The organism is Bradyrhizobium sp. CSA207, from assembly GCF_029051685.1.
Lineage (GTDB): Bacteria > Pseudomonadota > Alphaproteobacteria > Rhizobiales > Xanthobacteraceae > Bradyrhizobium.
In genome coordinates, this window is record NZ_JAACFT010000022.1 from 1 (window position 1) to 55,563 (window position 55,563).

General features: G+C 64.2%; 55 protein-coding genes (1 of these 55 only partly in view). 22 read left to right on the top strand and 33 right to left on the bottom strand.

What is annotated here, in order from left to right:
- Positions 1-156: 156 nt before the first annotated feature.
- Both GWG65_RS24110 and GWG65_RS24115 read right to left on the bottom strand, forming a co-directional pair.
- A complete protein-coding gene (locus GWG65_RS24110) occupies positions 157-933 on the bottom strand; it encodes a tetratricopeptide repeat protein (protein ID WP_275198062.1) in 777 nt (258 codons plus the stop codon).
- 135 nt (positions 934-1,068) lie between these two features.
- Complete coding sequence (locus GWG65_RS24115; protein ID WP_027534981.1) at positions 1,069-1,314, bottom strand: PilZ domain-containing protein; 246 nt, start codon at positions 1,312-1,314, stop codon at positions 1,069-1,071.
- 228 nt (positions 1,315-1,542) lie between these two features.
- Here GWG65_RS24115 and GWG65_RS24120 point away from each other — a divergent pair, with 228 nt between their 5' ends.
- The 4 genes from GWG65_RS24120 to GWG65_RS24135 all read left to right on the top strand — a co-directional run bounded on the left by GWG65_RS24120 (position 1,543) and on the right by GWG65_RS24135 (position 6,429).
- On the top strand, positions 1,543-3,081 hold the full coding sequence (locus GWG65_RS24120; protein ID WP_275198063.1) for a YifB family Mg chelatase-like AAA ATPase: 1,539 nt from the start codon (positions 1,543-1,545) through the stop codon (positions 3,079-3,081).
- Positions 3,082-3,134: 53 nt separating this feature from the next.
- Positions 3,135-3,485, top strand: a complete 351-nt coding sequence (locus GWG65_RS24125) for a hypothetical protein (protein WP_275198064.1) — start codon at positions 3,135-3,137, stop codon at positions 3,483-3,485.
- Positions 3,486-3,605: 120 nt separating this feature from the next.
- Positions 3,606-4,073, top strand: coding sequence for a hypothetical protein (locus GWG65_RS24130; protein WP_275198065.1), 468 nt, complete (start codon positions 3,606-3,608; stop codon positions 4,071-4,073).
- Between the two features lie 124 nt (positions 4,074-4,197).
- Positions 4,198-6,429 carry a PAS domain-containing hybrid sensor histidine kinase/response regulator gene (locus GWG65_RS24135; RefSeq protein ID WP_275198066.1) on the top strand — a complete coding sequence of 744 codons (2,232 nt, stop codon included), beginning with the start codon at positions 4,198-4,200 and terminating at the stop codon, positions 6,427-6,429.
- A 138-nt stretch (positions 6,430-6,567) separates the two neighbouring features.
- Here the strand turns inward: GWG65_RS24135 and coaA are convergent, their stop codons facing one another.
- The 7 genes from coaA to hisB all read right to left on the bottom strand — a co-directional run bounded on the left by coaA (position 6,568) and on the right by hisB (position 11,530).
- Positions 6,568-7,524 carry a type I pantothenate kinase gene (gene coaA / locus GWG65_RS24140; RefSeq protein WP_148744213.1) on the bottom strand — a complete coding sequence of 319 codons (957 nt, stop codon included), beginning with the start codon at positions 7,522-7,524 and terminating at the stop codon, positions 6,568-6,570.
- 27 nt (positions 7,525-7,551) lie between these two features.
- A complete protein-coding gene (locus GWG65_RS24145) occupies positions 7,552-7,878 on the bottom strand; it encodes a phosphoribosyl-ATP diphosphatase (RefSeq protein ID WP_275198067.1) in 327 nt (108 codons plus the stop codon).
- Positions 7,879-7,954: 76 nt separating this feature from the next.
- Entirely contained in the window at positions 7,955-8,731 is a 777-nt protein-coding gene (gene hisF / locus GWG65_RS24150) for an imidazole glycerol phosphate synthase subunit HisF (protein WP_275198068.1), read from the bottom strand.
- A gap of 10 nt (positions 8,732-8,741) precedes the next feature.
- Positions 8,742-9,473, bottom strand: coding sequence for a 1-(5-phosphoribosyl)-5-[(5-phosphoribosylamino)methylideneamino]imidazole-4-carboxamide isomerase (gene hisA, locus GWG65_RS24155; RefSeq protein WP_275198069.1), 732 nt, complete (start codon positions 9,471-9,473; stop codon positions 8,742-8,744).
- Positions 9,474-9,695: 222 nt separating this feature from the next.
- The gene (hisH, locus tag GWG65_RS24160) at positions 9,696-10,346 is read right to left on the bottom strand and encodes an imidazole glycerol phosphate synthase subunit HisH (protein WP_275198070.1); all 651 of its coding nucleotides are present in this window, start codon (positions 10,344-10,346) and stop codon (positions 9,696-9,698) included.
- Positions 10,343-10,873, bottom strand: coding sequence for a DUF2628 domain-containing protein (locus GWG65_RS24165; protein ID WP_275198071.1), 531 nt, complete (start codon positions 10,871-10,873; stop codon positions 10,343-10,345). Before GWG65_RS24165 ends, hisH begins: the two co-directional genes overlap by 4 nt.
- A 63-nt stretch (positions 10,874-10,936) precedes the next feature.
- Positions 10,937-11,530, bottom strand: a complete 594-nt coding sequence (gene hisB, locus GWG65_RS24170) for an imidazoleglycerol-phosphate dehydratase HisB (RefSeq protein WP_275198072.1) — start codon at positions 11,528-11,530, stop codon at positions 10,937-10,939.
- A gap of 214 nt (positions 11,531-11,744) precedes the next feature.
- Here hisB and hslV point away from each other — a divergent pair, with 214 nt between their 5' ends.
- The 5 genes from hslV to GWG65_RS24195 all read left to right on the top strand — a co-directional run bounded on the left by hslV (position 11,745) and on the right by GWG65_RS24195 (position 16,284).
- A complete protein-coding gene (hslV, locus tag GWG65_RS24175; protein WP_275198073.1) occupies positions 11,745-12,305 on the top strand; it encodes an ATP-dependent protease subunit HslV in 561 nt (186 codons plus the stop codon).
- A gap of 195 nt (positions 12,306-12,500) precedes the next feature.
- Positions 12,501-12,986 (top strand): GNAT family N-acetyltransferase, encoded by a 486-nt coding sequence (locus GWG65_RS24180; RefSeq protein WP_275198074.1) that lies wholly within the window; start codon positions 12,501-12,503, stop codon positions 12,984-12,986.
- On the top strand, positions 12,983-13,600 hold the full coding sequence (locus tag GWG65_RS24185) for a DUF2585 domain-containing protein (RefSeq protein WP_275198075.1): 618 nt from the start codon (positions 12,983-12,985) through the stop codon (positions 13,598-13,600). The genes GWG65_RS24180 and GWG65_RS24185 overlap by 4 nt, the downstream gene beginning before the upstream one ends.
- Positions 13,601-13,652: 52 nt before the next feature.
- Positions 13,653-14,957 (top strand): ATP-dependent protease ATPase subunit HslU, encoded by a 1,305-nt coding sequence (gene hslU, locus GWG65_RS24190; protein ID WP_247388613.1) that lies wholly within the window; start codon positions 13,653-13,655, stop codon positions 14,955-14,957.
- 202 nt (positions 14,958-15,159) lie between these two features.
- Positions 15,160-16,284 (top strand): hypothetical protein, encoded by a 1,125-nt coding sequence (locus tag GWG65_RS24195; RefSeq protein WP_275198076.1) that lies wholly within the window; start codon positions 15,160-15,162, stop codon positions 16,282-16,284.
- Between the two features lie 189 nt (positions 16,285-16,473).
- Here the strand turns inward: GWG65_RS24195 and GWG65_RS24200 are convergent, their stop codons facing one another.
- Genes GWG65_RS24200 through GWG65_RS24210 form a run of 3 tightly spaced genes read right to left on the bottom strand, consistent with a single transcriptional unit; the run spans position 16,474 to position 19,302 of the window.
- Complete coding sequence (locus tag GWG65_RS24200; RefSeq protein ID WP_275198077.1) at positions 16,474-17,064, bottom strand: Smr/MutS family protein; 591 nt, start codon at positions 17,062-17,064, stop codon at positions 16,474-16,476.
- Positions 17,061-18,623 carry an MltA domain-containing protein gene (locus tag GWG65_RS24205; RefSeq protein ID WP_275198078.1) on the bottom strand — a complete coding sequence of 521 codons (1,563 nt, stop codon included), beginning with the start codon at positions 18,621-18,623 and terminating at the stop codon, positions 17,061-17,063. The genes GWG65_RS24200 and GWG65_RS24205 overlap by 4 nt, the downstream gene beginning before the upstream one ends.
- Positions 18,601-19,302: a Tim44/TimA family putative adaptor protein gene (locus GWG65_RS24210; RefSeq protein ID WP_275198079.1), complete on the bottom strand. Its 702-nt coding sequence runs from the start codon at positions 19,300-19,302 to the stop codon at positions 18,601-18,603. The genes GWG65_RS24205 and GWG65_RS24210 overlap by 23 nt, the downstream gene beginning before the upstream one ends.
- Positions 19,303-19,701: 399 nt before the next feature.
- On the opposite strand from GWG65_RS24210, the gene secB reads away from it, so the two are divergent.
- Entirely contained in the window at positions 19,702-20,184 is a 483-nt protein-coding gene (gene secB / locus GWG65_RS24215; RefSeq protein WP_148744199.1) for a protein-export chaperone SecB, read from the top strand.
- Here the strand turns inward: secB and dnaQ are convergent.
- Genes dnaQ through GWG65_RS24235 form a run of 4 tightly spaced genes read right to left on the bottom strand, consistent with a single transcriptional unit; the run spans position 20,181 to position 23,006 of the window.
- Positions 20,181-20,897 carry a DNA polymerase III subunit epsilon gene (gene dnaQ, locus GWG65_RS24220; protein ID WP_275198080.1) on the bottom strand — a complete coding sequence of 239 codons (717 nt, stop codon included), beginning with the start codon at positions 20,895-20,897 and terminating at the stop codon, positions 20,181-20,183. The genes secB and dnaQ overlap by 4 nt on opposite strands.
- A gap of 28 nt (positions 20,898-20,925) precedes the next feature.
- Positions 20,926-21,525: a dephospho-CoA kinase gene (gene coaE, locus GWG65_RS24225; protein ID WP_275198081.1), complete on the bottom strand. Its 600-nt coding sequence runs from the start codon at positions 21,523-21,525 to the stop codon at positions 20,926-20,928.
- Between the two features lie 23 nt (positions 21,526-21,548).
- A complete protein-coding gene (locus GWG65_RS24230; protein ID WP_275198194.1) occupies positions 21,549-22,157 on the bottom strand; it encodes a Maf family nucleotide pyrophosphatase in 609 nt (202 codons plus the stop codon).
- Positions 22,158-22,166: 9 nt separating this feature from the next.
- Entirely contained in the window at positions 22,167-23,006 is an 840-nt protein-coding gene (locus GWG65_RS24235; protein ID WP_275198082.1) for a pyruvate, water dikinase regulatory protein, read from the bottom strand.
- Positions 23,007-23,525: 519 nt separating this feature from the next.
- Here GWG65_RS24235 and hemJ point away from each other — a divergent pair.
- The 7 genes from hemJ to GWG65_RS24270 all read left to right on the top strand — a co-directional run bounded on the left by hemJ (position 23,526) and on the right by GWG65_RS24270 (position 31,932).
- On the top strand, positions 23,526-23,948 hold the full coding sequence (gene hemJ / locus GWG65_RS24240; protein ID WP_275198083.1) for a protoporphyrinogen oxidase HemJ: 423 nt from the start codon (positions 23,526-23,528) through the stop codon (positions 23,946-23,948).
- 245 nt (positions 23,949-24,193) lie between these two features.
- Entirely contained in the window at positions 24,194-25,459 is a 1,266-nt protein-coding gene (gene rho, locus GWG65_RS24245; RefSeq protein WP_275198084.1) for a transcription termination factor Rho, read from the top strand.
- 313 nt (positions 25,460-25,772) lie between these two features.
- Positions 25,773-27,104: a tRNA uridine-5-carboxymethylaminomethyl(34) synthesis GTPase MnmE gene (mnmE, locus tag GWG65_RS24250; protein WP_275198085.1), complete on the top strand. Its 1,332-nt coding sequence runs from the start codon at positions 25,773-25,775 to the stop codon at positions 27,102-27,104.
- Positions 27,105-27,345: 241 nt separating this feature from the next.
- Complete coding sequence (gene mnmG, locus GWG65_RS24255) at positions 27,346-29,226, top strand: tRNA uridine-5-carboxymethylaminomethyl(34) synthesis enzyme MnmG (RefSeq protein ID WP_275198086.1); 1,881 nt, start codon at positions 27,346-27,348, stop codon at positions 29,224-29,226.
- 141 nt (positions 29,227-29,367) lie between these two features.
- The gene (gene rsmG, locus GWG65_RS24260; RefSeq protein ID WP_275198195.1) at positions 29,368-30,009 is read left to right on the top strand and encodes a 16S rRNA (guanine(527)-N(7))-methyltransferase RsmG; all 642 of its coding nucleotides are present in this window, start codon (positions 29,368-29,370) and stop codon (positions 30,007-30,009) included.
- A 31-nt stretch (positions 30,010-30,040) separates the two neighbouring features.
- Positions 30,041-30,895, top strand: coding sequence for a ParA family protein (locus GWG65_RS24265; RefSeq protein WP_247385849.1), 855 nt, complete (start codon positions 30,041-30,043; stop codon positions 30,893-30,895).
- A 152-nt stretch (positions 30,896-31,047) separates the two neighbouring features.
- The gene (locus GWG65_RS24270) at positions 31,048-31,932 is read left to right on the top strand and encodes a ParB/RepB/Spo0J family partition protein (protein ID WP_275198087.1); all 885 of its coding nucleotides are present in this window, start codon (positions 31,048-31,050) and stop codon (positions 31,930-31,932) included.
- A gap of 111 nt (positions 31,933-32,043) precedes the next feature.
- On the opposite strand, the gene holA is transcribed toward GWG65_RS24270, so the two are convergent.
- The 4 genes from holA to GWG65_RS24290 form a co-directional block, all read right to left on the bottom strand.
- On the bottom strand, positions 32,044-33,072 hold the full coding sequence (holA, locus tag GWG65_RS24275) for a DNA polymerase III subunit delta (RefSeq protein WP_275198196.1): 1,029 nt from the start codon (positions 33,070-33,072) through the stop codon (positions 32,044-32,046).
- 59 nt (positions 33,073-33,131) lie between these two features.
- Positions 33,132-33,683, bottom strand: coding sequence for an LPS assembly lipoprotein LptE (lptE, locus tag GWG65_RS24280; protein ID WP_275198088.1), 552 nt, complete (start codon positions 33,681-33,683; stop codon positions 33,132-33,134).
- Positions 33,670-36,345 carry a leucine--tRNA ligase gene (gene leuS, locus GWG65_RS24285; protein WP_275198089.1) on the bottom strand — a complete coding sequence of 892 codons (2,676 nt, stop codon included), beginning with the start codon at positions 36,343-36,345 and terminating at the stop codon, positions 33,670-33,672. The genes lptE and leuS overlap by 14 nt, the downstream gene beginning before the upstream one ends.
- Before the next feature lie 343 nt (positions 36,346-36,688).
- Positions 36,689-38,386, bottom strand: coding sequence for a diguanylate cyclase (locus GWG65_RS24290; RefSeq protein ID WP_275198090.1), 1,698 nt, complete (start codon positions 38,384-38,386; stop codon positions 36,689-36,691).
- Between the two features lie 108 nt (positions 38,387-38,494).
- Between GWG65_RS24290 and GWG65_RS24295 the strand changes: the two genes are divergently transcribed.
- On the top strand, positions 38,495-39,184 hold the full coding sequence (locus tag GWG65_RS24295) for a YggS family pyridoxal phosphate-dependent enzyme (protein ID WP_275198197.1): 690 nt from the start codon (positions 38,495-38,497) through the stop codon (positions 39,182-39,184).
- Between the two features lie 175 nt (positions 39,185-39,359).
- On the opposite strand, the gene GWG65_RS24300 is transcribed toward GWG65_RS24295, so the two are convergent.
- Entirely contained in the window at positions 39,360-39,929 is a 570-nt protein-coding gene (locus GWG65_RS24300) for a L,D-transpeptidase family protein (protein ID WP_275198091.1), read from the bottom strand.
- A 203-nt stretch (positions 39,930-40,132) separates the two neighbouring features.
- On the opposite strand from GWG65_RS24300, the gene GWG65_RS24305 reads away from it, so the two are divergent.
- Positions 40,133-40,819 (top strand): response regulator, encoded by a 687-nt coding sequence (locus GWG65_RS24305; protein WP_008142830.1) that lies wholly within the window; start codon positions 40,133-40,135, stop codon positions 40,817-40,819.
- Between the two features lie 59 nt (positions 40,820-40,878).
- Positions 40,879-41,322, top strand: coding sequence for a cyclic nucleotide-binding domain-containing protein (locus tag GWG65_RS24310; protein WP_275198092.1), 444 nt, complete (start codon positions 40,879-40,881; stop codon positions 41,320-41,322).
- A 133-nt stretch (positions 41,323-41,455) separates the two neighbouring features.
- On the opposite strand, the gene xth is transcribed toward GWG65_RS24310, so the two are convergent.
- The 11 genes from xth to GWG65_RS24365 all read right to left on the bottom strand — a co-directional run bounded on the left by xth (position 41,456) and on the right by GWG65_RS24365 (position 52,251).
- Complete coding sequence (gene xth, locus GWG65_RS24315; protein WP_275198093.1) at positions 41,456-42,271, bottom strand: exodeoxyribonuclease III; 816 nt, start codon at positions 42,269-42,271, stop codon at positions 41,456-41,458.
- Positions 42,272-42,448: 177 nt separating this feature from the next.
- Positions 42,449-43,204, bottom strand: coding sequence for an outer membrane lipoprotein carrier protein LolA (locus GWG65_RS24320; protein WP_275198094.1), 756 nt, complete (start codon positions 43,202-43,204; stop codon positions 42,449-42,451).
- Between the two features lie 152 nt (positions 43,205-43,356).
- The gene (locus GWG65_RS24325) at positions 43,357-45,828 is read right to left on the bottom strand and encodes a DNA translocase FtsK (RefSeq protein ID WP_275198095.1); all 2,472 of its coding nucleotides are present in this window, start codon (positions 45,826-45,828) and stop codon (positions 43,357-43,359) included.
- A gap of 9 nt (positions 45,829-45,837) precedes the next feature.
- A complete protein-coding gene (locus GWG65_RS24330; RefSeq protein ID WP_275198096.1) occupies positions 45,838-47,052 on the bottom strand; it encodes an aminotransferase class I/II-fold pyridoxal phosphate-dependent enzyme in 1,215 nt (404 codons plus the stop codon).
- A 341-nt stretch (positions 47,053-47,393) separates the two neighbouring features.
- Positions 47,394-47,798, bottom strand: coding sequence for a GFA family protein (locus GWG65_RS24335; protein ID WP_275198097.1), 405 nt, complete (start codon positions 47,796-47,798; stop codon positions 47,394-47,396).
- A gap of 205 nt (positions 47,799-48,003) precedes the next feature.
- Positions 48,004-49,452, bottom strand: coding sequence for an ammonium transporter (locus tag GWG65_RS24340; RefSeq protein WP_247381030.1), 1,449 nt, complete (start codon positions 49,450-49,452; stop codon positions 48,004-48,006).
- 39 nt (positions 49,453-49,491) lie between these two features.
- A complete protein-coding gene (locus tag GWG65_RS24345) occupies positions 49,492-49,830 on the bottom strand; it encodes a P-II family nitrogen regulator (RefSeq protein WP_008142813.1) in 339 nt (112 codons plus the stop codon).
- A 411-nt stretch (positions 49,831-50,241) separates the two neighbouring features.
- Positions 50,242-50,844, bottom strand: coding sequence for an ATP-dependent Clp protease proteolytic subunit (locus GWG65_RS24350; RefSeq protein WP_275198098.1), 603 nt, complete (start codon positions 50,842-50,844; stop codon positions 50,242-50,244).
- 40 nt (positions 50,845-50,884) lie between these two features.
- Positions 50,885-51,238, bottom strand: a complete 354-nt coding sequence (locus GWG65_RS24355) for a hypothetical protein (protein WP_275198099.1) — start codon at positions 51,236-51,238, stop codon at positions 50,885-50,887.
- A gap of 28 nt (positions 51,239-51,266) precedes the next feature.
- Positions 51,267-51,581, bottom strand: coding sequence for a metalloregulator ArsR/SmtB family transcription factor (locus GWG65_RS24360; RefSeq protein WP_275198100.1), 315 nt, complete (start codon positions 51,579-51,581; stop codon positions 51,267-51,269).
- 331 nt (positions 51,582-51,912) lie between these two features.
- Positions 51,913-52,251: a P-II family nitrogen regulator gene (locus tag GWG65_RS24365; RefSeq protein WP_247381020.1), complete on the bottom strand. Its 339-nt coding sequence runs from the start codon at positions 52,249-52,251 to the stop codon at positions 51,913-51,915.
- Positions 52,252-52,487: 236 nt separating this feature from the next.
- Here GWG65_RS24365 and GWG65_RS24370 point away from each other — a divergent pair, with 236 nt between their 5' ends.
- On the top strand, positions 52,488-53,360 hold the full coding sequence (locus GWG65_RS24370) for a DUF4339 domain-containing protein (RefSeq protein ID WP_275198101.1): 873 nt from the start codon (positions 52,488-52,490) through the stop codon (positions 53,358-53,360).
- A 223-nt stretch (positions 53,361-53,583) separates the two neighbouring features.
- On the opposite strand, the gene tesB is transcribed toward GWG65_RS24370, so the two are convergent.
- Positions 53,584-54,447 (bottom strand): acyl-CoA thioesterase II, encoded by an 864-nt coding sequence (gene tesB / locus GWG65_RS24375; RefSeq protein ID WP_247381014.1) that lies wholly within the window; start codon positions 54,445-54,447, stop codon positions 53,584-53,586.
- 137 nt (positions 54,448-54,584) lie between these two features.
- Here tesB and GWG65_RS24380 point away from each other — a divergent pair, with 137 nt between their 5' ends.
- Positions 54,585-55,563 carry the 5' portion of a ubiquinone biosynthesis hydroxylase gene (locus GWG65_RS24380; RefSeq protein ID WP_275198102.1) on the top strand. It continues 242 nt past the right edge of the window, so the window shows 979 of its 1,221 coding nt (coding positions 1-979); the start codon lies at positions 54,585-54,587; its stop codon lies off the right edge, out of view.

Consider the following 55,563-nt stretch of genomic DNA (forward strand, 5'->3'; position numbering starts at 1 on the left):
CCCCAACCCTCCCCCGCAAGCGGGAGAGGGAGCCCACTGCCGATGTCGCCGCATCCTGCACCCATATGCGATCACCCTGCCCACAAGGGGGGAGGGAACGCACCTTCGCGAGGCGCTAGGCGAGTCTCATCCCATAAGGTCGTAAGAGAGGGCGGGCTACTTGTCGGCCCGCTGCTGCTGCTTCTTCGCCAGCAACTGGCGCAGTGCCGTGACCTTCGCCGCCGCTTCGGCCGGCGGCAGATCGCCCTTCACGATGGTTTCCGCCTCGGCCAGTTTTCCTTCCAGTCCGAGGACGAGGGCCAGATTGGCGCGCACGCGCGAGGAGGCGGGGCTGCGTTCATGCGCGCGGCGCAGCGTCTCCTCGGCTCTCGGCAGATTGTTCTGGAGCATGTAGGACAGGCCGAGATTGGACAAGACCTGCGGCTCGTCGGGCACGATCTTGAGCGCGGCGGCGTAATATTGCTGCGCTTCCTCGTTGCGGCCGAGCTGGTCGAGCGCCGCGCCCTGCGCCGACAGGATGTGCCAGTCGGGATCCTCGGGCGTGTGCGCGCGGCTCAGGACGTCGAAGGCCTGCTGGAAATTGCCGCCGTCGGCGAGCGCGCGGCCATAGCCGGCGAGCAGCGCCTTGTTGCTGGGATGGGCAAGCACGGCCTGCTCCAGCACCGCAACCGCCTGCGCACGCTGGCCGGTATCGCGCAGCGCCTTGCCGTATTCGATTGCGATGCTCGGATCGCTCGGCCTGGCACGATAGCGCTCGCGAAGCGCGTCCATGTCCGGCTTCGCTTCCGCCTTGGCCGCCGAGTCCGGCCTGCCGCCTAGCGCGCCGGTCACGTCCTCCAGGCTCATAGTCTGGCAACCGCCGAGGACAAGCACCAGGAGCGCGGGAAGCAGTAATCTCGCCGGGGGAGAGGCGAGGGGCGAACGCTTGGACATACTCTGATCACTCGACGACTGATCAGAGATGCTTACCGATTAACGCTAAAGTCCCGTTAAGGACGCGCGCCTGTCTTTTGTTTGAGCATGATCTCTTTCGGAAAACCGCTGCACACTTTTCCGGATCATGCTCGTCTAATCGGTGAATTCGGCACCGAACTCGCAGCCGATGCGCCAGCGCAGGCGGCATTGGCGGGAATAGTCCGGCGCGAAGATGATGGTGAATTGCGGCGGCACTTCCAGGAATTCCGCCACCACTTTCACGCCCCCATCAGAGATGTCCGTGATCGTGCAGTCCCGTGGCAATGAACCGGCGCCAAAATGAATCTTGGCGAGCCGTGTGCACACCCGACGTTCGCTTCTCCGGCGATTTGCAAGCATTTGAATTGTTCACCCGTTAGATCACGGCCCATCCCGCACCCCTAGGAGTAGCGGACATTCGTTGGAATGTGCTGAGGACAGCCGTTCGCATTCGAGACGTAGTGTCGAGGCCGCGTTTACGCTTCGTTAGGGCTTCGGCGCGCCCAAAGAGTGTTCCCGTATTGTTCTTGCCACGGCCAATCCGCTCTGCTACCCTCGATTGTGCGAGAGGGCAGCTTGGTTTCGGGCATGGTTCAGCGGGTTTCTACCGTCGCCTTTGAGGGGATCGAGGCCCGCGCGGTCGACGTCCAGGTGCAGGTTGCGCCGGGCCTGCCGGCTTTTGCCATCGTCGGCTTGCCGGACAAGGCGGTGTCGGAGGCGCGCGAGCGGGTCCGCGCGGCGCTGATCGCCTCAGGGCTGGCGCTGCCGGCGCGGCGGATCATCGTCAATCTGGCGCCCGCTGATCTGCCCAAGGAAGGCAGCCATTACGATCTGCCGATCGCGCTCGGGCTGATGGCGGCGATCGGCGCGATTCCGCCGGATGCATTGACGGGCTTTACCGTTCTCGGCGAGCTCGGCCTCGACGGCTCGATTGCACCCGTTGCCGGCGTTCTCCCCGCCGCGATCGGCGCCAATACGCGCGAGGAAGGATTGATCTGCCCGGCGGCTTGCGGCTCGGAGGCGGCGTGGGCAAGCCCGGACATCCAGATCATTGCCGCGAGTTCGCTGATCCAGATCGCCAATCACTTCAAGGGCACGCAAGTGCTGTCGCGGCCCTCGCCGAAAGTGCATGAGGCTGCCGCCTCCCCGCTCGATTTGCGTGACATCAAGGGCCAGGAGAGCGCCAAGCGGGCGCTCGAGATCGCAGCCGCGGGCGGACATCATCTCCTGATGATCGGTGCGCCCGGCGCCGGCAAATCGATGCTGGCGGCGCGGCTGCCCTCGATCCTGCCGCCGCTGTCGCCGGGCGAACTGCTCGAGGTCTCGATGATCGCCTCCGTTGCCGGCGAGATCCAAGGCGGCGCGCTCACCGCGCGGCGCCCGTTCCGCTCGCCGCATCATTCCGCCAGCATGGCCGCGCTCACCGGGGGCGGCATGCGGGCAAAACCCGGCGAGATCTCGCTGGCGCATCAGGGCGTGCTGTTCCTCGACGAGCTGCCCGAATTCGATCCGCGTGTGCTGGATTCGCTGCGCCAGCCGCTGGAGAACGGCGAGGTCGCGGTGTCCCGTGCCAATCACCGCGTCACCTATCCGGCGCGCTTCATGCTGGTCGCCGCGATGAATCCCTGCCGCTGCGGCAACGCGTTCGAACCCGGCTATGCCTGCAAGCGCGGCCGCATCGATCGCTGCACCGGCGACTACCAGGCCCGCATCTCCGGCCCGCTGATGGACCGCATCGACCTGCGCATCGAGGTGCCGGCGGTCACCGCCGCCGATTTGATCCTGCCGCCAGCGGCAGAAGGATCGGCCGAGGTTGCCGCGCGTGTGGCGGCGGCGCGCGACATCCAGCTCGCGCGCTATGCTGATGCCGGCCTGCCGCGTGTCCGCACCAATGCCGAGGCGCCGGCTTCGGTGCTGGAGGAGTTCGCAAAGCCCGACGCGCAAGGCGCCAAGCTGCTGCGCGATGCCGCCGAAACCATGCGGCTGTCGGCGCGCGGCTATCACCGCGTGCTGCGGGTGGCGCGCACGCTCGCCGATCTCGATGGCACCGAGAAGATCGGCCGGCTGCATCTCGCCGAGGCGCTGTCCTACCGCGCCCTTGCGGAGGACGTGCGGCAGATGGCGTGACTGATGCGCCGCGGCATTTTGCTCAAGAGCAGCACTTTGCGTGAGATCGAACCATGACCGATGCCGATGCCTGCACCATCAGATTTGTTCGTCCGTCCCAATATGCCGATTGGCTGAGGTCCTACGAGCTCCGGGTCAACGGGACCAGCGTTGGGAAGCTTGCGCGCAACGATGCGTTGGAGATCACGGTGCCAGCCGGGGCCTGCACGATCGAGGCGAGCATTGATTGGGGCAGGAGCCATCCGCTCATCGTTCGCACCGCTCCCGGCGAAACGGTCGAGATCGAGGTCAAGAACAGGTGGGGCGCCTGGGCGGCCCTGTGGGCGATCAGCTTTGGCAGGAACAGCTATTTGGTTCTCACTAAAGTCGAGCGAAAAGCGAACGGAAGCGGCCTAGCCGACTGAGACTCTCATCCCTGGATACCGCATCAACCCGGCGGTAACGAGTTTCCTTTACACTCTGCAAACCATAAGGCCCACGCGTTTCCGACACGAGTTCCCTAGGGGCCCGGCGAGTAGAGTGTCATGTTGCGTTTCAAGATCCTGGCCTCGGTTATTCCCGTGTTGGCGGCTGCGGTGTTCGCCCGTGCAGAGATCGGATCGGTCTCGCATCCCTGCATCGCGCTCGGCGACAGCACGGTCGAGCTCACGTCCCTATTCTGGACGGCCGGCGTGCACGTCGCCTTCACCGAAGACCCGACGCGGGCCACAGTGCGGGTTCAGATCACCGACGATCCTGATGCCGCGGATTTCGCCGTCGTCGACGACGGCATCGGTTCGGAGCTGGATTCCTGCCAGGCCAATCCGTCGACACGCCTCATCACGATTGCCGCGCAGCCCGTCGATGGCGGCCCGGTGATCTATCTCTCCAGCGAAGGACCGGCGGATTACCGCATCTATGTCCGCTCGAAGACGTTTTCGCAGCGCGACGCGGCAGCATTGATCGTCGGCGCCCACGGTGGCCACCGCCACCTCCAGGCAGCCTCGCTCTGAGCCGTTAACGCCTCGTCAACCCTGTTTGGCAGCAGCCCCAAAGCCTCAAGCTGTTCGCAAGGTCGGCGAGACATCGTCGCACACGGCAGGGCGGGGTTTCGGACAAGAGTCGGGGTCGGTTGCGATGGGTCGGACGTTCCGGATCAAGGTGCATACGCGCCGCTTCAGGCGCCGCCATCCCAGAATTGCGTTCGCGATCCGCTCGTTCGTGATCTTCTCGGCGACTTTTGGCGGCGCCTTCGGATTCATTACCGGCAGCCGGTCCGAGAATTCCGGTTACGATCCCAACGCGTTTGCGATCGGCGCGAGTTTTCTGTTCGCGCTCGCCTGCCTTGGCCTGGCGACGCTGAGCATGCGGCTGCGCTTCGTCAACAAGCGGCTGCGCACGCTGGCCGCCCACAATGAAGCACTGATCGATCGCAATTGGGAGCTGAAGGAAGCCGAAGAGCGCGCCCGCAGCCTGTTCGAACAGCAGGGCGACCTGATCGTGCTGCGCGATCATCAAGGCCGCATCACCTTCGCCAACGACGCCTATTGCGCGCTGGCCGGCCGCGCGCGCAACGCGCTGATCGGCACGCGCTTTGATTTCGACGTGCTGGAGCAGGGCGAAAGCGCGCGCGAAAGCAGCGGCACCCGCATGCACGACCAGAAGATCGCGACGCCCGTCGGCGGACGCTGGATCGCCTGGCGCGAGGGTTTTGTGCGGCTCGATGCCGGCCAGGGCGCCGAATTACAGAGCGTCGGGCGCGACGTCACCGACCGCACCGAGACCGAACGGGCGCTGTCGGAGGCGCGCGACCAGGCCGATGCCGCCAACCGCGCCAAGTCGCGCTTCCTGGCGATGGCCTCGCACGAGATCCGCACTCCCCTCAACGGCATCATCGGCATGGGCGGGCTGTTGCTCGACACCACGCTCACGCTCGAGCAGGCAACCTATGCCAGGGCGGTCAAGACCTCCGGCGAGGCGCTGATGGCGCTGATCGAGGAGCTGCTCGACTATTCCAAGATCGAAGCCGGCAAGCTCGACCTCGAGCTGCGCCCGTTCGCGCTCTCGACCCTCATCGAGGACATCACCGAGCTGCTGGCGCCGCGCGCGCAGGCTAAGAATCTCGAGATCGCCGCCTATGTCGACGAGCGCCTGCCGCTCGAAATCGTCGGCGACGCGGCGCGGCTGCGCCAGGTGCTGCTCAATCTCGCCGGCAATGCCATCAAATTCACCGCGAGCGGCGGCGTCGCGCTGATCGTCGAGCCCGGGATATGGCCGAGCGAGATCAGCTTCCTGGTGCGCGACACCGGCATCGGCATCGCGCCCGAAGCGCGCTCGCGCATCTTCCGCGAATTCGAGCAAGCCGACGAGCGCGTCGCCCGCACCTATGGCGGCACCGGTCTTGGACTTGCGATCAGCGAGCGCATCATCAAGCGGATGGGCGGCCGCATCACGCTCACGAGCGAGCCGGGCCAGGGCTCGACCTTCGAGATCGCGATTCCGCTGACAGCATCGCAAGCCGGCGCGGGGCAGACGGCATTCGCGAGCCCCGACCTCACCGGCGGCAAGTCTATCCTCCTGATCGCCGACGGCATCGAGGCCGCGCTGATCGCGCGGCGGCTGGAGCGCTGGGGCGGCCAGATCTGCATGGTCTCGGATGCCGCCGTGGCGGAGGCGCTGTTGCCGGAACGGTCATGGCATGCGGTGCTGATTGATCGTGCGCTCGGTCCTGACGTTGCCGACCGCCTGGGCGAAGCGGCGCGCACACACGCGTCGCAGCGGCTCGTGCTGCTGACGCCGAGCTCGCGCCACGAGAAACTTTCGGCCGCCTTCACCGGCTTTCTGGTCAAGCCGCTACGTGCGGCCTCGCTCGCCGCGCGCCTGGCGCTGACGCCCGAAATTGTCGCACCAGATCTCGCCCCCGAGCCGCCGGTTGAGAGCACCGCCAATGCAACGACATCGAAAGGCCTGTCGGTCCTCGTCGCCGAAGACAACGAGATCAACGCGCTGCTGATGCGGTCGCTGCTGACGAAACTCGGCCACAGCGTCGTCCTCGCTGTCCATGGCGAGGCCGCGCTGGAATCCTGGCTCGCCTCCGCATCGGCCGGCACACCCTATGATCTCGTGCTGATGGACATCCAGATGCCGCAGCTCGACGGCATCGAGGCGACCAAGCGCATCCGCGCGCATGAGGCAGCCACAGGCGGCCGCCACACGCCGATCCTCGCCCTCACCGCCAATACGCTGGTGGAGGATCGTTATGCCTGCTTCGAGGCGGGCATGAACGGGTTTTTGATCAAACCGCTGGATCGCGAGAAGCTGGAAGAGGCCCTGGCCGGGCTCGCGGCATCACGGCAGATTGCGGTGTAGCCACAATCGAAACAGCCGTAGGGTGGGTTAGCGAAGCGTAACCCACCACTGTCTCTCTCCACGAAGCAGAAGTGGTGGGTTACGCATCCGCCTTCGCTCTTCGAGCTTCGGCGGACGCTAACCCACCCTACAAAGCCACTACAATCTTCGCAGCGCCACGCTCTCCACCACGTGGTCGGGGCCCTTCTTCAGGATCAATGTCGCGCGGGGGCGGGTCGGCAGGATGTTGTCCTCGAGATTGGCGAGGTTGGTGCGCTCCCAGATCGCGATCGCAGTGGCGGTGGCTTCCTCGTCCGACAACAGCGCATAACGGTTGAAGTAGGACTTTGGGTTGATGAACGCAGTATCGCGCAGCGACAGGAATCGCCGGATGTACCACTGCCGCAGCGCCGCCTCATCGGCGTCGATATAGACCGAGAAATCGAAGAAGTCGGAGACGACCGGCACCGCCTTGCCGTCGCGCGGCAGCTTGCCGGTTTGCAGCACGTTGACGCCCTCGACGATCAGGATGTCGGGTTGGTCGATCTCGGCCCATTCGTTCGGGACGATGTCGTAAGTCAGATGCGAATAGACCGGCGCGCGCACATGGCGGCGGCCGGCCTTGATGTCGGAGAGGAAGCTGAGCAGCAGCGGCAGATCGTAGCTCTCCGGAAAGCCCTTCTTCTGCATGAGGCCCTGCCGCTCGAGCACGGCGTTGGGATAGAGAAAACCGTCGGTGGTGATCAGTTCGACCTTCGGGCGCGGCGACCAGCGCGCCAGCAGCGCCTGGAGCACGCGGGCCGTGGTGGATTTTCCGACCGCGACCGAGCCGGCGACGCCGATGATGTAGGGCATCTTGCGGTCGCGGATGTTGAGGAACTGGCGCTCCGCATAATACAGCCTCTGCATCGCGTCGACATAGATCGACAGCAATCGCGACAGCGGCAGGTAGATGTCCTCGACCTCCTGCAAGTCCAGGCGATCATGCAGCGAGCGCAGGCGATCGAATTCGCCAGGCTCCAGCGTCATCGGCGTATCGTCGCGCAGCCGCGCCCATTGCTCGCGCGTATAGATGCGGTACGGATTGTACTGCTGCTCGGGTGCGCGGATATCCATAACGCCGCCTTTCCGTTACGACCTCAGCTAACTGCCGCCCTTGCGCGACGCCTTCTCTTCCAACCCGGACATCGAGGTTCGCTTGTCCAGCGCCGCCTCGACCTCTTCCAGCTTTACGCCGCGGGCCTTGAGCAGCACAAGGAAATGGTAGAGCAGGTCGGCGCCTTCGGCGATCAGATGCTCGCGATCGTTTTCGACTGCTGCGATTACGGTTTCGACTGCTTCCTCACCGAACTTCTTGGCGCAATGTTCGGCGCCCTTGTCCAGGAGCTTGCGGGTATAGGAGCCCTCGCCGCCGGCCGCCGCGCGGGCATCGATGGTGTCGGCCAGGTCATGGATCGTGAAACGCGGCATACGGAATACTCAGAACACGCCCGGCTGCATCAGCCGGTCTCACCGGCCGATGTAGCATTTTTTGGAACTGGAGTCGTCAGGGATCGAGACGCATGGGCAGGCCGCGCCGGGTCATGTGCTCCTTGGCCTCGCGGATGGTGAATTCCCCGAAATGGAAGATCGAGGCGGCCAGCACCGCCGTGGCGTGCCCGTCGCGAATACCGTCGACGAGGTGATCGAGATTGCCGACGCCGCCCGAGGCGATCACGGGAACGGGAACGCTGTCGGCGATCGCCCGGGTCAGCGGGATGTCGAACCCCTGCCTTGTGCCGTCGCGGTCCATCGAGGTGAGCAAAATTTCACCAGCCCCGAGCGAGACCACTTCCTGGGCATATTCGACGGCGTCGATGCCGGTCGAGTTGCGGCCGCCATGGGTGAAGATCTCCCAGCGGTCGGAGCCGCCCGGACGCTTGACCCGCTTGGCATCGATCGCGACCACCACGCACTGCTCGCCGAATTTTTCGGCCGCTTCCTTGACGAACTCGCGCCGCGACACCGCGGCGCTGTTGATCGAGACCTTGTCGGCGCCGGAACGCAGCAATGTCCTGATGTCGTTGACCTCACGTACGCCGCCGCCCACGGTGACCGGCATGAAGCAGGCCTCGGCCGTGCGCCGGACCACGTCGAGCATGATGCCGCGGTTCTCATGGGTCGCGGTGATATCGAGGAAGCAGAGTTCGTCGGCGCCGGCCGCATCATAGGCGATCGCCGCTTCGACGGGATCGCCGGCATCGCGCAGGTCGACGAAGTTGACGCCCTTGACGACCCGGCCGTCCTTGACGTCGAGGCAGGGGATCACGCGCACCTTGAACATCGGATGTCTCCTAGGCCGCGGCGCGGATCAGCGTGAGGGCCGCAGTGGGATCGAGCCGGCCGTCATAGAGCGCGCGGCCGGCAATCGCGCCGGCGAGCTTTTTCGCGCGCGGCGTCAGCATCGCCTTGACGTCCTCGATCGAGGCGAGGCCGCCGGAGGCGATCACGGGAATGGAGATCGCCTCCGCCAGCGCAATCGTGGCATCGAGATTCAACCCCTTGAGCAGACCGTCACGCGCGATGTCGGTGAAGATGATGGCGGCGACGCCGGCATCCTCGAAACGCTGCGCGATTTCCAGCACGGTCACCTGCGAGGTCTCGGCCCAGCCTTCGACCGCGACCTTGCCGTCGCGGGCGTCCAACCCGACCGCGACGCGGCCGGGAAATTTCTTCGCGGCAGCCTTCACCAGCTCCGGATCGCGCACCGCGGCGGTGCCAATGATGACGCGGGTGATGCCCTTGGCGAGCCAGGCCTCGACGGTGGCGAGATCGCGAATGCCGCCGCCGAGCTGCACCGGGATCTTGATCGTCTTCAGCATGCCCTCGACAGCCTGCGCATTCACCGGCTTGCCGGCGAAGGCGCCATCGAGATCGACGACGTGGAGATATTCAAAACCTTGCGTGACGAAGCTCTGCGCCTGCGCCGCGGGATCGAGGTTGAACACGGTCGCGCGCGCCATGTCGCCTTGCTCGAGGCGCACGCATTGGCCGTTCTTGAGGTCGATGGCGGGGAAGAGGATCATCGGTTAGCAGCGCCCTTTCCGCGCGCACGGTCGGCTCCCTCCCCCCTTGTGGGGGAGGGTTGGGGAGGGGGGGGTAGCCACAAGCACCGCCGTTGGGGCTTACCCCCCTCCCGAATGCTTCGCGCATAGCCAAGGCTTCGCCTTGGCGTCGTCCCTTAAGACGGCGGCCGGAGGCCGCCTTTTGCTCCCCCACAAGGGGGGAGGTAACAAGAGCGGCGGCCATCACGGCTTCCATCTCAAAAAGTTCGAGATCAGCGCCAGCCCAAAGCGCTGGCTCTTCTCGGGGTGGAATTGCGTGCCGATGGCGGTGTCCTTGCCAACGATTGCGGTGACCGGCCCGCCGTAATCGGCGCGCGCTAGCACGTCCGCTTCATTGGCGGCGTTGAGGTGATAGGAGTGCACGAAATAGGCGTGCTGGCCCTTTGGGCCGAGCGGCAGCCGCTCCAGCACGGGATGCTCGCGGAGCACGTCGAGCGTATTCCAGCCCATATGCGGGATCTTCAGGTTTTCGTCGCGCGGCGTGATCTTCTCGACGTCGCCGCCGATCCAGTTCAGGCCCTGCGTGATGACATGCTCCTTGCCGCGCGTGGCGAACAGCTGCATGCCGACGCAGATGCCGAACATCGGACGCGCCTTGACCCGCACCGCTTCGGTGATCGCCTCGACCATGCCGTTGACGGCATCGAGCCCGCGCCGGCAATCGGCGAAGGCGCCGACGCCGGGAAGCACCAGACGATCGGCACCGTAGGCCTGGTCCGGATCGCTGGTGACAAAGACCTTTTGCGGGTTTTCCAGGCTGCGCGCGGCGCGCTCGAAGGCCTTGGCGGCGGAATGCAGATTGCCGGAACCGTAATCGATGATGGCGACGCTCATCTTGACCCTCCCGGTTCTGGAAACAATCCGATAATGCCGCCCGCTGGCAACGGCGGCGGGCTGGAGAATTGCTGGCCCGGCACGTTCCGGGTCGGCGGCGGGCCGCCGCGATCGACGGCCCATTGATCGTTGACGATGCCGCGCTGCTTCTGGCTCCAGCGTTCGAAGAAGCGGCGCTCTGCGGTGTCCTCGTCGTCGCCAACGACGATATCGAGCTGGCGCCACTTGCTGCGCGACAGCGTCCAGCGGCGCAGGCTCGACGCTTCAAAGCCCATCAGCAGCGCGACGATGATGTCGGCAAAGAAGATCGAGCCGCGTCCGACACCAAGGCTGGACAGCCCGGCATTGAACGCAGCGACGAAGATCACCCAGCCGATCAGGGCCAGCCAGAGCCTGTTCCAGAGCAGCCAGAACGGGCCGAACACCATCGCCCAGAAATGGAAGCCGTCGCGCACGAAGACGAACTTGTCCGTGGCGCGCAGGTCATCCCCGCCGGGGGTGGGAGCATGAACCGTATAGACAGGCATGGTGATGCCCCGTTCTTCGAATTCAGTGAAACCGCAAGCGGCGCGTGCCGCCGGAGCGAGATGTCAGCCGCCGAGCGAACCCTTGGTGGAGGGCACCTCGCCCGCCGCCTTCGGATCGATCGCGACCGCCGCCCGCAGCGCCCGCGCCAGACCCTTGAAGCAGGACTCCGCGATGTGGTGGCTGTTATCGCCATATAGGGTCTCGACGTGGAGAGTCACGCCGGCGTTCATGGCGAAGGCCTGGAACCACTCGCGCACCAGCTCGGTGTCGAACTCTCCGATCTTGTCGCGGGGGAAATCGACCTTGAACACCAGGACCGGGCGTCCCGAGATGTCGATGACGACGCGCGACAGGGTCTCGTCCATGGGCATGTGGACGCCGGCGTAGCGGGTGATGCCGGCCATGTTGCCGAGCGCCTGCTTGACCGCCTGGCCGAGCGCGATGCCGGTGTCTTCGGTGGTATGGTGATGATCAATGTGCAGATCGCCCACCGCCTTGACCGTCAGGTCGATGCGGGAATGGCGGGCGAGGAGATCGAGCATATGGTCGAAAAAGCCGATGCCGGTCGCGATTTTGGACACGCCGGTACCATCGAGGTTCACGGTCACCTCGATGTCGGTCTCCTTGGTCTTGCGCTTGATCGTCGCGGTGCGCATGGAAAGCTGGCTTCCAATCTGGCCTGATGCCGAAAACGCCGGTCTTTTAACAGCCAAATGACGCCTTCGCTACTGCGGGATCGCCTTGGCAGGGCGGCAGTTCGCTCTATGGTGAGCGAAATTTGGGCCGGAGCGGTCCTGTTGTGCGTCGGTTGTGCACTGGTTGTGACTTGGGCCCCAACCGCCTAGATCAGGCCGGACAACGAGGTATTTCATGCAGAACCCCCAGAACAGCTCGCCGGTCTGGCACGGCACCACGATTTTGACCGTCCGCAAGGGCGGCAAGGTGGTGGTTGGCGGCGACGGTCAGGTCTCGATCGGCCAGACCGTGATCAAGTCCAACGCCAAAAAGGTCCGCAAGCTCGGCAAGGGCGACGTCATCGGCGGCTTTGCCGGCGCCACCGCCGACGCCTTCACCCTGTTTGAGCGTCTGGAAGCCAAACTCGAGCAATATCCGGGGCAATTGACCCGGGCTGCGGTCGAGCTCGCCAAGGACTGGCGCACCGACCGCTATTTGCGGCGGCTGGAGGCCATGATGATCGTGGCCGACAAGGACGTCTCCCTGGTGCTGACCGGCACCGGCGACGTGCTGGAGCCCGAAGCCGGGGTGATGGCGATCGGCTCCGGCGGCAATTACGCGCTGGCCGCGGCGCGGGCCCTCCTCGACACCGACAAGGACGCCGAGACCATCGTCCGCCGCTCGCTCGACATCGCCGCCGACATTTGCGTCTACACCAACCGCAACGTGACCATCGAGAGCCTGGCGAGCGGGTAAGGTAGAGCTTCCTTTGTCCGAACGCGCGTCCGCGGCTTGGTGCGCCTCTCCCGCTTGCGGGAGAGGTCGACGCGCTCATAGAGCGCGGCGGGTGAGGGTTTTCCCCACACGGAGACTGTCCCATTGCGGAAGCACCCTCTCCCCAGCCCTCTCCCGCAAGCGGGAGAGGGAGCGCAGTCCCGCCGTGGCAAGTAGATGAGCGTCATTTACACCTTCCGCCCGATGACGACGGCCGACCTGCCGCTGGTCCGGCAGTGGCTGGCCGAAGCGCATGTGCGGGAATGGTGGGGCGATCCGGAGGAGCAGCTTGCGCTGGTGCGCGGCGATCTCGACGAGCCGGCGATGGACCAGTTCATCGTGTTGGCCGGCAAGCGGCCGTTCGGCTATCTTCAATGCTACAGCCTGACCGCCTGGAATACGGGGTTCGGGCCGCAACCGGAGGGCACGCGTGGCATCGACCAGTTCATCGGCGAGAGCGACATGATCGCGCGCGGTCACGGCTCGGCATTCATCCGCCAGTTCGCCGATGCGCGGCTGCAGCAAGGCCTGCCGCGCATCGTGACCGATCCTGATGCGCTCAAAGTGCGTGCCGTGCGCGCTTACGAGAAGGCGGGCTTCGTCCGCGATCGCATGGTCGAGACGCCCGACGGCCCGGCGCTCCTGATGGTGCGCGCGCCATGACGCTGGCAACCACGCACGAGGGCAAGGCCGCATTTCCGCCGCTCGCCTGGCTCGGCATCGCGCTGCTGCTGCTCGCGCTGCAAGCCTCGATCCTGTTCGCAATGGGGCGAGTGCCGATCTGCACCTGCGGCACCATCAAGCTCTGGCATGGCGTGGTGAACTCTTCGGAGAACTCCCAGCACATCGCCGACTGGTACAGTTTCTCGCATGTCCTGCACGGCTTCCTGTTCTACGGATTGACCTGGATCCTGTTCGCGCGGCTGCCATGGCTGCGCCTTTCCTGGCCGGTACGGCTGATCATCGCCATGCTGATCGAAGGTACCTGGGAGATCGTCGAGAATTCCCCGTTCATCATCGAGCGCTACCGCGCCGGCACGATCTCGCTGGACTATTACGGCGACAGCATCGTCAATTCGATCTCGGATACGGCGTTCATGGTGCTGGGGTTTCTCGCCGCGCGTCTGCTGCCGGTCCCGGCGACCGTCGCGATCGGGCTCGCCTTCGAGATCATGATGGCGCTCCATATTCGTGACAATCTGACGCTGAACATTCTGATGCTGATCCATCCGCTCGACGCCGTGAAACTTTGGCAATCCGGCCCACCGATCCTCTGACGGCCAAAAAAGCGGCTTGTCCCGGCCCGCCTCTGATCCTAGCTAAGGTCCCATGACAGACTTCTCTCCCCGCGAAATCGTTTCCGAACTCGATCGCTTCATCGTCGGCCAGGCCGAAGCCAAGCGCGCGGTCTCGATCGCCTTGCGCAACCGCTGGCGCCGGCAGCAGCTCGAAGGTTCCTTGCGCGAGGAAGTGCTGCCGAAGAACATCCTGATGATCGGCCCGACCGGCGTCGGCAAGACCGAGATCGCGCGGCGGCTCGCCAAGCTTGCCAACGCGCCGTTCCTGAAGGTCGAGGCGACGAAATTCACCGAGGTCGGCTATGTCGGCCGCGACGTCGAGCAGATCGTGCGCGACCTCGTCGAGGTCGCGATCGCCCAGGTGCGTGAACGCAAGCGCAAGGACGTGCAGGCGCGGGCGCAGCTCGCCGCCGAGGAGCGCGTGCTCGACGCGCTGGTCGGCGCCAACGCCAGCGCGGCGACGCGGGAATCGTTCCGCAAGAAGCTGCGCGCCGGCGAAATGAACGACAAGGAAATCGAGATCGAGACGCAGTCTTCCGGCAGCGGCTTTCCGATGTTCGAAATACCGGGCATGCCTGGCGCGCAGATGGGCGCGGTCTCGATCGGCGATATCTTCGGCAAGTTAGGGGGCCGCAGCAAGACGCGGCGGCTGACGGTGGAGAGCTCGCACGAAATCCTCGTCAACGAGGAATCCGACAAGCTGCTGGACAACGACCAGTTGACCCAGGAGGCGATCGGCGCGGTCGAGAACAACGGCATCGTGTTTCTCGACGAGATCGACAAGATCTGCGCGCGCGACGGCCGCGTCGGCGGCGACGTCTCGCGCGAAGGCGTGCAGCGCGACCTGCTGCCGCTGATCGAGGGCACCACGGTCTCGACCAAGCATGGCGCGGTGAAGACCGACCACATCCTGTTCATTGCCTCCGGCGCCTTCCATGTCGCCAAGCCGTCGGACCTGTTGCCGGAATTGCAGGGTCGGCTGCCGATCCGCGTCGAGTTGCAGGCGCTGACCCGCGACGACCTGCGGCGTATCCTGACCGAGCCCGAGGCCTCGCTGATCAAGCAATATGTCGCCTTGATGCAGACCGAAGGCGTGACGCTCGATGTCACCGACAGCGCCATCGATGCGCTGGCCGACGTCGCGGTAGCCGTGAATTCGACCGTCGAGAACATCGGCGCCCGGCGGCTGCAGACCGTGATGGAGCGCGTGCTGGACGAAATCTCCTTCAGTGCACCCGATCGCAACGGCGAGACCATCCGGATCGATGCCGACTACGTGCAGAAGCACGTCGGCGACCTCGCCAAGAACGCCGATCTGAGCCGGTTTATTTTGTAATCCGCTAGGCCCGCGCTATTCATTCCGGCGTCGTCCCGGCCTAGTGCGCAATTGCGCACGGGGGCCGGGACCCATACTCACCGGCGGTCCTTGTTGGAAATGATAGCGGCCCCAGCGTTGGCTCAAAACAAACATGGGAGATTATGGGTCCCGGCCTTCGCCGGGACGACAGCGGAAGTAATGGCCGCAGCGCAGGTGCTTCGTGCGCGCTAGCGTCCTGCAAAATCCCTGGCGGATCCTGCTCGCCGTCAACGCCGCTGTTATCATCGGCGTCTTCGTCCACAAGATCCAGCTGCCGCCTTACGTCCCCTATATCCATCTCCTCGTCGACTATCATTTCGGTTTCATCAAGCGCGCGCTGATCGGGGCGATCGTCGCGCTGTTCACCGCGAAGGTGCCGGTGTGGCTGGTGTTCGCGCTCGGCGGAGTGACGTGGCTGGCCACGCTCGCTTTGTTCGCAAAGCTGTTCCAGAAGACGTTCGGATTCGCCGCCAAGACGCTGCCGCTGTTTATCTTCATCGCGGGCTCGCCGTTCTTCCTGAAGAACTTCATGCACACGCTCGGCCATTTCGACATCTATGGCTGCGCGCTGGCGATCATCCTGCTGTTGATGCCGGCGGGCTCCCTCCTGTTCGTGGCGACGGCCGCGACGTTCTCGATCGTCCTGATCCTGATCCACCACATTCATCTGCTGATGTATGTGCCGACGATCATCACCATCGTCGTGATCAGGCATTACCTCGCGCACGGCTGTAATCGCACCAACGTCGCGTTCGGCGTTGTCGCACTTCTTCTTGTCTCTGCGCTGTTCTTCGCGGCGCAGTTTGTGGGGACGATGCCGATCCCGGAAGCGGATTTCGTGGCGTATCTGAAAAGCCGGATGGCCGATTCCTCGCGCACCGACCTGCTGCAATTCAGCTACATCTGGTACCAGCCGCTGGCGAAGGAGATTGCCGACACCTGGGGACGCCTGCCGCACAACATCCTCGGCGTGCCCGTATTCGCGCTGCTGATCTGGCTGCACATGCCGGTGTGGCGCTATTTTGCCAACCTGATCGGTGCGCTTGCCAGCGACATGCAACGCCGCCTGGTGATCGCGGCACTGGTCGCCGTCAGCTTCGCCTATCTCGTGATGTTCGCGATGGTGTTCGACTATTCGCGCTGGATCTCGAACTGGGCGGTCTGCATGTTCCTGATCCTGCATGCCGTGAAGATGCTGCCGGCCGCGCGGCAGGTGCCGCTGATTCCGGCGGACGATCGGGCGACGAATATCTTCGGTCTGATCATCACGCTGATCCCGCGCGTCGGAATCGTGCGGCCGTTTTAAGGATTCACGACCAGCGGCCGCGGCGGAGGTGCGCTCCCTCTCCCGCTTGCGGGAGAGGGCTGGGGAGAGGGTCTCTCCGCATTGGGATTCCCCAAGACGAAAGAACCCTCACCCGCCGCGCGCGGGACGATGCTTCGCATCGCCCGGGGCGCGTCGACCTCTCCCGCAAGCGGGAGAGGTGTAGAGCCGCTAGAATCTCGCCCGCCTGATTCGCACATAAAGCGCGCCCTCGCCGCCGTGGCCGATACCCGCCTCTTCAAATCCAACCACGAAGGCGCGGAATTCCGGCAGGCTCAGCCATTCCGGTACCTGGCGGCGCAGCACGCCGCTTTCGCCGCCGCTCCGTCCCTTGCCGGTGATGACGAGCACGAAGGTCAGGCCGTCATGGTGGGCGCGCTGAAGGAAGCCGGACAATGCGCGATGGGCGCGCGTCTGGGTCATGCCGTGCAGATCCAGCCGCGCCTCGATCTCGCTGCGGCCGCGCGACAGTTTCGTCCGCTCGCGCTTGCCGAGCGGCGCCAGCGGCGGCACCGACGGCTTCGCGACACGCGGTGCCGGCGCCGCGGCAACCGGCCTTGCCGGCGGCGCGGGCTTGCCGCCTGGCGATGAAGGCAAAGGTTCGGCGCGCGGCGCGGCGTGCAGTTTCGCCGCACGGGTCTTCCTGAGCGGCTTGACCTGCTTTGCGACGAAGTCCCACAGCTCGCGGTCTTCCTCGCTCAGCGCGCGGCGGCGCGGCGAGGGACGAATATCCAGCACGGGCGGGCGGGACGATCGCTTCATTGCCGATGGGAGCGATTTTTCGCGGGCCGGCGCGGTTCGCGGTCCGGCTCTATCATGGGGCGCGGTGCCGGCAGCGGCACCGGGCTCGCAACGGCGACCGTGTCGCTCCTGCCTTGCGTCGTGGCTGCGGCGGGCGTGGCCGGCCTGGCCGGATCCTTCGCGGGATCGGTCTGCGGAAACAGCTTTGCGATCTTCTCCGACGGCCGCGGATCCGGCACCGGCAGCCGCGCGCCGCGGGCGACGGGATCGACGCCCTTCGGCACCAGCATCACGAAGTGCATGGCGTGGCGCAGCCGGCCCGAGACGCGGCCGGCTTCCTGGCCCGCACCAAAATAGAGATCGGCGCGCGCAGGTCCAATGATGGCCGAGCCGGTGTCCTGCGCGATCATCAGGCGGTGAAATGGTGTCTTGGCGCGTTCGGAATCGATCGGCAGCTCGCCTTCGATGAAGAACGGCGTGCCATAGACGTGGAGCGTCCTGTCGACCGCGATCGAGCGGCCCGCCGTCAGAGGAATGCCTTGCGCGCCGACCGCCTCGTCCTTGTCGGACAAATTGACCTCACGGAAGAAGATGTAGGAGCGGTTCTGGCGGCGCAGCTCCTTGGCGCCATCGGGGTTCTGCGCCATCCACTCCCTGATCTTCTGCATCGACATCTCTTCCTTCGAGATGATGCCGCGCTCGATCAGCACGCGCCCCACGGCCGTGTAGGGATAGCCGTTATAGGCGTCGTAGTTGAGCCGGACCGTGGTGCCGTCGTCGAACTTGATTCGGGCCGAGCCCTGGATCTGGGCGAACAGAAGATCGGTCGGGTCCTTCAGCCAGGCGATCTCCAGTCCACGGCCGGCGATCTTGCCGTCCTCGATCTCGCCGCGATCGTAATAGGGCACCAGCTTGCGGCGGCCGATCTTGCGATAGACCAGGCCCTTGTTGGGCAGGCTGACCGAGTCCTGCTTGTAGCCACGCACGAACAAGTTGGAGGGTCGGCGATACACCGGCACGTTGTAGACATCGGTCTGCGTGCGCGAGCCGTCGAGCACCGGCTCGTAGTAACCGGTGACGAACCCGTCGGGCTCGCCGAGACGCGAGATCCGCAGCGGCGCAAAATTCGCCTCGAAGAAGGCTTTCGCTTTGGCGTCGTCGGTGAGTTCGAGCGATTTGACGTTACGGCAGGGTTCGCTCAGCGAGGCGCCCAAAGCCTTGTATTCGATCTTGGCTTCGACCTTGGCTTCGGCCGCGGCCGTCTGCGCATTGATCGAACGGCAGCTGGCGCGGAAGGTCTTGTAGGCAGCGAGATGATCGTCGTCGCTCCAGCCCTTCACGTCGGCCCAGGTCAGCGGCAAATATTGCGCACCGGGAATTTCGAACGGCAGGGGGAGCTGCGGATAGGGCAAGGCCCGCGCAGGCACGGCAGGCAATTCGGGACGATGGTGATGATGGCTGCGATAGTGGCGCCGCGCCGCCTCGGCGCCGAGCGAAAACGACGATAGCGCGACGACACCGGCGCACAGCGCCGCCGCGCTCGTCTTCAGGAAAACCTTAATTCGCGCTTCCGGTGCCAACCAGCTTCCAGTTCGGATCGCGAGAGGTGATGTCGCGGGCGAAAGTCCAGATGTCGGTAATGTCGGCGACCGTGTCGGCGCTGCCGTCGACGATGTTGCCGGCCTTGTCGCGGGTGGCCGAGATCATCTGCGAGACGAAGCGCACGGTGAGCTGTCCGGTGCGGTCGCGTAGCTCGGCGCCGACCAGCTCGGCCTTGTCGATCGAGACGAAGCGCGTCTCGGTCTTCTGCTCGTTCTTCTCGCGCTCCTTGATCGCCGCGTCGAAGCTCTCATAGACCTCGGACGACAGCAGGTCGCGCAGCGCGCGCCGGTCGCCATTGGCGAAGGCGAGAACGATCATCTCGTAGGCGCCGCGGGCGCCGGACAGGAAGTGCCGCGGATCGAAGGTGGAATCTTTCTCGACGATGGCGTCGAGGCCCTGCGCCAGCGCGGTGCCGGGCTCGGTCAGATCCTTCCAGCGATCGGAGGGCGGGGCCGGCTCAGCCGTCGGCGCCAGCGGGGCCTGGTCGATCACCTTGCCCGGCATGGTCACGACGTTCTTGTCCTGGGCGCCCAGCGCATTGCGGGCGGTGCGATCGAACGGCGGCCGCTCACTGCCGGTACGCTGCCCCAGCACGCTACGCAGCCGCAGGAAGATAAAGACCGCCAGCGCTAGGAAGATGATGGTGTAGATGTCCACGTCGTATTCGCTTTCTGGTCTTTTCAGGGGGTCACTACCGGGAAAATCGATCCGGCCAGTAGACCGTTCCACGCGGGTACGGCAAGTCTACATCACCATTTTGGCTCCGCGCGTTACGTCCGCCGGATGTAGGCACGAAATCTTGCCCGGCCAATGGCGCCTTTTGGCACAGAGGCAAGTGTAGCGCGTTTTATGCTTAAGGGGAAACCCGATCGTGGCCGGAAATCGCGCATCTTCAATCGTTTACAGCGCCCTTGGGCCGGGAAGCCGGGTTGAACGTCGCAGTTGCGGGGATGGCCCGGCAACCCCATCCGGGACCGTTCGTCCTTGTGGAACGAGGCGGCCCTATGTTAGCCAACCGCCGCGAAATTCAGCCCAATCGGGTAAGGAGAGACTTTCATGACCAACGGTAACGGCACCCCTCCCGAGGCGGCCCAGGCTCCCCAGCTCAACGTGCTGGCCCAGTATACCAAGGACCTCTCGTTCGAAAACCCGAACGCGCCGAGTTCGCTCCAGTCCCAGGGACAGCCGCCCCAGATCAACATCCAGATCAACGTCAGCGCCAATAACCTCAGCGAACAGGAGTTCGAGGTGACGCTGTCGGTCGAAGGCAAGGCCGAAACCGCGGGCAAGGTGATGTTCTCGTTCGAGCTCGCCTATGCCGGCGTGTTCCGGATCTCCAACGTCCCGAAGGAGAATCTGCATCCGCTGGTGATGATCGAGTGCCCGCGGCTGTTGTTCCCGTTCGCACGCGAGATCATCGCGACCGCGGTCCGCGACGGCGGGTTCCCGCCCCTGATGCTGGATCCGGTCGATTTCGTCGGTCTCTATCGCCAGAACATGGAGCGGCAGATGGCCGCTCAGCCGAGCGGTCAGGCCTAACCGGCCGGACTGACCGCCGGAGCGGGCAGGAACTCGTTCCAGATCGCCTTGTCGCCGAGCGTAGCAATGAAGGCCCGGTGGGCCTCGCGCTCGGCGTCCGAAATCCGCGGCGCAAGCGGCACGGCCCGCTGTCGCCGTGTGATCTCTCCGGTCACATTGACGCGAATCTCCTCGCTATCCGAGGCCAGGATCAGTTGCGACTGCCGCGCCCCGATCAGATCGATATAGACCTCAGCCAGCAACTCGGCGTCGAGCAGCGCGCCGTGCTTGGTGCGGTGCGAATTGTCGATCGCATAGCGCGAGCAGAGATCGTCGAGCCGGTTGGACACGCCGGGATGCTTGCGCCGCGCCAGCAACAGCGTATCGACCAGCCGGTCGCGCGGAATCGCCGCCTTTTTGATGCGGTCGAGCTCGGCATTGATGAAGCTGATGTCGAACGAGGCGTTGTGGATCACCAGGGGCGCATCGCCGATGAACGCAATGAACTCGTCGACGACCTCGTGAAACAGCGGCTTCGTCGCCAGAAATTCGCTCGACAGCCCGTGCACCGCAAAGGCTTCCGCCGGCATGTCCCTTTCCGGATTGATGTAGACATGAAACGTCTGTCCGGTCGGCATGCGGTTCAGAATCTCGACGCAGCCGATTTCGACCAGGCGATCGCCGCGCAGCGGATCGAGGCCGGTGGTTTCGGTGTCGAGAACGATTTCGCGCATGTTTTGACAAGCCGTGTGAGGCGGCGAATCAGGCTCGCCGTTGCGGCATCTTAACGACCTTGGCCAGGATGTCCCTGATTTGCGCGCGCACCGGTTCAAGTCCGTGTGACGTATCCACTACGAAATCGGCGCGCTTGCGCTTCTCGGCATCGGGCGTCTGCTTGGCGATGATGGCGTCGAGTTTCGCCTCGTCCATCGTGCCTCGCGCCAGCACGCGCTCGCGCTGGAGTTCCGGCGAGGTCGACACCACGACCACGGCATCGACGCGCTTCTCGCCGCCGGTTTCGAACAGCAGCGGGATGTCGAGAACCACGACCGGCGCCTTGGCCGCTTCCGCGTCGGCAAAAAATTTCTGGCGGGAGGCGCCGAGCATGGGGTGAACGATCTGCTCCAGCTGCTTGATGGCGGCAGGATCGTGCACGACGCGCGCAGACAGTTTTTGCCGATCGACCTTGCCGTTGGCGGTGGTGCCGGGAAAGGCAGCCTCGATCGCCGGCGCCGCCTCGCCCTCATAGAGTTGATGGACGGCGGCATCGGCGTCGTAGACGGGGACGCCCGCCTCCGCGAACAATTTCGCGGTGGTGGATTTGCCCATTCCGATCGAGCCGGTCAGTCCCAGGATCCGCATCAGCGCACAGCCATCCCTGCCGTTCACACCGCAACTAGCCGTTCGTGCCGCAGGAATGCAAGCAGCGGCAACAGCGGCAGGCCGAGAATGGTGAAGTGATCGCCCTCGATTCGTTCGAACAAATGGATTCCCAGGCTCTCGAGCTGATAGGCCCCGACGCTTGTCGTCACGGCATCGCCGGCAGCATCGAGATAGGTCTGAAGCTCGGCTTCGGACATCTGCCGCATGGTCATGTGGGCCACCGAGACATCCTCGAAAACAATGTTGCCGTCGCGGGCCACAGCTACGGCCGAATTCAACGCGTGGCTCTTGCCGGCGAGCTCGCGCAATTGCGCCATGGCCTGAGCACGGCCCGCGGGCTTGTTGAAAAGACGCTCCCCGAGCGCCAGCGTCTGGTCGGCGCCGATCACATAGCTTTCGGGATGATGCGCCGATACCGCCTTGGCCTTTTCAGATGCCAGCAGCAGAGCGATCTCGCGCGGATTTGAAAGCTTAGAAGCTGCTTGAATTTCGCGTTCGTCAATGTCGGCCGTAATCGCCTTGAACTCCAGCCCGGCATTGGCCAGCAGCAATTTGCGCGCGCTGCTTTGCGAGGCCAGGATCAATGGAGATTTGGCGCGCCAGAGAGCCATCGCCAAAACTTACTCCGTGGGCCGGTTGCGCTGGCGATCACTGTAAAGCTTCATGATCGCCGCGGCGGTTTCCTCGATCGACCGCCGCGTGACGTCAAGCAGCGGCCAATCGTGCTTGGCGCTCAGCTTGCGCGCGAACGCGACCTCTTCGGCCACCGCCTGCCGGTCGGTATAGGTGTCGCTGCTGGAATCGGCGCCCATGGAGAGCAGGCGGTTCTGCCGCACCTGGATCAGGCGCTCCGGCGTCGCGTGCAGGCTCACCACCAGCGGCCGGATCAGCGTTTCCAGTTGCGCCGGCACGGGAATGCCCGGCACCAACGGCACGTTGGCTGTGCGAATGCCGCGATTGGCGAGATAGATCGACGTCGGCGTCTTCGAGGTCCGGGAGACACCGACAAGCACGACGTCGGCGTCCTCGAGCCCTTCGACATGCTGACCGTCGTCATGAATCATGGTGTAGTTCAGCGCGTCGATGCGCTTGAAATATTCGGCGTTGAGGACGTGCTGGGCGCCGACCCGGCCGGTCGTCGCGGCGCCGAGATAAGCCTCGAACAACTGCATCACCGGCCCGATGATCGACAGGCTCGGAACGTTGATGTTCTTGCACTTGTCCTCGAGCCGCGAAACCAGATCCTTCTCCAGCAGCGTGAACAGCACGATCCCGGGCGCCTCCTCGATCTCGTCGAGTACGCGATCGAGCTGCTTCTGGCTCCGCACCAGCGGATAGACATGCTCGACCGGCGTCACATTGGCGTATTGCGCGGCGACCGCGCGTGCGACGGTGATCAGCGTCTCGCCGGTGGAGTCGGAGACCAGATGCAGATGGAAATAATTGTTCGATGTCGGCACAAAAACTCTTTGTATGGAGGCGGGGCGGTTTGTGGATTTCTGTGGACCTTAACCCCTCGGAAAGGGTTGCGCGACACCACGGGCGGGATAACCGCCAATTTTGTTCACACCCCTGCCCATCGGAACAAGTTCAGCGCCCGCGCAACGCAGAATCTGAATTGCGCGGACAACCCCGTTGATAGGCTGCCGACAGCCGTGCGCAAGCCCTTGAGGCTGGACGACTTATCCGGTCACGCCGGATCTTCGCGGGACATGTTGATGGATGTGAACAAACGCGCGTGAAGTGACGGACGGCATTGTGTGAGTCCAATTCACGGTCACTAAGACTCAAACCTTAAGATTCTAAAAGTTTTAGGTTTAGAAGAGCCAAGCGCGAGGATATGTGTGTGCGCCCACATCTATGAATGAATTCTTACCGACGACGTTCTATCCACCGATTGGTGAGCCAGAGCATTTTCGCGAAATGGATCCCGCTTCGCGTCAAGAAAACGCGTCAAAACCAAAGCAGGGTTTTCCGGCATGTACGAATGGATCAAGGCGCTGCACGTGATCGCCGTCATCTCCTGGATGGCGGGCATGCTCTACCTGCCGCGGCTCTTCGTCTATCACTGCGAGGCGGAGGTCGGCTCGAAGCAGTCGGAGACCTTCAAGGTCATGGAACGACGGCTGCTCAAGGCGATCATCAACCCCGCCATGATCGTCACTTGGCTCGCCGGGCTCTACCTCGCCTGGTCCGGCCATTGGTTTGCCTCGCCCTGGCTGCACGTAAAACTGGCACTGGTCCTGGCGCTGTCGGCGGTCCACGGCTTTTTTTCGCGCTGGCTGAAGGATTTCGCAGCCGACCGACGCCCGCGGAGCCAGAAATTCTATCGAATTATCAACGAGGTGCCGACCGTCCTGATGATCTTGATCGTCGTTATGGTGATCGTGAAGCCGTTCTAGGCAGCGTTCGCGATTGATCGCTCAGCGCTTCGGCTTGCGGAGTGAGGAGCGATTTTCTATATTAGCGATATCCCACCCAACGCAGGCGGATGTGGTCGTGTCCGAGCTTTCCAGAGGCCGGACGCCGCATCGGGTTTGAAGCCTCCCGGCGCTCACCTTGCCAGACCTGCGGACCTTACCTTCTCACGTCCGCATTTCAGAGCCTCCTCGCACCCCTCCCAAGGTTACCCCACAGGACCACCCCAATGCGGGAAATTAAACTCCAGGACCTCAAGTCGAAAACGCCGGCCGAGCTGGTCTCGTTCGCGGAAGAGAACGGGGTCGAGAATGCCAGCACCATGCGCAAGCAGGAGCTGCTGTTCGCTATCCTCAAGCAGCTCGCGCTCGCGGAAACCGACATCGTCGGCGAGGGCGTCGTCGAGGTGCTATCCGACGGCTTCGGCTTCCTGCGCTCGCCGGACGCCAATTATCTGCCGGGCCCGGACGACATCTACGTTTCGCCCTCGCAGATTCGCCGCTTCGGCCTGCGCACCGGCGACACTCTCGAAGGTCATATCCGCAGCCCGAAAGAGGGCGAGCGCTATTTTGCGCTGCTGAAGGTTAACACGCTCAATTTCGAGGATCCGGAAAAGGCCAAGCACAAGGTCAATTTCGACAACCTCACGCCGCTGTTTCCGAACCAGCGCTTCCGCATGGAAATCGATGACCCGACGCGGAAGGACCTTTCTGCAAGGGTGATCGACATCGTCGCGCCGATCGGCAAGGGCCAGCGCGCGCTGATCGTGGCGCCGCCGCGCACCGGCAAGACGGTGCTGATGCAGAACATCGCGCACTCGATCGCGCACAATCATCCCGAGTGCTATCTGATCGTGCTCTTGATCGACGAGCGTCCGGAAGAAGTCACGGACATGCAGCGCTCGGTGAAAGGCGAGGTCGTCTCCTCGACCTTCGACGAGCCGGCGGTGCGCCACGTCCAGGTCGCCGAGATGGTGATCGAGAAGGCCAAGCGCCTGGTCGAGCATGGCCGCGACGTCGTGATCCTGCTCGATTCGATCACGCGCCTCGGCCGCGCCTACAACACCGTGGTGCCGTCATCCGGCAAGGTGCTGACCGGCGGTGTCGACGCCAACGCGCTGCAGCGTCCGAAGCGGTTCTTTGGCGCCGCCCGCAACATCGAGGAGGGCGGCTCGCTGACGATCATCGCGACCGCGCTGGTCGATACCGGCAGCCGCATGGACGAAGTCATCTTCGAAGAGTTCAAGGGCACCGGTAACTCGGAGCTGATCCTGGACCGCAAGGTCTCGGACAAGCGCACCTTCCCGGCGATCGACATTTCGCGCTCCGGCACCCGCAAGGAGGAGCTCATCACCGATCCGGTGGTGCTGAAGAAGATGTACGTGCTCCGCCGTATCCTGAACCCGATGGGCACGATGGACGGAATCGACTTCCTGCTCGACAAGCTCCGCAGCACCAAGAGCAATTCCGAGTTCTTCGACTCGATGAATACCTGAGTGCAGTGCAGCAAAGGACGGAAGGGCGCCTTCGGGCGCCCTTTTCATTTGTGCAGCTTTGCTGCAGCGAAAGTGCAGCATTATTGGCGCTTGAGAGCCAGTTCGAGACTTATTCAAGATATTGATTTTACTTTAATAATATTCATGGTCTGCCGAGACAGGCGGCTGAGGTAGGGGTTCTTGCAGCAAATTGCTGCAGTTATATTGCGGTGCAATATGAAGCCGTTTATTGCGGGCCCCGGTGCAGCAATCCGAGCCGCAGAGCGCTGATAATGGATATTTGCCTTTTCGCGGGCAGCCGGACAAATAGGCCATGCATCCGCGAGACCAGACCATCTTTGCGTTGTCGTCCGGCCGGCCGCCGAGCGCGATCGCGGTGGTGCGCGTCTCCGGATCGCAAGCCGGGCCGGCGCTGACGACGCTGGCGGGGAAGCTGCCGGCGCCGCGGCTAGCAAGCCGACGTCTGCTCCGCGACGCGTCCGGGCAACCGATCGACGATTCGGTCGTGCTCTGGTTTCCGGGACCGGCGAGCGCGACGGGCGAGGACGTTGCCGAATTTCACGTCCATGGCGGACGCGCGGTGCTCTCGGCGCTCCTCGCCGCGATTTCTTTAATTCCGAATATGCGGGCCGCTGACCCCGGCGAGTTCACCCGGCGCGCCTTCGAGAACGGCAAGCTCGATCTGACTGAGGCCGAGGGCCTCGACGATCTTATCCATGCCGACACCGACCGCCAGCGCCGTCTGGCGTTGCGTCAGTTGCAGGGCTTGCTCGGCAATCGCGCGCGGGACTGGCGTGAGCGAATCATCGAGGCGTCCGCGCTGATCGAGGCCGGCATCGACTTCTCGGACGAGGGTGACGTGCCGGCGGAGCTGAGGGCGCCCGCGGTGAAGGCGATCAAGGCTCTGCATGGCGAAATCGCAGAAGTCCTTGCGGCACAGGGCCAGGCTGAACGCCTGCGCGACGGCTTGGTGGTGGCGATTGCCGGTCCGCCGAACGTCGGCAAATCGACGCTGATCAACCAGCTCGCGCGCCGCGAGGTCGCGATCGTCTCGCCGCATGCCGGCACGACGCGTGATGTGATCGAGGTCCAGCTCGATCTCGATGGCTACCCGGTCACCGTGATCGACACCGCCGGCATTCGCGAGACGAACGATCCGGTGGAGCAGGAGGGCGTACGGCGGGCCGAAGCCCGCGCCGCGGACGCGGACCTCGTGCTTTGGCTGATGGGTCCCGATTCGGGGGCGAATGAGCGGCTGCCGGCGTCCGTGCCGGTCTGGGCGATCCGCAACAAGATTGACCTGGAGGGGGGCGTCCCGACGGTTGCGGCTGCGGCGGATCGGACCTTCCCGATTTCGGCACGGCGCGGCGATGGATTGCCCGACCTGATCCAGGCCCTGGTCGGATTTGCCGCCGAATTCTTCGGAACCAGCGAGGGTGCATTGGTCACCCGCGCCCGTCAGCGGGATCTGTTGCGCCAGGCGTCGGACAGCTTGTGCCGGAGCTTGGAGCTTGTAGAAGAGGGCGAAGAGCTGGCCGCCGAAGAGCTGCGCGCCGCCGCTTATGCCTTGGGCCGGCTATTGGGCCGGGTGGACGTCGAGGACGTGCTCGGGGCCATTTTTCAGAAGTTCTGTATCGGAAAGTAGTGCTAGTTCTTCATTGTAGAACTAGCGCTTATTCCATTGCTTGGTTGTTTCACGTGAAACGGGCCAAAATGGTTCCAAACCGTTTCACGTGAAACACAATGATTTCAAGCATTACGCTACTGTGCATGGGGTTGTTTTGCGAGAATTGCATGAAGCCTTCCAAGGTGTCTTGTTTCACGTGAAACATCCGCCAATCGAGTTTCCACTTCCGGCTTTTTCCACTCTGAGTTAGAAGTCCGCCATGCGTACAGAGCGAGCGAACTTCGACATCATCGTGATCGGCGGCGGCCATGCCGGCTGTGAGGCTGCGGCTGCCTCTGCCCGGATGGGCGCGACGACGGCTCTGGTGACGCACCGGTTTGCGACCGTCGGTGCCATGTCCTGTAATCCCGCCATTGGCGGCCTTGGCAAGGGCCATCTGGTTCGCGAGGTCGATGCGCTCGACGGTCTGATGGGCCGGGTCGCAGACGCCGGCGGCATCCAGTTCCGCGTCCTTAATCGCCGCAAGGGACCCGCCGTTCGCGGCCCGCGTGCCCAGGCTGACCGGAAGCTTTATGCGGCTGCGATGCAGGCTGCGATCCGCGAGACCAAGGATCTTTCGGTCATCGAGGGCGAAGCCGACGAACTGATGGTGGTCGATGGCCGGGTGACCGGGCTGCGTCTGGCCGACGGTCGGAAGCTCGGGGCAGGGGCGATTGTCGTCACCACCGGCACCTTTCTCCGTGGTTTGATCCATCTCGGCGAGAAGAACTGGCCGGCCGGCCGAGTCGGCGAAGCGCCCGCGATGGGCCTGTCGAGCTCGTTCGAGCGCGCCGGCTTTACCTTGGGCCGCCTGAAAACCGGGACGCCGCCGCGCCTGGACGGGACCACAATCGACTGGTCCGCCGTCGAAATGCAGCCGGGAGACAATCCGCCGGAGCCGTTCTCGGTCCTGACCGAGCGGATCACCACGCCGCAGATCCAGTGCGGGATCACCCGGACTACATCCGCGACCCACGAGGTGATCCGGGCCAATGTCCATCGCTCTCCGATGTATTCCGGCCAGATCAAGAGCTCCGGGCCGCGCTATTGCCCCTCGATCGAGGACAAGATCGTCCGCTTCGGCGACCGCGATGGTCACCAGATCTTCTTGGAGCCGGAAGGACTCGACGATACGACCGTCTATCCCAACGGCATCTCGACCTCACTGCCGGAGGACGTGCAGCTGGCAATCCTCGCCAGCATTCCCGGCCTGGAGCAGGTCAAGATGGTCCGGCCGGGCTATGCCATCGAATACGACCACGTCGACCCGCGCGAGCTCGATCCGACCCTCCAGACCAAGCGTTTGCGCGGCCTGTTCCTGGCCGGACAGATCAATGGCACCACCGGATATGAGGAGGCCGCCGGCCAGGGCATCGTAGCCGGGCTGAACGCGGCACTGGCCGCCAGCGGGGCCGCGCTGACGGTGTTCGACCGCGCGGATGGCTATCTCGGCGTGATGATCGACGACCTCGTCACCCGCGGCATCAGCGAACCCTATCGGATGTTCACCTCGCGAGCCGAATACCGGCTGACTTTGCGCGCCGACAATGCCGACCAGCGCCTGACCGAGAAAGGCATCGCCTTGGGGTGCGTCGGAAGCGGCCGGACGCATCATCACCGCGCCAAGATGGATGCTCTGAATGCGGCGCGGGCGCTTTCGAGGTCGCTGACCATCACCCCGAACGAGGCGATCAGGCATGGGCTGTCGCTGAACAGGGATGGCCAGCGCCGGTCGGCCTTCGAATTGATGGCCTATCCCGACATCGGCTGGAGCCAGGTTCGTGCGATCTGGCCGGAGCTGGCGGCCATCGACGCCGGGATTGCCACACATCTCGAGATCGATGCCAAATACGACGTCTATCTCGAGCGCCAGAGCGCCGATGTCGAAGCTTTCAGGCGGGATGAGGGGCTGGTGCTGTCCGATGTCGACTACCAGCTGGTGCCTGGTCTCTCCAATGAGGTTCGCGCCAAGCTGGAGAAGGCGCGGCCATTCACTGTCGGCCAGGCCGGCCGGATCGATGGCATCACACCGGCAGCGCTCGGCATCCTCGCGGCCTATCTTCGCCGCGAAGCACGGAAGACTTCCAAAGCAATCGCATAGGCGTTTCACGTGAAACAGCGCGGGCCGGCAGGCGGCAGACCTTCATCGCCAGGACCTAAGGCGGGCGAGGGGACAAAACGTCGACCCGGGCCGGCCCCGATCAATCCAAAGATCGACAAAGCAAGCGCGCCCGACAAGTCGCTGGACTCCGTGATCGCTGCCGACAAGGCTGCAGCACTCAAGCTCGCACCCATTTCACGTGAAACGGAAGCGCGGCTCGATCGCTACATCGCGCTGCTCCGGGAGTGGCAGGCCAAGACCAACCTGGTTGCGCCTTCGACGCTGCCGCAGCTCTGGACCAGGCACATCGCCGATTCGCTTCAGCTCGTGGATCTGGCGCCATCGGCCGAGCGCTGGGCTGACCTTGGCAGCGGCGGCGGCTTTCCCGGTGTCGTGCTGGCCTGTGCCATGGCCGGGACAGCGGGAGCCAGCGTCCATCTGGTCGAGCGCATCGCCAAGAAGGCGGCTTTCCTGCGCGAAGCGATCCGCGTCACCGCATCTCCGGGAGTCGTACATCTCGCGGAGATCGGGGATAATGTGGATAGAATCACCGGCCCAGTGGATTGCGTCACCGCGCGGGCACTTGCTCCGCTACATCAACTCATCGGCTTTGCGGAGCCGCTGATGCGCCAGGGTGCAAAAGCGTTATTTCCAAAGGGACAAGATGTAGAGGCTGAATTGACCGAAGCCGCTAAATATTGGAATATTCAGCCTCAGCTCCACCGAAGCCGCACGGGCGATGGCTGGATTGTGGAGCTTACTGCCGTCGAACGGCGCGGGTGAAGCCTTCAGGGGTTGAGTGGGGGAATTGGCGATGACCGTGATTGACGAACCACAGCAAGAGCAGACCGAAATTGTCCCGCAGGGCCATCCGCGCATCCTCGCGCTGGCGAACCAGAAGGGCGGCGTCGGCAAAACAACCACAGCGATCAATCTCGGCACGGCGCTCGCGGCGATCGGCGAACGCGTCCTGATCGTCGATCTCGACCCGCAGGGCAACGCCTCGACCGGCCTCGGCATCGATCGCCGCAACCGCTCCTGCTCGACCTACGACGTGCTGATCGGTGAAGCCAATTTGCGCGAGGCGGTGGTCGCGACCGCGGTGCCGCGGCTGCACATCGCGCCCTCCACCATGGATCTCTCCGGCCTCGAGCTCGAGCTCGGCACCACGCCCGGCCGCGCCTTCAAGCTGCGCGATGCGATCGCCGCGCTCAACAACAACGTGTCGCCGGATGCTGACTACACCTATGTGCTGATCGACTGCCCGCCCTCGCTCAACCTGCTCACGGTGAACGCGATGGCGGCGTCCGACGCCATCCTGGTGCCGCTGCAATGCGAGTTCTTCGCGCTCGAAGGCCTGTCGCAACTGCTGCAGACCGTCGAGCAGGTGCGCTCGACGCTCAACCCGAACCTTTCGATCCACGGCATCGTGCTGACCATGTTCGACTCGCGCAACAACCTGTCGAACCAGGTCGTCGCCGACGTCCGGCAGTTCATGGGCGAGAAGGTCTACAAGACCATGATCCCGCGCAACGTGCGGATCTCGGAAGCGCCGTCCTACGGCAAGCCGGTGCTGGTCTACGATCTCAAATGCGTCGGCAGCGAAGCTTATCTGCGCCTCGCCACTGAAGTGATCCAGCGCGAGCGCGAGCTGCGCACGACACATTGAAGAAAGCTGTCCGTAGGGTGGGTTAGCCGAAGGCGTAACCCACCACGCATGCCACCTCGAACAAACCAGTGGTGGGTTACGCTGCGCTAACCCACCCTACGACTCGAAATTCAGTTCTGGAGTGTTGCTACGTGAATCCAAGGGAGCTGGCGATGGCCGACGAAGCGCGTTCGCGACTGGGCCGGGGTCTTGCGAGCCTGATCGGCGATGTCGGCGGTGAGGCACAGCATGTCGATCGTCCGCGCGCGCAGCGCAAGGTGCCGATCGAGTTCATCAAGCCCAATCCGCGCAATCCGCGCCGCGCCTTTTCGAACGTCGAGCTCAAGGAGCTCTCGGACTCCATCAGGCAGCACGGCGTGATCCAGCCGATCGTGGTGCGTCCGGTGAAGGGCGCGCAGGACCGCTACGAGATCATCGCCGGCGAACGGCGCTGGCGCGCCTCGCAAATGGCCGGCCTGCATGAAGTGCCGATCGTGCCGGTCGACATCAGCGACAGCGATGCGCTGGAGTTCGCGATCGTCGAGAACGTGCAGCGCGAAGACCTCAACCCGATGGAAGAGGCGCAGGGCTATCACGCGCTCGCGGGCGAGTTCAAACGCAGCCAGGACGACATCGCGAAAGTCGTCGGCAAGAGCCGCAGTCATGTCGCCAACATGATGCGGCTGACCAAGCTGCCGGCCGAGGTGCAGGCCTTCATCGCGGACGGTCAATTGACCGCCGGTCACGCCCGCGCGCTGATCGGCGTGCCCGATCCGCTTGCGGCTGCCAAGCGCATCGTCGAGGAGGGCCTCAACGTCCGCCAGGCCGAGGCGCTCGCGCACGAAGAGGGCGTGCCGGAGCGCAAGCCGCAGAAGGCGCGCGCAGGCGCCAAGGAGAAGGACCCTGACACGGTCGATCTCGAGAAGCGCGTCAGCGACGCGCTCGGCCTCAAGGTCACCGTCAGCCACCGCGATCCCGGCGGCTCCGTGCAGATCAACTACCGCAACCTCGAGCAACTCGACGAGGTGATGCGGCGGCTGGCGAAGGGCGCACTCTAGTCCTCCTCGTCATTGCGAGCGCAGCGAAGCAATCCAGAATCTCTCCGCGGAAAGATCCTGGATTGCTTCGTCGCAAGGGCTTCTCGCAATGACGAGCGTGGGAGAGCAGTCTCAGCCCCGCCGCTTTGCGTTCGCGGCGATCGCCATCAGCGTGCGCTGAGCGATGGCTGCGGCGAGCGTCGATTGCTTGCGGGTGTCGAGCGCGGCGGTGGCGAGCTGCTCGATGATGCCGGCAAGCCGCGTCGCGCTGAAATTGCGCAGCGCCGTTTCGACCGCCGGCTTTCGTGAAAAGTGCAGCCGCGGAAATCCGCCGTCGAGTACGGCGGAGGCCGGCGTGCCGTCGGCGATGGCGAGCGCGGACTTGTGCAGCCATGCGGCCTGGCGCTGTGCGGCGGAAATGATCACGCCGGGATAGGTGCCGGCGATCATGGCTTTGGCGAATTCGGTCTCGACGATGTCGGGCCGGCCGGCGAAGGCGCCGTCGACGATCGGATCAAGCTTCAGCTCGGACGCGTCGGCCACCACGGCCATCACGTCGTCCAGCGTGATCTCGCCCTTGCCGTGGGCGTATAGCGTGAGCTTGCGCAGCTCGTTGCGCGAGGCCTGCCGGTCGCCGCCGAGGAACGACATCAGCGCGGCGCGGGCGTCCTGCGCGATGCGCAAGCTGGCGGTGCGGAGCTCGTCCTCCATCAGCTTGGCGAGGTCGCGCTCGGTGTCGGGATAGCAAGCGATCGCTACAGCGGTCTTGGCGCGCTCGCAGGCTTTGCGCAGCGGCGATTCCGGGCGCAGCTCGCCGGCCTCGATCACGATGCGGCAATCCTTCATCGACATCTCGGCGAGCGTGTCGACGCCGCTGGCAAAGCTGCGCGAGCCGGCGCGCACACGGATGGCGCGGCGGCCGCCGAACAGCGGCACCGTCATGGCCTCATCCACCAGGCGCGACGGCTCGGCGGACAGCTCGTCGCCGTCAAGCTTCACCAGCGAGAAGGGATCGTTGGGATCGTCGACCGCGGATGCGATCAATGCGTCGGCGCGCTCGCGCACGAGGCCGGCATCAGGACCATAGAGCAGGATGATCGGACGGCCCGCATCGGGCCGGGCGAGGAAGGCGTCGATCTCTTTTCCGCGCAGCGCGACCATGTTGCCTAACACGCGTCATTCCGGGCTCACGCTTCCCGCGCCCCCGGAATGAGAGATGATTACGTGCCCGCGGTGAAGAACGAGGCGAGCCGGGTGTTGATGTTCTCGGCGATCTCGTTGGCGGCACGGTCTTCCGCGTCGCGCAGCGCTCGATTACGGGAGAAACGCTGGTAGGAGCCGGGCATGTCGTAGGACACGCGCGAGAACGTGCTGCCGGTCATCACCGACTTGTTGGTCGCGAGCTCAATCAGGTTGTACTGAGCATCGAGGCTGTATGTTTCGGTTGTCGGCAGCGCCGTGCTGGGATCGACGATCAGGGACGAGCGGCCGGCGCTGAAGCGGAGCACCAGGCGGTGGGTCGGCGGCATACCCGTGGCAGTGCCATAAAGCTTGAAGGCAAGGGCGTTACGGACCTCAACCCCGACGCGGGCCTCTCGGGAGGCGTTCGGCTTGTCGACAGGGGGAATTTCGATCCCCATCAGCTTCTCGCGGAGGCCAGGGGTGCCGTCGGTCCGCTCGGCATACATCGGTTGGAAGCAGCCGGCCGTCAGCGCCGCCAGAGCGGCGACCGCCAGCAAGCGGGCTGCGATGCGGATCCTAGCCGACAACATTCACGATCCTCTTGGGGACGATGATCACCTTGCGGACGGGCTTGCCGTCCAAGGCCAGCTTTACCGCATCGAGCGCCAAAACGGCAGCCTCGATTTCCGGATTCTGGGCCGCTGTTGCAACTGTGACCTCGCCCCGCTTCTTGCCGTTGACCTGGACCACCAGGGTCACGCTGTCTTCAACCAGCAAATCGCGTTCGATTTGCGGCCAGGACGCCTCGGAAACCAGCCCGGTCCGGCCCAACCCATTCGTAAACAAGACCTGCCAGCACTCCTCGGCCAGATGCGGCATCATCGGGGAGAACAGCTGAACCAGGATCTGTCCGGCCTCCCGGATCGCCCAGGCCAAGTCGGGGGCTGGTTGGCCGGGTCGCTGCAACACCTCCGAAAAGGCGTTGGCGAATTCGCGGATATGGGCGAGGCAGACGTTGAAGTGCAGCCGCTCGATGCCGGTCGTGACCTTATCGAGCGCGCTATGAGCGGCCTTGCGCAGGGCGGTCGCATCGGCCCCGAACGAAGCCGGCCGCGCCGCCGCTGCGTCCTTGCCCAGTTCCGCGGCTTCGTTCACCAGCCGCCACAGCCGCTGCACGAAGCGCGAGGCGCCCTGGACGCGTTCGTCGCTCCAGATCACGTCGCGGTCGGGCGGAGAGTCCGACAGCATGAACCAGCGCGCGACGTCGGCGCCGTAGGTCTCGATGATGTCGTCGGGGTCGACCGTGTTCTTCTTCGACTTCGACATCTTCTCGATCGCGCCGATCTGGATGTCTTCGCCGGTCGTCATCAGAACAGCGCGCCTGCCATTACCGCCGACTTCGATCTTCACCTCGGCCGGCTGGACATAGGTGCCGTCGGCCTTCTGGTAGGTCTCGTGCACCACCATGCCCTGCGTGAACATGCCGGCGAACGGCTCGTCCATCGCGATGTGGCCGGTCGCCTTCATCGCGCGCACGAAGAAGCGGCTGTAGAGCAGATGCAGGATCGCGTGCTCGACGCCGCCGATATACTGGTCGACCGGCATCATCCGGTTGGCGACCGCGGGCGTCGTCGGCGAATTTTCGTTCCAGGGATCGGTGAAGCGCGCAAAGTACCAGGACGAATCCACGAACGTGTCCATGGTATCGGTTTCGCGCAACGCCTTGCCGCCGCATTGCGGGCAGGTGACGTGCTTCCAGGTCGGATGATGGTCGAGCGCGTTGCCGGGCTTGTCGAAGGTCGCGTCGTCCGGCAGCTCGACCGGCAGATCGGCATCCGGCACCGGCACGACATCGCATCTCGCGCAATGGATGACGGGAATCGGGCAGCCCCAATAGCGCTGGCGTGAAATGCCCCAGTCGCGCAGGCGGAAATTGACCTGCCGCTCGCCGACGGCCCCCACCCTTCCCTCCCCCGCTTGCGGGGGAGGGTTAGGGAGCGGGCGCAGCTCTTTTTCCAGACGCTTTGCGACCTCTTCCTTCGCCTCGTCTATCGTCATTCCATCGAGGAAGCGCGAATTGATCATGCGGCCGTCACCGTCATAGGCGGTGTCGGTGATGACAAAGCTCTTCGGGTCCTGACCTTCGGGGCACACCACCGGCGTGTTGCCGAGATTGTACTTGTTGACGAAGTCGAGGTCGCGCTGGTCGTGCGCGGGGCAGCCGAAGATCGCTCCGGTGCCGTATTCCATCAGCACGAAGTTGGCGACATAGACCGGCAGCTTCCAGCTGGAATCGAACGGGTGGATCGCGCGGATGCCGGTGTCGAAACCCTGCTTCTCCGCGGTGTCGATGATTTCCTGCGCGGTGCCGATCTTCTTGATCTCGGCGATGAACTCCGCGAGCTTCGGGTTCTTCGCGGCGGCCGCCGTCGCCAGCGGATGGTCCGCCGAGATCGCCATGAATTTTGCGCCGAACAGCGTGTCCGCGCGCGTCGTGAAGATCTTCAGCTCGCTCTCGCCGGCCGGCGTCGTCGCCTGATCCAGCGCGAAGCGGACCAACAGGCCTTCGGAGCGGCCGATCCAGTTGCGCTGCATCAGCCGGACCTTGTCGGGCCAGCGGTCCAGGCTATCAAGCGCGTCCAGCAGTTCCTGCGAGTACTTCGTGATCTTGAAGACCCACTGGTTCATTTCGCGCTGTTCGACAACGGCGCCCGAACGCCAGCCGCGGCCGTCGATCACCTGCTCGTTGGCGAGCACGGTCATATCGACGGGGTCCCAGTTCACCTTGCGCTTCTCGCGCTCGGCGAGCCCTGCGCGCAGGAAGTCCAGGAACATCTTCTGCTGGTGCTTGTAGTAGGATGGATCGCAGGTCGCGATCTCGCGGCTCCAGTCCAGCGACAGCCCGATCGAGCGGAGCTGTTTCTTCATCGCGGCGATGTTGTCGTAGGTCCAGGCTTTCGGCGCGACCTTGCGCTCGATGGCGGCGTTCTCGGCTGGCAGGCCGAAAGCGTCCCAGCCCATCGGGTGCAGCACGTTGAACCCTTTGGCGCGCATGAAGCGGGCCAGCACGTCGCCGAGCGTGTAATTGCGGACATGGCCGATATGGATGCGCCCGGAGGGGTAAGGGAACATCTCGAGCACGTAGTATTTCGGGCGCGAATCGTCGTTCTTCGAGACGAAAATCGCCTGCTGGTCCCAGGCGGCTTGCCAGCGCGGTTCGGAATCGCGGGCGTTATAGCGTTCGGAGGTCATGGAATCGTTGGGTTTTCGTGAGTTTCGGGCCGCTTTAAGGAGGGCGGACTAGGCCACAAAAGCGGCCGTTGGGTCAACGGGTTGGATATCCACGGCTGGTCCGACCGAGGCGCCGAGGGCTGGTCGAGGCGGCTGGGCAGTCGTCCGATGCGGCGGCGGCTGGTGCCGGCTCTGATCGCGCTCCGGCACGCCGGCTCGGCCGCTCTCTCCAATATTCACGTCGGAACTATTGTGCCTTCAGGTTGCGAGAGGTGGACCTTCGGATTGCCCAACGACGCGCCGCTGGCGTCGAAGCAGACGCAGGCTTCGTCGGCTTCTGTCTGACCGCCGCCCCGAACGCCGCTCAGCCCGCCATCATCATATCGGCGGTGCCGCCTTCGATCGGCACGATGCCGTGCTCGGCGACGCTGTTGCGGCCGCGATGCTTGGCGACATAGAGCGCGGCATCGGCGGCTTCGATCAGGTCGCCGGGGCGCAGGGTCTCGTTGGGCCGCGTTGCGGCGACGCCGATCGAGACGGTGACGATCATGTGGTTCGATGTGATGTGCGGCAGGCAGAGCTTGTGCACGGCCGTGCGCACCTGCTCGCCGATTTCGACGGCGCGGATCACGTCGGTGTTCGGCAGCAACAGGCAGAATTCTTCGCCGCCATAGCGCGCCGCAAAGCCCATCGTATCGGCTGCAATGCCGGACAGCGATTCGCCGAGCCTGGTCAGGCAGGAATCGCCTTCGAGATGGCCGTAGGTGTCGTTGAACAGCTTGAAATGGTCGACGTCGATCATCAACAGCGCGAGCTCGCTGCCATATTGTTGTGCGCGCATCCATTCGAAGTCGAGCCGGCTCTGGAAGCCGCGGCGGTTGGCGAGCCCCGACAGCATGTCGATCGATGCCATCACTGTCAGCCGGTCGTTGCTCGCGACCAGCTCGCGCTCGCGCTGGCTCAGTTGCGCGGCCATCGCATTGAATGCGCGCGCCAGCGGCACGAATTCGGACGGCAGGCGATTGCGCGCGGCGCGGGCCGACAGGTCGCCCTCGCCGAGACGCTTGGCCATGTCCGCGAGCATCTCGATCGGCTTGATCACGAGCTTCTCGGCGGCGATCAGCGCGCCGAGCAGGACGAACAGGACCACGAAGGCGAGCTGGAGATAGGCGGTGCGGATGTCGCGGCTGACCGCCGCGGACACCTTGTCCTCGTCGATGCTGGCGATCAGGCGGGCATTGGTGCCGGCAATACGGATGTAGCTGACCGCGCGCCGAGAGCCGTCGGCGGCAAGGAAAGACAGCGACCCCTCGTCCTGGTCCGAACGCAGCGCCTTGTCGGCGATCGCCGACATCAGCGGCATGTTGTCGAGGGGCCGGCCGACCGCGCTGTGCTGGTCGGCGGGCGCGGCCAGCACGGTGCCGGCGCTGTCGACCAGCACGGCGGTGATGCCGGCGCGACCGCCGAGATTGCTCATGACCTTCGACATCCAGTCGAGATTGACCGTTGCCAGCACGATGGCATCGGCTACGCCGCTGAACGCGGACACCGGATAGACCGCCATGACGGTCGGTGCCGGCATGGGCCGCGACAGGATGAAGTCGCTGAGAACGAAGCGGCCGGTCTCCTGCGCCTGCTGGAAGTAAGGCCGGTCGCTCAGGTCGAGGCCGACATACATGTTGTTGGTGGCACACTGGATGCGCCCGTCCTGGCCGGCGATGAGAAGCGTGCGGATCCAGGGAAGGCTCGACGGCAGGCTCGCGCGCAGCACGTCGCAGCTCTTGCTGATGCCGCCGACGGAGGCGCGGATAAAGGCTTCTGATTTCAGGATGGTCTCGACCGACGAGATCACTTCACGCTGCGCGTCGGCGCTGTGCCTTGCGATGGTGGTGAATTCGGTTGCGGCCTGTGCAATCTGCCTCGCCCGCGTGTCTTCGAGCGAACGGATGCGCTCGAGCATCAAAGGCGCCACCAGAATCACCGCGAGCAACGCAAGCCGTGCCCGGATTCCGAGAACCTGCTTGAGTTTCGCTCGTTTGCGGTTGAAACTGACGCTTGCCATCTTCGCTGCCCACCCCACGCGGCAAGGTAAAGCGAAGGGTTCAAAAACCCTTTCTTGAACTTGGTAAAATTGGAACTACCTCCGCAACAATCAGTGCCGACCGACATCATGACCGAATCCAACGCCGCGCCGCTAACCGGCCATTCACCAAACGGGCTCGCCGCCGTCGAAGCGGAAATCGCGCGCGCGTGCAAGGAAGCGCGGCGCGATCGCGCCTCGGTCACGCTGATTGCGGTGTCCAAGACTTTCGCCGCGGATGCAATTACGCCGGTTATCGTCGCCGGACAGCGCGTATTCGGCGAGAATCGCGTGCAGGAGGCCAAGGGCAAGTGGCCGGCGTTAACGTCTGCTTATTCCGATATCGCACTGCATCTGATCGGACCGCTGCAATCCAACAAGGCTAAGGAGGCGGTCGCGCTGTTCGACGCCATTCATTCGGTTGACCGCCCGAGCATTTGCCAAGCGTTATCCAAGGAAATCGAATCCCAGAAAAAGCATCCCCAGCTCTTCGTCCAGATCAACACCGGCGAAGAGCCGCAGAAGGCCGGCGTCACGCCCGGCGAGGCCGATGCCTTCCTGGCCAGCTGCCGCGACAGCTATGGGCTGACCATCTGCGGCCTGATGTGCATCCCGCCGGTCGACGAGCCGCCGGCGGCGCATTTTGCGCTCACCGCCAAGATCGCTGCCCGCAACGGTTTGAAGAATCTGTCGATGGGCATGAGCGCGGATTTCGCCACCGCCATCATGCTTGGCGCCACGCATGTGCGCGTGGGCAGTGCGATCTTCGGGCACCGGTAGGAGTCGTTGGCGAGGGCCGAGCTTCATCCGAGCTCTCAAATTCGTCATTGCGAGCGCAGCGAAGCAATCCAGACTGCCACCGCGGAGAGATTCTGGATTGCTTCGCTGCGCTCGCAATGACGGCGGAGTGCGCGGTGATTACACGAAGCTCACCGACACCTTCCCCAACGCCCCCTCACCCGATGATGATTTTTGTCCGCGGTCCCAGCCGCCGCAGCAATTGCAGCATTGCCGCTTTTGTCATGGAGACGCAGCCCGCGGTCGGGCCGAAATTGTCGCGGGCCAGATGCAAGAACACCGCGCTGCCGCGGCCGGCGATGCGCGGCCTGGTGTTGTGGTCGATCTCGATGATGAAGTCATAGAGATGGTCGGCCCGCTTGAGCCGGTCGCCGCCCTGCTCGCGCCCGAGCCGGACCGGCTGGTTGTAGTGGCGATTCCCGGGGTCCTCGCACCAGCCGTCCTCGCTGGTGATGGTCCGGGCCGGCAAGAAAGTCTGCGGACGGCTGTGGCGGTCGCCCCGCCACCATAGTTGCCGCGGGTGGAAGCTGCCCCTTGGCGTGCCGCCGTCGCCCTCGCGCTTGTTGGCCAGAATGCCGCCCCGCCCCAACGCCACCGGAATTGTCAGCGGTCCGGCCGTCAGCCAGCCCCGCCGCGGATTACCGGCAGCAGGCTTAACGCGGACCATTCGCAGCGGTCCGGGGCGCCTTTGCCTGGTGTAACCGACTGAGTTATCATCCTTTTTCATGTGAAAATGCGATGTCGAATTCATTACAGGACATTCATCAAAGCGCCCTGCTATTCTGGGTTAGAGTGGTTCTGGCTTGTGAATCGGTAACAGCCCACTACTTCAAGACGAACAACAATAATAACGGCGACCCCTAACTTTCCCATCACGGCTGAGCGCGGCATGCATGCGCGCCGAGCCGGACCCCAAAAGGATGACCCCCTATGGCCAATGCCCGCAAGATCCTAATCGTGGATGACGATACCGATCTGCGCGATACGTTGGTGGAGCAATTATCGCTGCACGAAGAATTTGAAGCCTCCGCCGTCGATACCGGCGCCAAGGGCGCAAGCGCCGCAAAGGCCAATTCCCCCGATCTCGTCCTGATGGATGTCGGCCTGCCCGACACCGACGGCCGCGAGGTGGTCCGCTCCCTGCGCAAGGGCGGGTTCAAGGCTCCGATCATCATGCTGACCGGGCATGACACCGACTCCGACACGATTTTGGGCCTGGAATCCGGCGCCAACGATTATGTCGCAAAACCGTTCCGCTTCGCCGTGCTGCTCGCCCGCATCCGCGCCCAGCTTCGCCAGCACGAAGCCAGCGAAGACGCCGTGTTCTCGGTCGGCCCCTACAGCTTCCGTCCCGGCTCCAAAATGCTGACCGCCGCCAATGCGCGCAAGGTGCGGCTGACGGAGAAGGAGACGGCCATCCTGCGCTTCCTCTACCGGGCCGGCCAGATGCCGGTCTCGCGCGAGACCCTGCTCCAGGAGGTCTGGGGCTACAATTCCGGCGTCACCACCCATACGCTGGAAACCCACATCTACCGTCTTCGCCAGAAGATCGAGAAGGATGCTGCCAACCCGGAAATCCTGGTCACGGAAGCCGGTGGCTACAAGCTGGTGCCGTGATACGCTTCGGGGGGTGTGCGAATCGTTTTAGATTGCGTGCCCTTGAGCCTCGGACCTGAATGTCAATCGATGACGACGTAGCGCTTCTTGAGCGTGTCCCGACATTGCGCCTGTTGGGAGACGCCTCGTTGCGCATGCTGGCGATCGGTTCCGAGCAGCGCGACTTCGTTCGCGGCGACGTCCTGTTCAATCTCGGCGACGACGCCGATGCCGGCTTCGTGGTCCAGCGCGGCGCCTTTCGGGTCGACGACGGCGCCGGCGCCGAAATGATCGCCGGTCCCGGCGCGCTGATCGGCGAGCTCGCGTTGGTCGTGCCGATGAAGCGGCCGTCGGGTGCGATCGCGATCGAGCACTCTTCCGTCATCCGCGTCGCGCGCAGCCTGTTTCAGCGCGTGCTCGAAAGCGACCCGGCCGCGGCGGTTCGCCTCCGCGACGAATTCGCAATTCGCTCGAGCCAGATCGCCAGCGATATCCTGATGGCGGGCGCGAAGCTGACGACGTAGGTGATCCTCATGGTGAGGAGGCGCGTGAGCGCCGTCTCGAACCATGAAGGCCCGGCTTTCGCCCGCGGCCCATCCTTCGAGACGCGCGCAAGCGCGCTCCTCAGGATGAGGGCGTCAGGCGTGGCTGGCGGTCCTACACCTCCAGCGTCACAGTCACCGGCACGTGGTCCGACGGCCGCTCCCAGCTCCGCGCCTCGCGCAGAATCCTGAAATCGCTGACCGCATCTGTCAGCGCGCGCGAGACCCAGATGTGGTCGAGCCTGCGGCCGCGATCGCCGACGGTCCAGTCGGCGGAGCGATAGCTCCACCACGTGTAGACCTTTTCCGACATCGGAATGCGCTCGCGCGCGACGTCAACCCATTGGCCGGCATTCAGCGCCGCCTGCAGCTTCTCGGTTTCGATCGGGGTGTGCGACACCACCTTCAGCAGCTGCTTGTGCGACCACACGTCGTTCTCGTGCGGGGCGACGTTGAGATCGCCGACCAGGATGTGGCGGTCTTCTGCGCGCGGATGCAGCGGTTCGCAGGCTTTCATCTCGTCGAGGAAGCGAAGCTTGTGATCGAACTTCTCGTTCAGCGCCGGGTCGGGAATATCGCCGCCGGCAGGGACGTAGAAATTGTGCAGCACCAGCGGTTTTGCGATGTTGGCCTTTTCGCCGAACGACACCGAGATGTGGCGCGAATCCACCTTGTCGCAGAAGGTGCGGATGTCCTTCGACTCGAACGGAATTTTCGAGACGATGGCGACGCCGTGATAACCCTTCTGTCCGTTCAGCGCGACATGCTCATAGCCGAGCCGCTTGAAGCGCTTCAGCGGAAAGGCATCGTCGATGCACTTGGTCTCCTGGAGGCACAGCACGTCGGGCCGTGCGCTCTTGAGGAATTTCGCGACCAGATCGATGCGCAGCCGCACCGAGTTGATGTTCCAGGTTGTCAGGGAAAGACGCATGAGAAATGCGTCTTAGCATGGATTGCGGCGGTGGGAGACGGATTGTCCACAGGGGTAATCCGTAGGGTGGGTTAGCGAAGCGTAACCCACCATGCTTCCGCAATTGCAGATCGAGATGGTGGGTTACGCCAGCGGACTGCGCTCCGCGCAGCCGCAGGGCTAACCCACCCTACGCACCTAGCCCGGCGACGGGCCGTAATTGGTGAAGTCGATCTTGAACATGCCGGGATCGAGCTTCTTGCCCGCATCGAGATTGTAGACCGCGATCGTGGTGTCATAGCCCTGCGGGTCGGTGACGGTCCATTGCTTGAGCTGGCCGTCCTTGGCGCCGAACATCAGCATCAGGCGGCTGGTGCCGACCAGCGCCTGCTTCTCCTCGATGGTGACGCTGACGAAGACGTCGTCGGCGGTGACGTTGACGACGTTGGTGTCCTTCATCAGATCGATTCGATCCGACAGCAGGAAGCGCAGCGGCGTCTGCGACAGCGGATAGACGTCTTGCGTCGCCAGCTTGCGGTCGCGCACCACGAGCGACGATCCGTCGGCGACGATGTCGATCGGGCTCGGCGGATCATATTCGAAGCGCACCTTGCCCGGCTTCTGGATGTAGAAGTCGCCTTGCATCTTGCTGCCGTCGGGACCGACTTGGACGAAATTCCCGACCAGAGTCGAGAGCGACGACAGATAGGCGCTGACCTTGGCCGCCTGCGCCTTCTGGTTGGCATCGAAGGTCTGGAAGATGCTGCTCGGCACGTTGCGGCGCGGATCCGGAATCACCGGATTCGGCGGCGGCTGGGTCGCGCCGGTGATCGACGGCCCCCCAGAGGGCGGAGCACCGTCACGGGCCTTTGGCGCCGGCTTTGGCACGGGTACGTTCTGTGCAAAAGACGCGGCGGTCACCATCGCGGCGGTGACGAGAAGCACGCCCGCCACGCGCGCGCTTCGCGCAGCGATGGAGGCAGCGAATCGAATGTCCGGATGTCTGATCAACGCGTCGTCCTGTGTGGCTGGGCGTCGTTTTAGCGTGAATTCAGGCAAAAGCAGATATCGTTTTTGCGTGAGAATGCATTTTGAGACGGGCCGCCTTACATATGGCTGTCTTCTTCCTCGACAAGGATCTCGCGCTTGCCGGCGTGATTGGCCGGTCCGACAATGCCTTCCAGTTCCATGCGCTCCATCAGCGAGGCAGCGCGGTTGTAGCCGATTTGCAGACGGCGCTGGATGTAGCTGGTCGAAGCCTTGCGGTCGCGCTTGACGATGGCAACGGCCTGCGAGAACAGGTCGCCGCCGCCGTCCGCACCCATGCCGGTGGCGTCGAACACCGCGCCGTCCTCGTCCTCGGTGGGCTCCTCGGCAGTAACCGCTTCGAGATATTCGGGCTGTCCCTGAGTCTTGAGGTGGCGCACCACCTTCTCGACTTCCTCGTCCGATGCAAAGGGACCGTGCACGCGGCTGATGCGGCCGCCGCCGGCCATGTAGAGCATGTCGCCCTGGCCGAGCAGTTGCTCGGCGCCCATTTCGCCCAGAATGGTGCGGCTGTCGATCTTGGACGTGACCTGGAAGGCGATGCGGGTCGGGAAGTTCGCCTTGATGGTGCCGGTGATGACGTCGACCGATGGACGCTGCGTGGCGAGGATCACGTGCAGGCCGGCGGCGCGCGCCATCTGTGCGAGGCGCTGCACCGCGCCTTCGATGTCCTTGCCGGCAACCATCATCAGATCGGCCATTTCGTCGACGATGATGACGATGTAGGGCAACGGCTCGAGCGAGAGCTTCTCTTCCTCGTAGATCGCCTTGCCGGTCTCCTTGTCGAAGCCGGTGTGCACCGTGCGCGTCGGCTCCTCGCCCTTTGCCTTCACTTCGAGCAGGCGCGCATTGTAGCCGTCGATGTTGCGCACGCCGAGCTTGGCCATGTTCTTGTAGCGCTCTTCCATCTCGCGCACGGCCCATTTCAGCGCGACCACCGCCTTCTTCGGATCGGTCACGACCGGCGTCAGCAGATGGGGAATGCCGTCATAGACGGAGAGTTCGAGCATCTTGGGATCGACCATGATCAGCCGGCACTGGTCCGGGCGCAGCCGGTAGACCAGGCTGAGGATCATGGTGTTGATGGCGACCGACTTGCCCGAGCCGGTGGTGCCGGCGATCAGCATGTGAGGCGTGCGCGCAAGATCGATGATGACGGGATCGCCGCCGATGGTCTTGCCGAGGCAGAGCGGCAGCTTTGCAACCGTCTCTGTCGTCTCCTTGGCGACCAGCAGCTCGCGCAGATAGACCTTCTCGCGATGCGCGTTCGGCAGCTCGATGCCGATCGCATTGCGGCCGGGCACGACGGCGACGCGCGCCGAGAGCGCGCTCATCGAACGGGCGATGTCGTCGGCAAGTCCAATCACGCGCGACGACTTGATACCGGGCGCCGGCTCCAGCTCGTACAACGTGACCACAGGGCCGGGATTGGACTTCACGATCTCGCCGCGCACGCCAAAGTCCTGGAGCACGCCTTCGAGCGCGCGCGAATTGGCTTCCAGCTCGGCCTTGCTGAGCGGCTGGCGATCGCCGGCCTTGGGCGCGGCCAGCACCGACACGGACGGGAGCTCGAACTTGTCGGAGGATTTCTTGGGCGCAGCCTTCGGCGCGGCCTTCTTGCGCGGTGTGCGCGCGGCCGGCGCCTCCTCTTCCTCCTCGTCTTCCTCGTCGTGTCCGTCCTCGTAATCCTCATCCTCGGACTGCGGCGAGATTGACGGAGCGGCACGGCCGCCACCGAGATTCGGTTCCTGACGGTCGAAGGCAATCGCGCGGGGCTTCGGCGTGCTCGAGACCAGCGAGCGATAGGCAGTGCCGAGCAGCCAGATCAGCCGCGCCTTCGTGCTCATCAGCGCATGGAACAGCCAACCCAGTGACACCGACCCGCGATCGCTGGCATCGTCTTCGTCGAGCGGCGTATCGTCATCCTCGATCTCCGAAAGCTCGTCGTCGTGCTCGCGCGCACCAAAACCGCAGGCGATCAGGAAGGTCGCGGACATCGCGACGAACAGAATCAATCCGAGCACAATGCGATAGATCGTGCCGGCCGGTCCGAAAATCACCGCGGGCGCGCGCACCAACGCGTCGCCGACCACGCCGCCAATTCCGGTCGGCAGCGGCCAGGCGCCGCCATGCGGCCAGCAGCTCGCAAAGCCAGCCGCGATCACCGTGCAGAGAATCCAGCAGCCGAGCCGCAGCGCCTCGCGGTCGAACGGGCGATGGGTCAGCATGCGCCAGCCCCAGACCGCGACGGTCAGGATCAGCATGATCGCGCCGAGCCCGAGGATCTGCATCGCAAGGTCGGCGCCGATCGCGCCGGCATAACCGAGAATGTTGCGGATCGGCCGCGAGGTCGCGTGGCTGAGACTGGGATCCTGCACCGACCAGGTCATCAGCGCGGCCGAGGCGACGCCCGAGAGCGCGATCAGCCCGAGACCGGCGAGCTCACGCACGCGCCGCGTCAGCGCCTCGCGGATCGAAGGCGGCAGATGGCCGACCAGAGGAATGACACGTTCGATTGTCGACATGCTCATGGGCCCCGCCTAACCCAGAGTCTCGACCAGGCGGTGCAGCGCCGCCGCCGTGGTCTCACCATCCTGCACCAGCGCCAGGCGAATGTAGCCCGCACCGGGATTGAAGCCATCGGGCTGGAGCCGCGCCAGATAGCTGCCGGGCACCACGCGCACGCCTGCTTCCTTGAACAGCCTGACCGTCAAGGCCACGTCGTCGCCGAGCTCGGACGTGTTGAGCCAGACGCAGAAGCCGCCGTCGGGCCGGCGATAGCCGTAACGATTGCCGATGATCTGGTCGGCGAGATCGAACTTGATCCGGTAGAGCCTGCGGTTCTCCTCGACATGCGCCTCGTCACCGTAGGCAACGGTCGCGACATGCTGGAGCGGCACCGGCACCTGCGGCGCCGCGACGTTGCGCAGTTCGAGAAACATGCTGATGAATTTCTTGTCGCCGGCGGCGAAGCCGACGCGCATGCCCGGCAGATTCGAGCGCTTCGACAGCGATTGGAACGCAACCACGCGGGTGAAATCAGGACCGGCGCATTCCAGCGCGCTGCCCGGAGCTTCCCGGGTGTAGATCTCCGAATAGCACTCGTCGCTCAGGATCACGAAGCCGTAGCGATCGGCGAGCTGCTTGAGGCGAAGAAAATAGTCGCGCGAGGCGACCGAGCCCTGCGGATTGGCGGGCGAGGCCAGATAGAACGCGACCGTGCGCGCCAGCGTCGCCTCGTCGATGGCGTCGAGGTCGGGCAGAAAACCGTTCTCGATGGTGGTCGGCAAATAGACCGGCTCGCAAGCGGCTGCGCGGGCCCCGGCGCCATAGACCGGATAGAACGGATTCGGCATCAGGATCGCAGGCTTGCCGGGACGCGGCCCGACATAGCGCGCCGCCGTGATCGCGGCAAAGAACAGTCCCTCGCGGCTGCCATTGAGAACGAGAACCTCGCTCTCGGGATCGAGCGGTCGCGGCAGCTTGAAGCGCGACGACAGCCAGGCGCTGGCGGCTTTGCGGAACGGGTCGGTGCCCTTGTTCGCCGGGTAACGGCCGAAATCGGCGGTGTGCTTGGCCAGCACCGGGCCGACGAAGTCAGGCACCGGATGCTGGGGCTCGCCGACTGCAAGCGTAATCAAGGGCTTGCCTGGCTGATGCGGCGCCAGCAGCTCGTTCAGCCGGACGAAGGGCGAGCGGTCGCTGTCGGAGCTTCCACCGGTCTGCGGCGCACGGGATGAAGCGGTCATAGCCATTCTGGGCGCCAGCACTCTTGGAACAGCCGGTCGCGCGAAGGCACCGGCGGGAAGCGGTTCAGTTCACCATAGATAGGGCGAGGTTAAGACGCGATTAACCATCGGCCGCCGCCCCCGTCCAGAGCGGGAATAATGAGGCCGGATAACAACGGGATGCATGGCGCGCGAGGCCTCACTTCTCGTCGCACGCGGCGCTGATCGTTCTCTGCCGGGGACGTGGATGTTTCGGCGACGTCATGGCCGGGCCTTGTCCCGGCCATCCACGGCCTTTCCCGGCGCGCCCAAGAACGTGGATGCCCGGGACAAGCCCGGGCATGACGAGCTTCGCGATATAGGCGCGTCTAGTGCCCCGGCAGCTTCTCAAACGTCGGCATGCCCGCCGGGATCGCGTGGAATTCCTGCTTGTCGCAGGTGTAGATCGCCAGCTGCGGCTGGAACTGGGACGGCTCATCCAGCGTGCCGACCTTCACGATCGCGGCCGGCAGCCCCGGAACCTTCGTGACCAGATGCGTGCCGCACTCGGCGCAGAATTCGCGCGTGACGGCCCGCTCGAGATCCTTGCGGGTGAACTGCTTGGGCTGCCCGGTGATGTAGCTGAAGCCCGCCGCCGGCATCGCGATGAAGATGTTGGGCGCGCCGCCCGAGATGTACTGGCACTCGCGGCAATGACACTGCGCCTGCATCATCGGGTCGCCCTCGGCCACGTAGCGTACTTCGCCGCAATAGCATCCGCCTTCCAAACGCATGACGACCTCCCGCTTTGTTGTTCTTGTGGTCGATATTTCTGCGCTGCCTGCCTGGAATGGCAATCTTTTTCTTTGGTGGGGCGATCAAAAAGAAAGGGGCTCCAACTTGCGCTGGAGCCCCTCAACGGTCGGGGCATTGCCGGGTATGTGCCCAAACCGTAGTTCTGGGCGCGATCCCCGGGAGGATCGCGCCCCGGGAGAACACTTACATGTTGTAGGCGCGCTCGGTGTGCTCGGTGATGTCGAGGCCTTCACGCTCGGTCTCGACGTTGGCGCGCAGGCCAACGATCACGTCGACGACCTTGTAGAGGATCGCCGAACCGATGCCCGACCACACCAGCGTGGTGCAGACGCCCCAGAGCTGGGAGATCATCTGCGCCGCGAAGTCGTAATCGGCAACCTTGGGCGGGATCGCGGTGTAGTCGATGATGCCGGCGCCGCCGAGGGCCGGGTTGACCAGGATGCCGGTGCCGAGGGCGCCGATGATGCCGCCGACACAGTGCACGCCGAACACATCGAGGGAGTCATCGTAGCCGAGCGCGTTCTTCACCACGGTGCAGAAGAACAGGCAGACCACGCCGACGACGAGGCCGAGGACGATCGCGCCCATCACGCCGGCGAAGCCGGCCGCAGGTGTGACCGCCACGAGGCCCGCAACAGCGCCGGAGATGATGCCGAGCACGGAGGGATGACCCTTCACGATCCACTCCGCGAACATCCACGACAGCGCGGCGGCTGCGGTGGCGACGAAGGAGTTGGTCATGGCGAGGGCTGCGCCGCCGTTGGCCTCTAAGTTGGAGCCGGCGTTGAAGCCGAACCAGCCGACCCAGAGCAGCGAGGCGCCGATCATCGACATCGTCAGCGAGTGCGGAGCCATCAGCTCCTTGCCGTAGCCGACGCGCTTGCCGATCAAGAGAGCGCCGACGAGACCTGCAATGCCGGCGTTGATGTGCACCACGGTGCCGCCCGCAAAGTCGATCGCGCCCTTCTTGAAGATCCAGCCGGCGTCGGCGTTGATCTCGTCGAGCTTGGCCTGCGCCGCGGTCTTCGCCGCGCCATCAGCCGCTGCAGCAAGCGCCTTGGCGGCATCCTGAATCGCGTCCGGGCCGGGCCAGTACCAGACCATGTGCGCGATCGGGAAGTAGATCAGGGTGACCCAGAGCGGAATGAACAGCGCGATTGCCGCGAACTTCATGCGCTCGGCAAAGGCGCCGACGATCAGCGCGGGCGTGATCGCCGCGAAGGTCATCTGGAAGCAGATATAGATGAGCTCCGAGATGTTGGCGTCGACGCTGAAGGTCGCCGCCTTCGAGTCGGTGGTGACGCCCATCATGAAGGCCTTGGAGAAGCCGCCGATGAAGTCGGAGCCGCCGGTGAAGGCGAGGCTGTAGCCGTATACGGCCCAGATCACGGTGACGACGCAGACGGTGTAGAACACCTGCATCAGGACCGAGAGCATGTTCTTGGAGCGGACGAGGCCGCCGTAGAACAGCGCAAGACCCGGGATCGTCATCAACAGCACGAGTACTGTCGATGTCAGCATCCAGGCGTTGTCTCCCTTGTTGACCGTTGGCTCGGCATAGGCTGCGGTCGCAGCGAACAGGCCGACTGCGAGAGCCGCCAATCCCGCGCCATAGGGACGCTTAAACGTCATTTCATTTACTCCTGATTGAATTTTTGATTGAGCGCGAAATCAAAGGGCCGCGGCGTCGGCCTCGCCGGTGCGGATGCGAACCGCATGGTCGAGGTTGATGACGAAGATCTTGCCGTCGCCGATTTGTCCGGTTTTCGCAGCCGACGTGATGGCGTCGATGGTCTTGTCGACCTGGTCGGAGGCGACAGCGACCTCGATCTTGATCTTGGGCAGGAAGCTCACGGCATATTCGGCGCCGCGATAGATTTCCGTATGGCCCTTCTGACGGCCATATCCCTTGACTTCCGTCACCGTAAGCCCGTGAACGCCGATGGCGGTCAGGGCGTCACGGACTTCTTCCAGCTTGAATGGCTTGATAATCGCCATAACAATTTTCATGGGTCCTATCCCCGCTTGGGCCCGGTCCGGACGTGGCCGGGCGTTTCTCGACTGGTTCGCCACGAGGGAGAAAGTTCACTACGCGGGCACAGCCAGGACCCCTAGAATCAAATGCCGTGCCAGATCGTCCGTCTTGCCTAACGGACTATGAAAACGGGTGTTTTCGCGTTTGGCGGGTGTTGCGCCGCAGTGCGCTATTACGTCGCGCTCAAAACTTAGTCAGGCCTGCGTAAAATGCGAGCAGGACAGGCCGCCGACACAATGTTGCTCATGCGTCGGGCAGCGCGAAGGTATTTTGGTAGAGCGGCCGCCTAGTGCAGGGCTTCTCCGCGCTGCGAAATATCCAGTCCCTCCGGCTCGTGCTCACGGGATACGCGCAAGGGCACGAACAGGCCGACCGGCTTCGGACCGTCAGGCGACGTCGCGTTCCGCAAGAACCCTGTCGATCAGTCCCCATTCGACCGCTTGGTTCGCGGTCATGAAGTGATCGCGGTCCAGCGTTCGTTCCACCTCCTGCTCGGGGCGCCCGCAATGCTTTGCATAGAGACGGATAATGCGCCGCTTGGTTTCCTGCATTTCGGTTGCATGGATCAGGATGTCGGACGCCTGGCCTTGGAAGCCGCCGAGGGGCTGATGCACGTGGAGGCTCGCATTGGGCAGGGCAGCGCGGTGACCGGGCGCGCCGGCCATCAGCAGGAACGAGCCCATGGAGCGCGCGGTGCCCATGCACAGCGTATGGACCGGCGCCTTGATGAATTGCATGGTGTCGTACATCGCAAGGCCACTGGTGATCACGCCGCCATAGGAATTGATGTAGAGATTGATCGGCTTGTGCGGGTTCTCCGCCTCCAGGAACAGGAGCTGCGCGCAAACCAGTCCGGACATCGCATCATTGACCTCGCCGTTCAGGAAGATGATGCGCTCGCGCAAGAGCCGCGAATAGATGTCGAAGGATCGCTCGCCGCGAGCGGACTGTTCCACCACCATAGGGACGAGCTGCAGCATGTCGCGCATCGGCGACCTCCATTTCTGCAGATGATGCAGTATTTTGCCGTTAGGCCGCGCGCATCAGGCAGGAATTGGCGTTGGCCGCCTGCGGCAGCTTTGCTCGATCGTCGCAGGCTTGCTGGATGATGCGAACGCGGGTGCCGCCGGATTCGTTCGGTTCGATCAGGAAGGTGACGTGGCTTTCGCGAAACGGCGGTTCGGACTCGCGGAGGCGGTAGCGCACCTCTTCGCCCGCGATCGATGATTCAGGTTCGGCGGCCGCAAGGTCCGAGCCCGGCAGCCAGCGCTCGCGCAGGGCCGGAATGGTCACGGCGCGCCAAACCTTCGCCGGCGGTGCATCGAGGTCATATTCGAGCACCAAGGCTGGGGCGGAGTGATCAGGCTTCATCGCGTCGCTCATTGATCCAGGTCCTTATTGGTCCATGTCCTTATTGGTCCATGTCCTTCAAGAGACCGGCGAGGGCTTCCATGCGCTTCGGCCAATAGGCGCGGTAGCGCGCAAGCCATGTCCCGATGGTGGCGATCCCGTCCGGGTCGACCTCGTAGTTCACAAAGCGGCCCTGCCGCTGTTCGCGGACCAGGCGTGCCGCACGTAGCACCGCAAGATGCTGCGACATCGCCGGTTGGCTGATCTCCAACCCGTCGCGCAAAGCGCTGGCATTCAGGCTTCCGCCAGCGAGCTTTTCAAAGACCTTTCGGCGCGTCGGGTCGGCTAGCGCCTTGAAGATGTCGGCTTCAATCATGACGACACATAAGCATACACTTATGTGTTGTGCAAGCCCGAAGTGACCTGCGGCCGTCCAGTGCTTCGCAACAATCCCGCCATGTCATTTCCCCCAGCATATCGATTGCGTCGCACGCTGTGGCGTCGTTGCCCGGTGCATTTCGAAGAAAGAGTTAGTCGCAACTGCGTTCCAAGCACTCCCCCTCCTCCTGAGGAGCGCGCTCGCGCGCGTCTCGAAGGATGGTCACGGGCGAGATCCGGGCCTTCATGGTTCGCCCGGCGATGCGAGCATCGTCCGGAGACGCGCGTTCCGCGCTCCTCACCATGACGGTCTCGCAACGCAGTCGAAATCAGAGCGCGTCGCTGTCGGTTTCGCCGGTACGGATGCGCAGCGCGTGGTCGATCGGCGTGACGAAGATCTTGCCGTCGCCGATCTGTCCGGTGCGCGCGGTCGCGGTGATGACGCTGACGGCCTTCTCGGCCACATCGGAGGCGACCGCGATCTCGATCCGCAGCTTGGGCAGGAAGTTCACGACATATTCGGCGCCACGATAGATCTCGGTGTGACCCTTCTGGCGGCCATAGCCCTTCACTTCGGTCACGGTCATGCCGTGGACGCCGATCGCCGTCAGCGCCTGACGGACCTCATCCAGCTTGAAGGGTTTGATGATCGCGACGACGAGCTTCATGGTCAGGCCTATTCCTCGGGATGCGCCGCGCCGTGTCTCCCCGGCGCCGTATCAATCTGGCATCTTTCTGGGCAAATGGCATAAAAAACTTGCAGATTGAAGCAGAAAAACGCTTGGGCCTTTTCGCCGGCCGCCTCTGTACAGGGCAGCCGTTCATCCTCCACAATGCGTTTTTGGCATGGATGCGGTGAACCCGCGCCCGCTGAACGGTACATAAGTATTTTAGGGGGGCGTTCATGGCGAGTTGGTTCTACGCATCCGAGGGCAAGCAGCAAGGGCCCTATCCGGAAGGGCAATTCCGCGACCTGATCGCCCAAGGCATCGTGCGCCCGGATACGCTGGTGTGGTCCGAAGGCATGGCGGGCTGGCAGAAGGCCGCCGAAATCCCCGGCCTGATCGGCGGCGGCGGTCCGCCGATGGTCCCGGCCGGCGGTCCGCCGATGACGGGTGCGGGTGGCTATGGCGGCGCCGGTTCGCTGTCGATCGACTTCGGCATCCTCGAATTCACCTGGCGCAGCATCGCGATGCTGATCGGCATAGCCCTCATCATACCGGCGCCCTGGGCGTTCGTCTGGTACACGCAATGGATCGTGTCCTGCGTCAAGGTTCCGGGGCGGCCCAACCTCAGCTTCACCGGCAACGCTATGACGCTGGTACCCTGGTTTTTCGGCTTCATCGTTCTGATGATTGTCGTCGGCTTCACCGGTAGCCAGGTGCTCGGCAACCTGCTGTTGATCGCCCAGATCGTTCTCTACTGGCTCCTGATCAAATGGATGGTTGCAAACCTGGCCTCCAACGGGCAGCCGCTCGGCCTCAGCTTCACCGGCTCGGTTTGGGCCTATATCGGCTGGAATCTGCTGTTCGCGATTTCGTTCATCACGATTATCGGCTGGGCCTGGGTCGCCGCGGCACAGCTTCGCTGGTTCTGCCGCAACATCGAGGGCACGCGCCGCGAGATCGTCTTCCAGGGCAGCGGACTCGGGATTCTCTGGCGCGGAATCGTGGCCGCGATCCTGTTCAGCCTCATCATCCCGATCCCGTGGGTGTATCGCTGGATCATGAACTGGTTTGCTTCGCAAACCGAGCTCGCCCCGCGCGGCGCACTCTGAGCGGGATGAGTTTTGGTTAGTCGGTGCGGGCGCGGCATTCGAATCACCTCTCCCGTAGGGAGAGGTCGGATCGCATCGAAAGATGCGATCCGGGTGAGGGGTTACAGTCTCACTGAGCGCTGCGGCCCCTCACCCGGATTGCTGCGCAATCCGACCTCTCCCCGCTGGGGAGAGGTGAACCGCGGACAATCGAACGAACCTAATTTCATCACGTATTAGGCGCTCAGCTCTTCCGCTCGCGCACGGAGCCTTCCTGCGCGACGGACGCCACCAGCGTGCCGTCGGGCTTGAAGATCAGGCCGCGGGTCAAGCCGCGGCCGCCCTGCGCGCTCGGTGAATCCTGCACGTACAGCAGCCATTCGTCGGCGCGGAACGGCCGGTGAAACCACATCGCGTGGTCGAGGCTTGCCGGCATCATGCGCTTGTCGAACAGGGTGCGGCCGTAGCGCGCCATCACCGCATCCAGCAGCGAGAAGTCCGACGCATAGGCCAGCGCGCACATATGCAGCGCGGGATCGTCCGGCAGCGTGGCTGCGGTCTTGATCCAGACGTGAATGCGGCCGTCGTCGATCTTCTGGCCGAAATAGCGGCCGAGCTCGACCGGGCGCAGCTCGATCGGCCGATCGGATTCATAATAGCGGCGGATGAACTCCGGCATTTCGCGGAACATCGGCTGCTTCGCCACCTCCTCCGCCGTGAGTTTTTCCGGCGGCGGCACGTCGGGCATCTTCTCCTGGTGGTCGAAGGCGCCCTCCTCCTCGGCGTGGAACGACACCATGATGGAGAAGATCGCGTTGCCGTGCTGGATCGCGGTGACGCGGCGCGTCGAATAGCTCTTGCCGTCGCGCAGCCGCTCGACCTGGTAGATGATCGGAATCTGCGGATCGCCCGGCAGGATGAAATAGCAATGCAGCGAATGCGGCAGCCGGCCCTCGACCGTGCGGCAGGCCGCGACCATGGCCTGCCCGATCACCTGCCCGCCGAACACCCGCTGCCAGCTCGTCTTCGGGCTGTTGCCGCGGAACAAATTCACCTCGAGCTGTTCGAGGTCGAGGATCGCGATGAGGTCGATTAGGCTTTTGGACATGGATTGAACTTTCTTGCCGTCAGTCCGGGTTCGATGCTCCGGAATGACACATTGGGCCGTTCCGCCCTTGTTTCACCGCACTGTTTCGCCCACCTCAAGTCTGCTAGCAAGACCAGGATTTAGCCGGGAAATCTTGAATGTCGGTACAGGGTAGCATTGTCATTGGTGGCGGGGCGTTTGCCGGCCTCGCGCTGGCCCTGGCGCTGCGGCAGGGGCTCGGCCCCGAAATTCCCGTCATCGTCGCCGATCCCGCCCTCGCGACACGGCCGAGCCGCGACCCGCGCGCCACTGCGATCGTGGCGGCCTGCCGGCGCCTGTTCGAGGCCATCGGCGCCTGGGACGACGTCAAGGCCGAGGCGCAGCCGATCCTCGACATGGTCGTCACCGATTCCAAGCTGGAAGATGCCACGCGTCCGGTATTTCTGAATTTTGCCGGCGATGTTGCGCCCGGTGAATCCTTCGCGCATATGGTCGAGAACCGCCGCCTGATCGATGCGCTGGTGGTGCGTGCCGAGGCGGAGGGCATCGATCTGCGCGCCACCACCGTGGCGTCCTACGATTCGCGCGCCGACGGCATCGATGTGACGCTCGGCGACGGCAGCGCGATTGCGGCAAGCCTGCTGATCGCCGCCGACGGCGCGAAGTCGAGGCTGCGCGAACGCGCCGGCATCGCCACCCACGGCTGGGAATACGATCAATCCGGCATCGTCGTCACCGTCGGCCACGAGCGCGACCACGAGGGGCGGGCCGAAGAGCACTTTCTGCCCGCAGGCCCGTTCGCGATCCTGCCGCTGTCCGGCAAGCGATCGTCGCTGGTGTGGACCGAGCGCCGCACGGAAGCCGCGCGCATTGTCGCCCTGAGCGACGAGGAATTCCACGGTGAGCTCGAGCGGCGTTTCGGCCTGCATCTCGGCGAGGTCAAGGCGCTCGACAAGCCGCGCGCATTCCCGCTGTTCTATTTCGTGGCGCGCTCCTTCATCGCAGAGCGGCTGGCACTGGTCGGCGATGCCGCGCATGTCATCCATCCCATTGCCGGCCAGGGCCTCAACATGGGTCTGAAGGATGTCGCTGCATTGGCCGAGGTCGTCGTCGACGCCGCGCGGCTCGGCCTGGATA

Coding starts and splice junctions, on each gene's coding strand:
- GWG65_RS24370 (WP_275198101.1), top strand. CDS start 52,488: ATGGCGAGTTGGTTCTACGCATCCGAGGGCAAGCAGCAAGGGCCCTAT.
- GWG65_RS24300 (WP_275198091.1), bottom strand. CDS start 39,929: ATGAAAAAGGATGATAACTCAGTCGGTTACACCAGGCAAAGGCGCCCC.
- GWG65_RS24165 (WP_275198071.1), bottom strand. CDS start 10,873: ATGCCTGTCTATACGGTTCATGCTCCCACCCCCGGCGGGGATGACCTG.
- GWG65_RS24290 (WP_275198090.1), bottom strand. CDS start 38,386: ATGGCAAGCGTCAGTTTCAACCGCAAACGAGCGAAACTCAAGCAGGTT.
- GWG65_RS24110 (WP_275198062.1), bottom strand. CDS start 933: ATGTCCAAGCGTTCGCCCCTCGCCTCTCCCCCGGCGAGATTACTGCTT.
- holA (WP_275198196.1), bottom strand. CDS start 33,072: ATGGTCGCGCTGCGCGGAAAAGAGATCGACGCCTTCCTCGCCCGGCCC.
- GWG65_RS24335 (WP_275198097.1), bottom strand. CDS start 47,798: ATGCGTTTGGAAGGCGGATGCTATTGCGGCGAAGTACGCTACGTGGCC.
- GWG65_RS24365 (WP_247381020.1), bottom strand. CDS start 52,251: ATGAAGCTCGTCGTCGCGATCATCAAACCCTTCAAGCTGGATGAGGTC.
- dnaQ (WP_275198080.1), bottom strand. CDS start 20,897: ATGCGCGAAATCGTTCTCGACACCGAAACCACCGGCCTCGATCCGCTG.
- GWG65_RS24325 (WP_275198095.1), bottom strand. CDS start 45,828: ATGAGCATGTCGACAATCGAACGTGTCATTCCTCTGGTCGGCCATCTG.
- GWG65_RS24355 (WP_275198099.1), bottom strand. CDS start 51,238: ATGAGCGACGCGATGAAGCCTGATCACTCCGCCCCAGCCTTGGTGCTC.
- xth (WP_275198093.1), bottom strand. CDS start 42,271: ATGCGTCTTTCCCTGACAACCTGGAACATCAACTCGGTGCGGCTGCGC.
- hisF (WP_275198068.1), bottom strand. CDS start 8,731: ATGTTCAAGGTGCGCGTGATCCCCTGCCTCGACGTCAAGGACGGCCGG.
- hslU (WP_247388613.1), top strand. CDS start 13,653: ATGACAGACTTCTCTCCCCGCGAAATCGTTTCCGAACTCGATCGCTTC.
- GWG65_RS24135 (WP_275198066.1), top strand. CDS start 4,198: ATGGGTCGGACGTTCCGGATCAAGGTGCATACGCGCCGCTTCAGGCGC.
- GWG65_RS24115 (WP_027534981.1), bottom strand. CDS start 1,314: ATGCTTGCAAATCGCCGGAGAAGCGAACGTCGGGTGTGCACACGGCTC.
- rho (WP_275198084.1), top strand. CDS start 24,194: ATGCGGGAAATTAAACTCCAGGACCTCAAGTCGAAAACGCCGGCCGAG.
- GWG65_RS24125 (WP_275198064.1), top strand. CDS start 3,135: ATGACCGATGCCGATGCCTGCACCATCAGATTTGTTCGTCCGTCCCAA.
- GWG65_RS24330 (WP_275198096.1), bottom strand. CDS start 47,052: ATGGCTATGACCGCTTCATCCCGTGCGCCGCAGACCGGTGGAAGCTCC.
- GWG65_RS24185 (WP_275198075.1), top strand. CDS start 12,983: ATGACGCTGGCAACCACGCACGAGGGCAAGGCCGCATTTCCGCCGCTC.
- leuS (WP_275198089.1), bottom strand. CDS start 36,345: ATGACCTCCGAACGCTATAACGCCCGCGATTCCGAACCGCGCTGGCAA.
- GWG65_RS24145 (WP_275198067.1), bottom strand. CDS start 7,878: ATGCCGCGTTTCACGATCCATGACCTGGCCGACACCATCGATGCCCGC.
- GWG65_RS24130 (WP_275198065.1), top strand. CDS start 3,606: ATGTTGCGTTTCAAGATCCTGGCCTCGGTTATTCCCGTGTTGGCGGCT.
- mnmG (WP_275198086.1), top strand. CDS start 27,346: ATGCGTACAGAGCGAGCGAACTTCGACATCATCGTGATCGGCGGCGGC.
- lptE (WP_275198088.1), bottom strand. CDS start 33,683: ATGTTGTCGGCTAGGATCCGCATCGCAGCCCGCTTGCTGGCGGTCGCC.
- GWG65_RS24305 (WP_008142830.1), top strand. CDS start 40,133: ATGGCCAATGCCCGCAAGATCCTAATCGTGGATGACGATACCGATCTG.
- mnmE (WP_275198085.1), top strand. CDS start 25,773: ATGCATCCGCGAGACCAGACCATCTTTGCGTTGTCGTCCGGCCGGCCG.
- hisA (WP_275198069.1), bottom strand. CDS start 9,473: ATGATCCTCTTCCCCGCCATCGACCTCAAGAACGGCCAATGCGTGCGC.
- GWG65_RS24310 (WP_275198092.1), top strand. CDS start 40,879: ATGTCAATCGATGACGACGTAGCGCTTCTTGAGCGTGTCCCGACATTG.
- GWG65_RS24200 (WP_275198077.1), bottom strand. CDS start 17,064: ATGAAGCGATCGTCCCGCCCGCCCGTGCTGGATATTCGTCCCTCGCCG.
- GWG65_RS24265 (WP_247385849.1), top strand. CDS start 30,041: ATGACCGTGATTGACGAACCACAGCAAGAGCAGACCGAAATTGTCCCG.
- secB (WP_148744199.1), top strand. CDS start 19,702: ATGACCAACGGTAACGGCACCCCTCCCGAGGCGGCCCAGGCTCCCCAG.
- GWG65_RS24295 (WP_275198197.1), top strand. CDS start 38,495: ATGACCGAATCCAACGCCGCGCCGCTAACCGGCCATTCACCAAACGGG.
- GWG65_RS24120 (WP_275198063.1), top strand. CDS start 1,543: ATGGTTCAGCGGGTTTCTACCGTCGCCTTTGAGGGGATCGAGGCCCGC.
- GWG65_RS24360 (WP_275198100.1), bottom strand. CDS start 51,581: ATGATTGAAGCCGACATCTTCAAGGCGCTAGCCGACCCGACGCGCCGA.
- GWG65_RS24230 (WP_275198194.1), bottom strand. CDS start 22,157: ATGGCTCTCTGGCGCGCCAAATCTCCATTGATCCTGGCCTCGCAAAGC.
- coaE (WP_275198081.1), bottom strand. CDS start 21,525: ATGCGGATCCTGGGACTGACCGGCTCGATCGGAATGGGCAAATCCACC.
- GWG65_RS24345 (WP_008142813.1), bottom strand. CDS start 49,830: ATGAAAATTGTTATGGCGATTATCAAGCCATTCAAGCTGGAAGAAGTC.
- GWG65_RS24270 (WP_275198087.1), top strand. CDS start 31,048: ATGGCCGACGAAGCGCGTTCGCGACTGGGCCGGGGTCTTGCGAGCCTG.
- coaA (WP_148744213.1), bottom strand. CDS start 7,524: ATGGATATCCGCGCACCCGAGCAGCAGTACAATCCGTACCGCATCTAT.
- GWG65_RS24350 (WP_275198098.1), bottom strand. CDS start 50,844: ATGCGCGACATGCTGCAGCTCGTCCCTATGGTGGTGGAACAGTCCGCT.
- hisH (WP_275198070.1), bottom strand. CDS start 10,346: ATGAGCGTCGCCATCATCGATTACGGTTCCGGCAATCTGCATTCCGCC.
- hemJ (WP_275198083.1), top strand. CDS start 23,526: ATGTACGAATGGATCAAGGCGCTGCACGTGATCGCCGTCATCTCCTGG.
- hisB (WP_275198072.1), bottom strand. CDS start 11,530: ATGCGCACCGCGACGATCAAGCGCAAGACCAAGGAGACCGACATCGAG.
- GWG65_RS24180 (WP_275198074.1), top strand. CDS start 12,501: ATGAGCGTCATTTACACCTTCCGCCCGATGACGACGGCCGACCTGCCG.
- GWG65_RS24340 (WP_247381030.1), bottom strand. CDS start 49,452: ATGACGTTTAAGCGTCCCTATGGCGCGGGATTGGCGGCTCTCGCAGTC.
- tesB (WP_247381014.1), bottom strand. CDS start 54,447: ATGTCCAAAAGCCTAATCGACCTCATCGCGATCCTCGACCTCGAACAG.
- hslV (WP_275198073.1), top strand. CDS start 11,745: ATGCAGAACCCCCAGAACAGCTCGCCGGTCTGGCACGGCACCACGATT.